Source organism: Agarivorans sp. Alg241-V36, from assembly GCF_900537085.1.
Lineage (GTDB): Bacteria > Pseudomonadota > Gammaproteobacteria > Enterobacterales > Celerinatantimonadaceae > Agarivorans.
The window spans coordinates 692,057-749,727 of the sequence record NZ_UNRE01000001.1; the positions used below are offsets into that span (position 1 = coordinate 692,057).

Here is a 57,671-nt window from a genome sequence, read left to right on the forward strand (position 1 = left end):
AAATTCCACTCCTGTGGTGGTGGTTGACTCTGAGGGAGAAGAAATAACCGGCTACATTTTTGCCGACAACTACTTTGAGCTCTACATCAATGGCACACTAATCGCGGTTGATAGCGTGCCTTTCACACCATTTAACTCCAGTATCGTGAAATTTAAGGTCAGCAGACCTTATACCATTGCGGTTAAAGTGATTGATTGGGAAGAGAACCTAGGGCTAGGTTCTGAGAATAACCGAGGCAAAGACTTTCACCCTGGTGATGGAGGCTTTATTGCTAGCTTTAGTGACGGAACCGTTACCAATGCAGACTGGCTAGCTCAAAACTATTACACATCGCCGATTTATGATCTTAACTGTTTACATGAAGTAGCAGGAAAGCGCTTGTCTGATAGCTGCACAACCCAAGGTACTGATGAAGGGCAAGATGCTTACGCGGTGCATTGGGAAACGCCAAGCAACTGGATGGCGCAAGCCTTTGACGCTAGTGCTTGGCCACTGGCGAGCTTATACACAGAAGCTGAAATTGGTGTAAATAACAAAAAAGCCTATATGAACTTTATAGATAAGTTCAGTGGGGCAGGGGCAAGCTTTATTTGGTCAACAAATGTGGTGCTCGATAATCAAGTGCTTCTGCGGTACCAAGTTAAGTAGATCCTGATATGAAAGTAGCTAGAGTTGGCCGGCGCATATAGCGCTGGCGGTATTCTTTGCGATGTTTAGTCATTTAGTTTGGCTTGATTCAGAAGAATTTATCTAGGTAATACTAGCTTTTCTCATCATATTCTTTTCTCGCCCGGTTAATCTCTTCTTGATGCTGGTCAGCCCAAGATACCAGCTGGTACAAGGGCTTCACGAGATCTTTTCCCATTTCTTTCAGCGCATACTCTACGCGTACTGGTACTTCGGGATACACCGTTCTGATTACGTAACCTTCTCGCTCTAAATCTCGAAGAGTTTGGGTCAACATGCGTTGAGAAATACCTTCCACTCTTGATTTGAGAGCATTGAAGCGCTCTGGTCCATCTACTAATGCGAAGAGAATGAGCAGCGACCATTTGTCACCTATTTGAGCCACAACGTTGCGTACTGGACAGCTCGCATCGTTGTAAAAAATACGTCTTGTTGATGTTGTTTTTTCTGCCACTTTAATCATTCCTGCCTATTTGGGGAATCTAGATACCGGTTACCAAAAACTGCCTAACTAAGCATTTTGTGCCTTCTTGTTTTGTAGGTTACTAATAATTACCATGGTTATCAATGTATACTTAATTGGCACAACAGCTACTGGAGTCACCTATGTTTAAAGTACTTACCTCGTTTATTCTGCTATTCATGAGCACAATGGTATTTGCCCAGCCAAAAGACACCTTGGTCATTGATTTATCTTCTCTCAAGAAAGCTAGTTGGACGGAACAAGAACTCGCCAATGCAGAGTTAATAACTGACTTCGTTCAAAACCTCATGAACAATCACGATTTCGACTACGTTAAGCAACACTACAACGACAGTGCTTACGTGCAGCACAATAGAAACTTACCTGACAAAGTAACCGGTTTGGTTAGCTTCCTTGAGGAGTTTGTCGAAGATTATCCCGAATACACCTACGACGTTAAACACATCTACGTTGACGGTGATTACGTGATTTTCCACTCTCACGCCACCTTAGAAAGAGAAGACAGAGGAAACGACCAAAAAGGGATGAACATAATCGATACTTGGCGCATTGAAGAGGGACGAATTGTTGAGCACTGGGATTCGATTCAAGCGCTCGACTTCTCTATGCGGGTATATTCCCTGATTAGCGGCGGCGATATTGAAAACTCAAATGGTGTTTTTTAACTAAAAACTGGAGGCGTTGAGGGGCTTGTTCTTTATCGGTAGCGCTTAACTCAAATTGGCCGCTTATCGGTTTTAGACTCAAGCTCTTTAGCCATCCAAGGCATAAAAACACTTCCCCAAAAAAATAAGTATCCTTTTGCCGCTTCATGCGTGTTGTTAATAGAGGTGTATTTTTTAGGGCTGGTTATGTTCGACATTTTCACACAATTAGCAGATAGCTTGGTATTTTCGCTTATGGGCTTAGAACCAGGCTCTCCGCTAGCTATTGGCATCCATTTTTTTATTGAAGACACTACAAAGATTCTGAGTCTTTTAGTGGTGCTAATTTATTTCATTTCGTTTATCCGCGCCGCGCTTAGTACCGAAAAAGTTCGAGATTACCTAAAAGGTAAAAATAGGGGAGTCGGCTACGTTCTAGGGGCGATGTTTGGCGCTATTACGCCTTTTTGTTCTTGTAGTTCTATTCCACTTTTTATGGGCTTTGTGTCTGCCCGCATTCCTATCGGTATCACCATCGCGTTCTTGATCACTTCTCCTTTAATCAATGAGGTTGTAGTTATTATGCTAGGAAGCATTCTTGGGCTTAGATTTACGGTGATGTATATCGTTATAGGTTTAGCATTGGGAATTTTGGCCGGCCTATTGCTGGATATGCTTAGAGCCCACCGTTGGTTACAGCCGTTTCTTGCCAAAGCCTATTTGCAAGATGAGAGCAGTTGCCCAAACAACACCAACAACAGTTATGTTGAATTGAATTTCCAGCAACGCCATCAATTTGCGGTGAATGAAACAAGCACAATCGTAAAACGTATTTGGAAGTGGGTGATTATAGGTGTTGGCATTGGCGCTTTTATTCACGGATTTGTACCCGCCCAATGGTTTGAGCAAAACCTAGCAGAGGGGCAGTGGTGGACAGTACCGTTGGCAACTCTTAGTGCCATTCCTATTTACACCAACGCTTCTGGTGTGGTGCCGATAATGGCCTCATTGATTGATAAAGGCATGCCTTTAGGTACTACTTTGGCTTTTTGTATGGGCGCGGTCGCGGTGAGTTTGCCCGAATTTATGATGCTCAAGCAAGTGATGGAATACCGCTTACTTGCTTGGATAACCGGATATTTATTTGTTGCTATCTCAATAGTGGGGTGGCTATTTAATGCTTATTATTAACAACATATTGGGTGGAAAATGAAAACAGTGCAAGTATATGGGACCGGGTGCAAAAACTGTGTAGTGACTGCAGAACGCATTACACAAGTCGCTGAAGAACTTGGCTTACAGGTTGAAGTTGAAAAGGTGACAGGGCTTGAAGATATTATGAAGGCAGGGGTAATGAGTACTCCGGGGCTAGCTGTGAATGGTAGGATAGTACACTCAGGTTCGGTTCCTACAATTGAGCAGGTTCAACAGTTACTGGCCTAATATTGAATTCGAGATTACACCGTTTTAAACGGGTGGCTAGCCTAGTGTTTTACTCCTAAGGTTTAAAAATGAAATGCTTAATGAAAGCGTGGGATGAATCTGAATCCCTGCTCTATAACTGGTTGTTGAAGCAGACACAAAATCAGCATGAAACTGAAGATGTAATGCAAGAGGTTTTCCTTAAAGCAATGCGTAATAGCGAGCGCTTTTGCTCGCTAAAGGATGGCAAGTCTTGGCTGTTTAAAGTGACTAAAAATCAATTTATTGACCACTGGCGTCGCAAGATTGACATTGAAGATATTGATGACTTAGAAGCCATAGACAACAGCTTGCCGGTAATGGAACAGCTGCAAAGCTGTTTGCCTCGAATTTTGCCAAAACTCTCCAGCCATCACCGGCATGTTATCGAGTTCTGCGACTTAAATGGCATGGCGCAAGCACAATACGCCAAGCAAAATGGCTTGAGCTTAACGGCAACTAAAGCACGACTTAGGCGAGCTAGGATAGAGCTAAAACAGATCTTAGTGACAGAGTGTCAGGTCTCGCAAAACACGACAGGCGTATGTCATTTTAAACGCGCTCAATAAACCGAAGCTTGCACGCGTTAGCTTTTAATTGTTGATCAGTGTTGGTGCGGGGAAATGTTGGCTGTTGAGCAGGAGTGCTTTGCTGCTAGTTGCTCCATCTTTCATAATTAATTGACTTATAAGTAATTAATTTTCATTTGCCTTCGTTTTAATCAGTATTATGGGTATTTTGTCGTTAGAGCTTTAGTCTGCTGTATTTGTCTTGCTAAGAATTATTGATTAGTTAATGCGCAATTTTTGTTAGTAGGCTGTGATCTTCATCGTTTATAAGCGTACAAAATTCGATCTAATTCACACCGAGATTCTGTGTTAGTTACCATACTGTTGGTCTGGATTAACTGTAATGGTTTTACTCATTGAACTCTTTTACTAATGCTGCAGGTTTAACCCTGAGAAAAGCAGAGCAGAACGATTACGAAGATATAGGCGAGATTTGGCTGTCTGCCAGTTTACGTGCCCACGATTTTTTACCCAGCAAATATTGGTGGGAGCGCCAAGATGCCTTGCAACGTTTGTATCAATTTAAATCAGAGGTGTGGGTGGCTGAAGTCGCAGGTGAGGTGTGTGGCTTTTTAGCTTTAATGGAAGAAAAACTCGTTGCCTTGTTTGTTGCGCCACAATGGCAGCGTAAAGGAATTGGCACTCAATTATTGGAGTTGGCGAAAAGCTTGCGTTCTCACTTGGTGTTGCATTTGTTTGCTGACAACTCCCAAGCTTTTAGTTTTTATTTACGCCACCGATTTCAAGTGGTGTGGCAGAGACCAGAGCGTTATACCGGCTACTCGCTTGTTCACATGGGGTTCAATCTTCAACCGGCTATGGTGGAGGAGCCTGTGCCAGCGTCTTAACGCTGGCACAGTTATTGGTGTTACTTACCGTATAAGTTTTCAAAACAGTAGTTGGTAGCTTCAACAAAACCTTCAACACTACCGCAGTCAAATCGCTTACCTTTAAATTTGTAGGCCATTACACAGCCGTTTTGGGCTTGAGTAAGGAGTGCGTCGGTAAGTTGAATTTCGCCATTTTTACCTGGTTTAGTATCACGAATTAGGCTGAAAATATCCGGCGTTAGAATGTAGCGACCAATAACCGCTAAGTTTGATGGCTCTTCACCTTTGGCGGGTTTTTCTACCATTGAGGTTACTCGGAATAAGTCATCACGCAGCGCTTCGCCTTCGATAACCCCGTATTTGTGGGCTTCTTCTCGAGGTACTTCCATCACAGCAATAATCGAGCAGCGGAACTGTTCGTAAAGCTTGGTCATTTGCGCTAGTACGCCGCCGTCATCACCAAAACACAAGTCATCGGCTAACACTACACCAAAGGGTTCTTGGCCAATTAAGGTTTCGCCACACAATACTGCGTGACCAAGTCCCATCATTTTCTTCTGGCGAGTAAAGGTACAGTCTACATTGTCGACTAAATGACGAATTTCTTTTAAGTAGGCTTCTTTGCTGGTGCCAGCAATTTCGTTTTCGAGCTCATAACTAATATCAAAGTGGTCGGCAATTGCGCGTTTACCCCGGCCGGTAATAAAGGCCATGTCACTCATGTCTGCAGCTACTGCCTCTTCTACACCGTATTGAACCAGAGGTTTGTTTACGATGGGCAACATTTCTTTAGGCATAGACTTGGTAGCGGGTAGAAAGCGGGTGCCATAGCCTGCAACTGGAAATAAACATTTCTTAATCATGGTCATTGGAACTCCTTGTAACCGTACAATCTTGTTGAGTGTTGGTTGGTTAGTATCTGTATTTACTAGAGCAAGAGCGATGCCGTGAATGAATATAAAGTTTCTAAATTGTTGTTTTGTTTATAAATAATCGTTTTATTTTTGATTTGGCTAAGTCTGAACATGATTGCTGGCGCACCTTGATGGTGCAAATCTAGAGGACCTAGCTTAATGCTGCGTTAAAATGGCACATAGCTGCTTAGCTATTTTTGCAGCACTTAGTGGCTGGCTAAACATAGCTGGGATTTATTTTACTATTTTTTCATATAAAACAAATGCTTAATTTAATGGTGTTTAGGGCGCTGTTGTTAACGAGCCTTGGCACAGTTATTGGAAACACTTAATTAATAGAAAGCTAAGCAAGCCATGGTGGGAGCCTTTATGGAAGAACTCGAGTTATTACTTAAGCTAGTATATGGAACATCCTTAGACCCCAATTTAAGCCAAGACATCATCCAAAAAATTGAACAAAGCAAAGCTGGCTTTCCTCGTTATCAAGCTTGGTCTGAACAAGACGTAATATTAATTACTTACGGCGATAGCGTATTAAGTGATGAGTTGATGCCGCTACAAAGCTTGCATCAGTTTTTACGCGAGTACTTATCGGGTTTGGTGAGTTCGGTGCATATTCTGCCCTTTTTCCCCTTTAGCTCCGATGATGGCTTCTCGGTGATTGACTACTATCAAGTGAATTACAGCCTTGGTGACTGGACCGATGTAGCCAAGCTAAATCAAGATTTTGAGTTGATGTTTGATTTGGTGATGAATCACTGCTCGCGCCAAAGCCTTTGGTTTAACGATTTTGTAAATGGCTCTGGAGAGGGGCAAGATTACTTTGTTGAATCTGATCCTTCGCTTGATTACAGCGCAGTAACCCGCCCACGAACTAGCCCGCTTATTGTTGATGTATATACCCGCCAAGGCTTGAAGCATGTTTGGGCCACCTTTAGCGATGATCAAATAGATTTAAATTTTGCTAACCCTAAAGTGCTGTTAGCTTTTGTGGATATTTTCTTGTTCTACTTAAAGCATGGTGCGCGTTTTATTCGCCTAGATGCCGTGGCTTTTGTATGGAAGATACTGGGCACTAACTGTATTCACCTGCCACAAACTCACGCCATTGTTAAACTGCTACGTTGGGTGATGGAACAGCTAGACCCGAATATGGTGTTAATCACCGAAACCAACGTGCCTCACCAGGAAAACATTAGTTATTTTGGCGAAGGCGACGAAGCTCACATGGTCTATCAATTTGCGCTACCACCTTTGCTGCTACATGCCTTAAACCGTGGTAATGGCCATTACTTAACGGCTTGGGCGAGGGATTTAGTGGCTTTACCAAAGGGCTGTAACTACTTCAACTTTGTTGCTTCGCATGATGGCATTGGAGTGAGGGCGGTAGAACAGATTATTCCCAAACACGAAATTGCAGACTTGGCAGAGTCGGTACACAACTTTGGTGGCTTTGTGAGTATGAAGTCTAATGGAGACGGCACACAAAACCCTTACGAACTAAACATCTCCTTATTTGATGCGCTGCAGGGTACACGTACCGGATCTGACCAATGGCAAGTTGAGCGCTTTTTATGTAGCCAAAAACTGTTGTTGAGCTTGCAAGGTATTCCGGGCATTTATATTCATAGTTTAACCGCTACCGAAAACGACCAGTTGCTGGTTGAGCAAACTGGCCGTACTCGCTCGATTAACCGCCACCGCTGGGATCGCCAAGATTTTGAGAAACTCTTGGCCCAAGAGCATAGCTCGCAAGCCCTTGTTTTTCAGCGCTATCGCGATTTACTGGCCTTACGTAAAACCATCACTGCTTTTCATCCGGAGTCTGCCCAGCGAGTTTACGACTGCGGTGATGCTCTGTTTGTATTGCAGCGAGGCGATGCACCAAGAGGTACGAGTAATTCCAGTCGAGACGGACTACTAGCGGTATTTAACCTGACTAAGTACCCACAACAAGTTGAGCATTTTGCTCAGCTGCCGCAGGCATATCAATCTGAATGTGAAGACTTACTCAGTGATGAGCAAGTGACTTTGGCGGACTACAAGCTTAAGCCTTATCAGGTGTTGTGGTTGGTGCCTTAAACACAGTTCGCATTAGCAGTTTGCTTGGTTAGTTTTGTGAATGGCCCAGCTAAGATAAAAAAACCAGCGCTTAGCGCTGGTTTTTGTTTATGGGGTGAGGCTTGCTTATGCTGCTTTGGTTACTTCAAAGCGCTCAACCAATTGATGCAGGCGAATAATAGAGTTTTTCACTAACGTAGTTCGGCGAGTTAATTGCTGCGATGATAACTCCAAGGAAGAAGTCGTTACTTGAGCCTGCTCAGCCGTTTCGCTGTGGCGTTCACTGTTGCCGGCAATCATGTTAATGGTGGTAAACATGCTTTCTACTGCTTGTTGTAGTTCGTCGCTGCGGCTGCCAGAGTCCAGCAGGGCAGAGCTTTGGTCTACGTTTTTAACACCTTGCTCCATGTAATCTACCGCTGTTTCGGTTTTTACACGTAGTTTACCCATGGTGTTGCCAATGTGCTTGGCCGCCTCTGAGGTTCGCGTGGCTAGGTTTCTTACTTCGTCGGCGACTACCGAGAAGCCACGGCCATGTTCACCGGCTCGGGCAGCTTCAATGGCTGCATTTAACGCCAATAAGTTGGTTTGCTCGGTAATCTCAGTAATTAACTTCACAATGTCTTCAATTTGCTTCATTTCATCATTAACTTGGTTAACGCTTTTGGCTGAAGCTTCAACAATGCGTTTGATTTCTTGAGTATTTTCTACGGCATGCTGGTATTCGGTTTCGGCATTTTCCACCATGTCGGTCATTACTTGCTGTAGGTTTTCGGCAGATTGCGTCGCTTTAACAATGTCGGTTTGTTGGTGTTGCGCTAAGTTGAGCAGCGAGTCGATGGAGTTAGAGGTTTGTTGGGTACAATTATCAACCACTCCGCAGCGGCGTAACATAGAACTACTCACCTGCTTAACCTCGTTAGACGCGTAAATAATACCGCCAACTACGCCTTCTAGGTTATCAATAAAGCTGTTAATCCAGCGTCCTAAATCGCCGGTTTCATCTGGTTTAAACTTATTGGCATCTAAGCGGCGTTTTAAGTCGCCATCGCCCTCTGCAATGGTTTGAATCACGCCGCTCATGTTTTCTAAACGCCTAGCCAATGGCTTGGCCACGATTTGTTTAAAGCCAAAAAAGCTGAGGGCTGCAAATAACACCAGCAAACCAGCAAGCTGATTAATGCTAAGCTCAAATTGTTGAGCAATAACTAAGGGAGGCACTAGGCTAAATAGCGAGCTGGCTAAGTATTTGTTGCTCAGCTTATGACTTAGTGAGCGATGGCGATATACCTCTTCAAGATCGGCTTCACACATCATGCCCCAGCGATCAAGCGAGCCTCGTAGCTGAAAGGTGATGCCTTTGCCAATTACCGGAATGTGTCGGTAATCAGAATAACCGGGGTAATCGATAAACAGGTTACTGCCATTTTTAATGGTTTCTCTCACACCTGGGTGTAGCTCATTAGTGGCTGGGTCAGTAAACCTAATTTCAAACTCTGTATGCTTGGCAACTTTTACGGTGCCCCAATCTGTGCTTACTCCAGACTTTAAGTTTTCTCCATGAGAAAAGGTATTGTCTTCAAAGCGTGAGCGAGACAATGCGGTGCCTGGTTTAATAGTTTGGTCGAAATTGGCATCCACCATAAAGATGTAATTGTCGCCCGACTCACTATAAATGTGGCCAGCTTCGCGCTGAATTAAGTCACCCAAAACATCGTTAGGCACTCGGCCACATAAGCAACCCACCACTTCGCTGTTTACCTCTAAAGGTTGGTAGAACATGAGCGTGACTTGGTCATGAAATTTTGAGCTAGATGGGCCAGGCGCAAGGGTGCGCGGATCTTGGTAAGGACCGTGCAAAAATTGCTGACTAAGACCTTGTTGCAAGGCTTGCTTACTGGCAGCTACTTGCCCGGTATGTGGCTTATAGCTGCTGGCGCTCACTTTGCCTTGTAAATCTACAATAAATAATTCTGAGAAGTCATTATTGCGGCTTAGTAATTGGGACAGCATTTCTGGTTGCTGTTCTAAGGGTTTGGTCGCGAGATAAAACATCGCATCTTGAAGAAAGTCCCATTGGGTATTTGCCCAGCCTTGTAAAAGCTTTACCCGTGTATTGGAAATGCTTTCGAAGGTTTGTTCAAGTTGTGGTTTTCGTTTGCGGTTTAACCAGCAGGCTTTACGCATAGCCAGTTTTCCGCTGTTACCAAAAATAGGTAGCCAGTGTTTTTCTTGTTGTGTGAGTTGCATAGAGCCTAAGTCCATTTATATTATTTTTGCATGTTTAAGCAAGAATAATGCCTTTGCATGGATATGGGGCTCTATGCTGGTGCTATGTATATTAACCAGGCTTTTCAACATGCTTATGATTTTTTTCATGGAGTAAAATGGTGCAAATGTATTATGTTGGTGCGACTTGTCTGGTTTTAGGGCTGGTACAAGGAAAACAACATAAGCTGACTTATTGCATATAAATACCAGATTCAAAACCCGTGTTTTGGCAATTGGGGCTGCTGAGCAAAATAATAGCCTGCTGATCGATTAAATACTCTTGAACGCATTGAGTGTTGGGAGCAGGAAGGCTTAAGAACCCACTAGATAATAACTCGGCTTTATCACCATATATGTTGCGAAGACTTGTTTGAGTTAGTTCTAAACTTTCACCAGCAGCATGATAAATTGTTACGGGGTAGTCGGTTGTTAGCTGATTCACTACGGTGCTTTCTGAAAGCTGCTTTAGGTAGAACCTTGCGTCGCCGCAAGATGTATTGAAACGAAGTGTATTACTGGTTTTAGTAAAACTATAGGCGTGGCTTAAGTGAGTTCCGTTGTAAGCTATCATACAGTTGTTTTCTTCATAATATTCAGTGTTGAGGCTTGCTCGTCTTTGTACCAAAGCTCGTTGTTCCAGCTCTCGGTCTGTTGCATAGTTATCCCAGAAAAGCACTCTACCATTTTGGTCTATTGTTGCTACATGGTCATTTGCTTGGTCACGATAGATCCCCGCAGTAGATAAGCTAGAACTGTCAGGAATGTTAGGTTTTTTTCCGCCGTGGTTGGCGCAATTACCAGTACACTTAGTATTTAGATTAACGCCACTTTCTGGGTCGCAGCCGGATAAAACGGTAAGACTGATAAGAGCGATAAGTAGTTTTAAGTATGAATTCATGATTTTCTCCCAAGGTGGATAAAGCGCACTAAGTCGTGCGCTAGTAGCTGAAGTTAGAAACAGGTTTTGCTGTAGTCAGTGAAGCGTGGGTTATCGCCCGATACATAGGCGCAACCATTTTTCACATCGAAGACCATCGCTTCTACCGTGACGAAGTCTTTACCTTGATACTTAGAAAGGTTGATAGGCTTTTTGTTGAACAGCCATTGCATAGACTCAACCGTGAGCTCGGGTGAGTAATCTAAGAATGAGTACACCGCTTGTTCGCGAGCGAAGGTATTAAAGAAGGCTTGGTTTGCTTGAAAAGCTTCCATTTTCTCCAGCATATTTTGCTTAAAGCCTTCGGTATGGTTGGCGTGGCCGACCCCTCGCGTGTGGCCACTTATTAGTTCGGTACCGTCGGCATGGATGCGAAATGCAGCATGATTGCCTTGGTCGTCAGCTAGTGTGAAATTGAGCGGCGTTATGGTGCTATAGCCTTCAATCTTATTAATGAAATCTTGGATTGATTTGGCGCTGGTGGCCGCTGCAAATACCGCATCAGTTGAGACCAAGTTGCTGCTACCTAGGCCATCATCACCTGCAGTTATGCCTAAGAAATTAATTACAATGCCTACATGTTTTCCCATGCCTTGAAAGTGGGCACCATCAGTAGGTAAAAACATGGCGCTGTCGGTTTTTACTATGGTGGTATTGTCGCTTAACGCGTTAATCGACAAGTCGTTGGTTTGACCAACAATGCCGTTATTAAATGCCACCGTGGTACAGCCATTCAACTCTTCAACTGCTTGATTTTGCTGCATTGATTTGATGATTTTTTGGTTTACTGACCAATCGGTAACACTGGCTTCGGCAAATAGTTGTTCAACAGGAACCTGGCGAATAGCCGCTTGATGCTCCATCATTTCAGTATATTCAGGAGCTATCTTGCGATTGTTCTCAGTTGCCACTTTAAATGCTTCAACAATCTCTTTAGGTGCTTGTTGGCGTGGTATGGTGGCCAAATAGGCAGCCAGTTCTTGGCTTGAGCTAGTGCTAAAATCTAGTACTTCAACATTTTTTTGAACCGTTTGTCGTTGAGCGTCAAAATAAGGCAGGTTATCGCCCACTTGATTAGCCGCGAAAGAAAAACCGCTAGTTGAAATTAGTAAACAAAGAGTGGTCGTTTTTAACGTAAATAGTGAAGTTTTACTCATAGTATTCCCCTTAATTTTCTGCCCAAAAGGTGTGTATTTGTTAACTTGGATTTAGCTTAACAAAGTAAATTTCTATATATTGGAAGCTTAAGAAGGGGAAATTACGGATTATGGAATGCCAGAATTAGACTCTGAGGGCTATGAATTTTTTGGATTAAAGGATGCTGAGATTCGAGGAATGCTTATCGAGCGAATCGAATTTTTGATGGCTAACTTGTCGTGGTCGAAAAAAACCTTGGCTGATAAAGCCGGATTACCCTCTAGCTCCATGTATAGTAAATTAGATAGAGAGGGCAGTGGGCAACTAACCCTAATAGATATCTGTGCGATAGCAAAAGCTATGGATATCAGCGTGGTGCAATTACTACCTTTAACTGCCGCAGAGCGCATTTTAGGCGGAAAGCCTCCTGCTAAAGCGTCAATGTTAAAAATGTGGGACGTGTTGCTTTCACGAAGTGCCGAAGAGTTAGAGGTAATCTACAACATCGACAAAATACTGCACGACAAGAAATAGCGCTTAAACGAATACTTGTCGTGAAAGATTACTAGGCGGCAAGGCTGGGATGATTAAACATATTTAGCTTGCTAAATACCGCTTTGAGCTGTTTGTTTGCTTCAAGTTGCACTCCAACCCGTAATTTGTCGCTGGTTTGCTGCTGGCTTTTGATTGTTCCGTTTAGCACTATCGGTTGTTCTGGGTTTAGGGGAAAACGTAAGACAATTTGTACAAACACCATGCTTAAGGTTTGAGATGGCGCTGCTAACTCAATGCGGCAGCCTCCTTCCGACAAATCTAGCACTACGCCTTCCAACATGTTGCTTGATGCTTCTTCAGCAGAAACACTGGCAGCTTGCTGTTCAGTTATCACTACCGGTAGGTGAGTATTGATTCGGCTTTTATGGCGAAGCTGAATAAACTCGATCTGCTCCGGATACTCTACAAAAAGCATGATTTGTGGCTTTTTGTTTATGGTGATGAGCTTGGTTTTAAAAGCCACACACAGGCCAGCATCGCCTTCAACGATCATTCTTATTACACAGCTTTTACCTTCGAACATATGGTCTTTTTGCTGCGTGAAAATGTGTTGAGGCAATGAAAAAGCAAAGTAAGCACCTTCTTGATAGCCCACCAGTTTGGCTTTAATACGGTGCAGTTTATTTGAAGAAAACTGAATATCGACCATTGCGCCAGGGCTTAACTTAGTAAGAGTATTTACAATGGTTGTTCTATCACTGGTGATTTGATGTTTACTCAAGTTGTGAACCCTCTTGTTATCGCCCTGTGGCGTTTTACATTACTGATTAGTTGTCATGTTTTGGCTACTGCGCGAGTCTAAAAGCTCTTCAGCCATAATCTCAAAATCTAGTGCTAATATTGTGGCCATAAAAACGATCATTGCTGCCATACGTTTACGATTCATATCCATTGCTTCTGTTTGGTTTATCTGCAGTGATTGTAAGGAGGGCGACTTTAGTAAATTGACTTTTTACGAATGAAGGGCAATAAAAAAGCTTGTTCTAAGAACAAGCTTTTTAGTGAGAGTTGTGGTGTAACGCTAGCAGTTATCGGCTTCCACTGCTTCGTATAAGCGTTCTAAAAAGTCTGGAGCTGCACTTTGTACGCGGTTCCAGCTTGGAATGAATGGCGTGGCAGAAGGATTTTCTAAGAAGGTTTCTCCCGCTTGCATTACCGCTTTAGAAAACAGCTCTACAGCATCTTCTTCGGAGTGACGGTCTAGGGTTAAACCATTAATTAAGGCGTCTGCATGGTAGTTTTCAATGAAATCTAAGGCCATGCGGTAGTAGGTGGCTTTTAAGCTGCGTAATTTACCAGGGCTAAAAGTATGCCCTTGAGTAGCCAGTTTGCGAATTACAGCCTTACTAATGTCGGTGGCCATTTTGGCTAAGCCTGCATCAAGGTTATCTAGGCTTAAGTCTTGGTGTTTATGGTCGTATACATCAGCGATGTCTACCTGACAAATTCGGTTGGTAGAATGGTTGCGGTAAATTTCTGACAATACCCCAATCTCTAATCCCCAGTCTGATGGAATGCGCAAGTCATTCAATACGTCTGACTGCATCGAAAACTCACCCGCTAACGAGTAGCGGAAGCTATCAAGATATTCTAGGTAATCATCATAACCTTCAATTTTCTTCAAAGCTTTTAATAGTGGTGTTACCAATAAGCGCGCTACACGGCCATTTAATTTGCCATCGGCATGGCGGGCGTAAAAGCCTTTACAGAATTCGTAGTTAAATAGTGGGTTGGCTACTGGGTACATTAGGCGAGCCAGCATGCTTCGATCGTAGGTAATAATGTCACAGTCGTGCAAACCTACCGCTTTGCTTTTACCAGATGCCAAGGCATAACCAAAACAATACCATACGTTTCTGCCTTTACCGGGCTCTTTAGGCGCAAGGTTATGCTCTGCTAGTTGAGCGTCTAAGGCGCGCAGGCGAGGGCCGTCGTTCCATAAAATACGTACGTGCTGTGGCAAACCCGAGAAGTATTCTTTAGCGTAAGCAAATTGCTCCTCGGTGGCGCAATCTAAACCAATGATGATTTCGCTTAGGTAAGGTACCTTGGCTAACTCTTCAACAATGGTGGCTAATGCTGGGCGCTCTAGCTCCGAAAATAACGAAGGTAGAACTAAACTCATAGGTCTAACTTTTGAAAACGCTATGAGCTCCTGTTCTAACTCTTCGAGTGGGCGATCAGTTAAGTTATGTAAGGTCGTCACAATACCGTTTTGATAAAAATCAGCCATGGTTATGCTCCATTAAGTAAGGAATGTAAAATTTGTTGCATCGATTGATGCCAGCCATGCGGACCGGGGTGGGGCGCTTGGCAAGAATTGGGGTGGTTTATTACCAGTGCTGGTGAGTGTTTGCGTGGAATTACCACCGGGATGTCGGCTTGTTCCAGCATGCTTAAATCGTTATCGCTATCACCCAGGGCAATGTTGGTAAAACTGCGCTGAAAATGGTCTTTATATACCTTGTTAAGCCAGTGCATGGCGTCGGCTTTATCGAACTTAGCTTTTACATGATAAAAGCGACCACCTTTTACTACCGCTAGGTTGTGTTCGGCCAGCTTCTCGGTAAATACTTTTAATTGCGCATCGCTGTCGTTCCAAAGTAGCGGCTCTGAGGCCATTCTTTGTTTGGCCAATTGTGCATCGTATTTTGCTAAACCGGTATTAAGCTCTACTTCGCTTAGATTCATGTCATTAAACCCTTGGAAGCGAAAGTGATGCTGTTGGCGTAACACACTTAGGTATTGGCAAATGTCGGGATAGCTCGGGCCAAAGGTCTTTATTTTCCAATGTTGTTTGCCCACATTAATAGGGCTTAGTTGCTCATGTTGTATTGGGCTGTCGGCTGGAATGCAAACGGCTGAGCCGTTTTCAATGGCAAAAGGTTGTTGCAAGGCCATTTTTTTCTGTAGCTCTAATACTTCCATAAAGGTTTTACTGGTATTAAAGATAACCGGCACTTTTAACAGCTTTAGCTGGTTTAAACTGGGTAAGGCAGCCTCGAAACTATAACTATCATGATCTAACAAGGTGCCATCTAAATCCGTAAATACCAGTAAGCTACTGGCAGTGGTGTATAGCTCTGTTGGCGATAGTTGCTTAGCGAAATACTGCATGCTGCCCCTAAATTTAACGTAATGAGTTTCTACAAGACGAAGCACGAGCAATGCCACAAAGGCAAAAAACTTTTATCTACACTTGGTAATTCTCATATTTATCAATAGCTTGTTAAGGATTTAATATTCATTGGTTTAACTGTGTAAGGCGGAATGCTTGAACCTAAGTGGTGCAGGCTGAACAATATACTCTAGCTTTGCACCAAAATGGCTAGTGCTATATTTACTTAAGCCTTTGATTTACACTGAGTGCTGTAATAAATCTGTCATTAATACGTCGCATAATTGCCACAGTTTCTTAGATTGAGATGAATGTGATGCCCAGGAAGATACTCGTTGTAGAAGATGAAGCTCCAATCCGCGAAATGCTATGTTTTGTATTAGAACAGCATGGCTATGAGCCGATTGAAGCCGCCGACTATGACCAAGCTTTAGCTAAGCTAACAGAACCTTACCCAGAGTTAGCACTGTTAGATTGGATGTTGCCAGGTGGCAGTGGGATTTCAATTATTAAGCACATGCGTCGCCACGATCTTACTCGTCAAATCCCAGTTATTATGCTAACCGCTAAAGGCGAAGAAGAAGACAAGGTTCAAGGTTTAGAAGCCGGTGCAGATGATTATTTAACTAAGCCATTTTCACCGAAAGAATTAATGGCGCGGGTTAAAGCAGTAATTCGCCGTATATCACCAACTTCTTTAGAAGAAACCATTGAAGTACAAGGCTTACGCCTTGATCCGGTTTCTCACCGCGTGAGCGTTGAAAATGAACCCTTGGATATGGGGCCAACAGAGTTTAAGCTACTGCACTTCTTTATGACTCATCCTGAGCGTGTTTATAGTCGTGAGCAGTTGCTCAACAACGTTTGGGGTACTAACGTGTATGTGGAAGACCGTACAGTAGATGTGCATATTCGTCGCTTACGTAAAGCGATTGGCCTTCAAGGATATGACCGTTTAATTCAAACTGTACGAGGTTCCGGTTACCGTTTTTCAACTAGGGTGAAGTAAATACGGATGTTTGTGCCTTTCTCTTGGCAACGAGTATTGTGGCGAGTGGCCTTGGTGTACTCGCCTTTATTTGTTCTGGGTATGTTTACCGGCTATACCCTAGAAATGTGTTTGTTGGCCGCTGTCATTCATATTGTTTGGATGTACACCCAACAGCACAAATTACTCGACTGGTTATATAACCAACGAAAACTCTCCCCGCCCCATGGCTCGGGCAGCTGGGAACCAGTATTTCACGGTATTTACAACATGCTAAAGCGCCGTTTAGGCCGCGAGCGTGAATTAGCCCAATTAATGAAATACTTTCGTTTGGGCGCTGAAGCTTTGCCTGATGCCATTGTAGTGATTAATCAAGATGGCGCCATTTTATGGTGTAACCAGTTAGCGCAAGGCATGCTCGGTTTAAAATGGCCTGCTGATGCTGGGCAACACCTAACTAACCTCGTTCGTACTCCCAAGTTTGTTAACTACCTTCGTAAAGCTCGCTTTGACCAACCCTTAGAAATTATTAGCCCAGTGCAAAGCAATGTGTGGTTAGAATTTCGTGCCATGCCCTATAGCCAACAACAGTTGCTATTGGTGATTCGTGATGTGAGCCAGTTACGTAAGCTAGAAAAAATGCGCAAACGCTTTGTATCCAATGTTAGCCATGAGTTACGCACACCATTAACAGTAATGCGCGGCTATTTAGAAATGCTCGATCAAGATGAAGTTGACCCAATGATTTGGGGCAAGGCGCGCAATACCATGCTGGACCAAAGTAGCCGCATGGAGAACTTGGTTAATCAGTTACTTACCTTGGCTAAAATCGAATCTGCCTCAGCGGAAGATAATCAAGAGACCATCAACTTCTCAAGCATGGTGGGTAATCTAGAGGCAGAAGTAGCCGGTTTAGCAAAAGGTAAACAATTAAGTTTTAGTTTTGATATTACCCCTGATATAGAGATAAAAGGTGACCGTGAACAGTTACGTAGTGCTTACGGCAACCTAGTGAGCAATGCCATTAAGTACTGTGGTCAACCCGGTGAGATCCATGTGAGTTTATCGCTGATTCCACAGGGCGCGTTGTTTTTGGTTAAAGACTCTGGCCCAGGTATTGAGCGTAAGCACCTACAACGCCTTACCGAACGATTCTATCGCGTTGATAAAGCTCGCTCGCGTGATACCGGTGGCGCTGGCCTTGGTTTATCTATTGTTAAGCATGCGCTACAACACCATGATAGCCAGCTTAAAATAAAGAGTAGTGTGAGCAAAGGCAGTACCTTTAGTTTTATCATTCCCAGAAAATTGTTTATCCAGCAATAATCCTTGTTGTGAAGCTGCTAAGTCGCCTAGCTTCACAGCTTTCAACTCTGATGATATTTTTTAGACAATCCAGTTTATACTGAAGTATAAGTTTGATTTTTAATGGTATTCCTTTGAAGCTACAAGGTCTTTGTTCTAACAGTATTTTATTGCTAGCCATGCTTTGGCTTTGCTTTTTGGCTTTGCCCAGCGCAGCTGTTGAAGACGAAGTAGAGCTTCCAGAGAGCAGTGATTTACTGCAATTCCCCTTTTATATTCGCGAACCTTTTGTTGGCGATCTAGCCGAAATTAAACAGCGAAAAATTATTCGTGCCTTGGTCACCTACGGAAAGTCAGATTTTCACTTAGCCGACGGTCGTCCTCTTGGTATACAAATCGAATTGCTGCATTTGTACGAGAAGTTTCTTAACCAAGGCATTAGGCGTGATGTAGAAAAAACCAAAGTCAAAATTGTGCCAGTCCATTTTGATCAGCTAATTCCCGCCTTAGAAGCTGGGCGAGGGGACGTGGTTGCCGCATTCTTAACTGCAACTCCAGAGCGTAAAAAGCAGCTGCGTTTTGCACTGGGCAATGCCGAAGGCGTGAATGAAGTGTTGGTTAGCCACAAAGATGCTCCAGCGGTGGAAAGCTGGAAGCAGCTAGCGGGCAAAAAAGTTTATGTGATGGATGGAAGTAGCTACGCAGAGCATTTAAAGGCGCTCAACTTCACCTTAAAGCTGCGCGGCGTAAAACCGATTGAGGTGGTGGAAGCTGATGGTAACTTGCTGTCTGAGGATATCTTGGAACTGGTGAATGCAGGCGTGATGCCTTATACCATTATCGATGATTACAAAGCGCATTTATGGGAAAAGGTGTTTAAAGATATTCGAATAAACAAGCAGCTCACTACCAGTCGCGATCAAAGCTTGGGTTGGGCGGTACGTAAAACTAACCCTAAGTTACAAGAGAACTTGCAAGAGTTTGTTAATAAGCAAGTTAAGCAAGGCAGCTTACTCGGCAATACTTTGCTTAATCGCTATTTCGACCACACCGCGTGGATCAATCGTTTAGCCAATTCTGAAGACCGAATGCGCTTTAATCGTTATGTGCCTTTCTTTAAAAAATATGCCAATGAATATGACTTTGATTACCTAGCAATTGTTGCTCAAGGTTATCAAGAATCAGGCTTAGACAATACCAAGGTGAGCCATCGCGGAGCGCGTGGCATTATGCAACTGCTGCCCTCTACCGCTAAACAAATGGGTTACAGCGATTTAAGCGATCCCGAACAAAACATCGCGGCAGGAATCAAATACTTGGCTTGGTTGCGTAAACATTACATCAACGAAGAAGGCATCGAGGATAGCGAACGCATGGCCCTCATTTGGGCGGCCTACAATGCTGGGCCCACTAAAATGAACCAAATGCGTCGGCTTACTAAAGAAATGAATCTAGATCCTAATCTTTGGTTTGGTAACGTAGAAATAGCAGCGGGGCGTATTATTGGCAGAGAAACCGTGCGTTATGTCTCCAATGTTTACAAGTATTACATTGCCTATACCCTAGCCTTAGATTTGCAGGGCGATAGGGAAGAAGACTAAGCCCGGCTTTGGTTTTTCTGGGTGAGTTGTGTACATAGAAAGCGAGCAGAAATGCTCGCTTTTTTTAGCTAGTTCACAAGCTGAATATTTGCTTTAGCGAGTCGATTGCCAAGTTAATCGCATAAATATAGTATTGTAATACATTTAAAGTTGTTATGGACAATACTTACTATGAAGTTGATTGGAAAGCCCCTTGGCTTGTTATTGCTGTTATCTTTAGCGGGTTGTGGCGGTTCATCTGAAACCGCTGGAGTGGCTGATCCTGGCAATGAACCTAGTACGCCCGAAGAACCTACTACTCCCGAAGAGCCTACAAATCCAGATCAGCCAACAGAGCCAAGTTGCCTTAGCCCAAAACTGTTGAGCATTAGCCAAGCCAGTGATGATGGAAATCATAAAGTGGGCTATGGGCCAGAGAACTCTATCGACGGCAGCTTTGACAGTGAATCGCGTTGGTCATCAGAAGGAATTGGTAAGCAAATAACCTATAACCTAAGCAGTCCCTCAATTGTGACGGGTATAAGCCTTTACTGGCTAAACAATACCAATCGCTTTGCCTATTATGATCTGGCTATATCTACTGACAATCAGCAATGGCAGGAAGTTGTCACAGGCGGAATGTCCGACATAGCCACTGGCAGTGCAGAAGTGATTACCCTAACAGATGAGTTAATTGAAAACGTTCAATACCTACGTTTAACCGCTAACGGCAACTCCGAAAGTGATTGGAACAGCGTTATCGAGCTAACCGCAGAGGGCTGTAACGATGAAGAGGTTACCGAGCCGGTTGAAGATCTAAACCCTTCTTTACCGCCATCAGACAACTTTGACTTACAAGACTGGTATTTGAGCATACCCACTGATACCGATGGTTCCGGCACTGCTGATTCGATTAAAGAATCAGAGTTAAACAATGGTTATGAGAATAGCGACTATTTTTATACCGGCGTAGATGGCGGCATGGTGTTTAAAAGCCCTATCTATGGCTACAAAACCTCTAGCAATACCACTTATGTTCGCACCGAGTTGCGTGAAATGCTGCGACGAGGCGATACCAGCATCAGCACTCAAGGAGTGAATAAAAACAACTGGGTATTTTCTAGTGCGCCTAGCAGCGCTCAAAATAATGCTGGTGGGGTGAACGGTGAATTGTTTGCTAAATTAGCGGTAAACCACGTGACTAGCACCGGAGAGGATTATCAGATTGGGCGGGTAATCATTGGTCAAATCCATGCTAACGACGACGAGCCGGTTCGTCTTTATTACCGTAAGTTGCCTAACAACGATAAGGGAGCCATATATTTTGCTCACGAATCGCGAAATCAATCTGATGATGATTGGGTGGAGATGATTGGCAGCCGAAGTAATACCGCGAGTAACCCTTCTGATGGTATCGCTTTAGATGAGAAGTTTAGTTACCGCATTAAAGTAGTGGCTAACACCCTAACCGTTACCATTATTCGTGAGGGTAAAGCCGATGTTACTGCTAGCTACGATATGAGTGACAGCGCCTACGACGACCCAGACCAATACATGTACTTTAAAGCTGGGGTGTATAATCAAAATAAATCTGGCGATGCAGATGACTACGTACAAGCTACTTTTTACGCACTAAGCAATACCCACCAAGGTTACAATCCTTAAAAATATAAAGCTCGGTAGACTATCTGCCGAGCTTTTCCAGTTATTGTCTCAAATAATCACGATTTATTCCCAGGTTTAATCATCAATTAATTCAATGCTTTAGGTTTTCGCTTTAGTGAAAAAGACAGTTTTTTTACGAAAATAAGAGACTGACACATAACTGTCACACAGTAGAAATATAATTGTCATCGAATTCACCAATACTACATGACGAAAATAACTCAACGCGTCATTTATGGAGATAAAGATGACATTTAAAAAATTGCTTAGTGCAGTAGCTATTTCTGCCTCATTGGTATCAACTACCGTACTTGCAGCTGGCTTGGATGCCACACTTCCTGAATACAAGAAAACAACTGGTGTTTCAGGTAATCTTTCATCTGTAGGTTCTGATACTTTAGCCAACATGATGACTTTGTGGGCTGAAGAGTTTAAGCGTGAATACCCTAACGTAAACGTACAAATTCAAGCTGCTGGTTCTTCTACTGCTCCACCAGCACTAACTGAAGGTACTTCTCAGTTCGGCCCAATGAGCCGTCAAATGAAGAGCAAAGAAATTGAAGCTTTTGAAAAGCGCTTCGGTTACAAGCCAACTCCTGTTCGCGTAGCTATTGACGCATTGGCTGTATTTGTTCATAAAGACAACCCAATTGAAGGTTTAAGCCTAGCGCAAGTAGACGCTATCTTCTCTTCTACCCTTAAGTGTGGTGAGAACGGCGTAGCTGACCGCTGGAGCCAAGTTGGCCTAGAAGGTTCTTGGGCTGATAAAGACATTCAATTGTTCGGCCGTAACTCAGTATCTGGTACTTACGGTTACTTCAAGAAGAAAGCACTTTGTAAAGGTGACTTCAAGAACACTGTAAACGAACAGCCTGGTTCTGCTTCAGTTGTTCAATCAGTATCTTCTTCTTTGAACGCAATCGGTTACTCAGGTATCGGTTACAAAACTTCTGGTGTTAAAGCAGTTGCTCTAGCTAAGAAAGGTAACGACTACATAGAAGCTACTTTAGATAACGCTGCTACTGGTAAGTACCCACTATCTCGCTTCTTATACGTTTACGTTAACAAGCACCCTAACAAGCCATTAGCACCAATGGAGCGCGAGTTCCTAAAAATGATTCTGTCTAAAACAGGTCAAACAATTGTTGCTAAAGACGGTTACGTTCCACTACCTTCAAAAGTAGTTATGGCTGACCTAGAAAAATTAGGTATCTCTCTATAATCTGAGAATAGCTAATGATAAAACCTCGCTGCGGCGGGGTTTTTTGCTTTTAAAGCCTCCAGAATACTAGCCCACCAGCATTACTTCCTCACCACTCTATGAACTTGTTAAGCCTTGTCGCCGTACTTTAGGTACATCTCTAATACCAATCACACTAAGTAAGTGATCAGAAATAGCGCAGGAAAAATACTCGAGAACAAGGCAGGACTTTTCGATAAGTAGTTATTTTACAATCAAAAAATCTAAGTCAGTTATCGAGTTTTTGAACCAGATAAACTGACCAGCTATTTAGTACGATGGGTACAAAATAAGGAAATAGCTATGAAACTTGTTACCTTGCTGCTTAGCCTGTTAATGGCCTTACATGTGCACGCTGCTGGAAGTGGCCGTTATGAAACTCAACAGACTAGTTCACCACTCAGCGCGGCTGAAGACATGCTTAGCGAGCAAAACTATCTTGAAGCCAGTGTATGGCTTAGTGATTATCTGCAAAGCAAAAAGGGTCGCCGCTCTGCCGATGCTTGGAATCTGCTGGGCTTTAGCTTGCGTAAGCAAGGTCACTACCCGCAGGCTTTATATGCCTACCAACAAGCCTTATCTATCAAACCTTCTCACCTTGGTGCCTTGGAGTATTCAGGGGAGTTGTATTTGAGTTTGCAAGAGCTAGCGCGCGCCGAGCAAAACCTAGTGCGATTGGAACAATATTGTGGAAATTGCCAAGAGCAACAACAGTTAAAAATGGCGATTTCTCGCTATCTTGCTGAATAATATGAATTTTGTCGTCAATCGGCGACGATCGCTGTTTAGTGTTAAATCTCGGTATCTAGGCTTATTTAGTGATTTGTAAGGCTATGGCTTGAGTGAAACTCTTTTCAACAACATATCTTGGTGAACTTCGGTTTTAACCTAATTGTCACTTGAAATGTGATTCGTGTCACACTAAATTATAGGTGTGACTTGGATCACGTTTGATTTGAGACACTAATGATTTTAAATACTTAGGAGAAAGATTATGTTTGATTATTTTGGTGCACTTTACTCGTCGTATTATTTTACTAAAGCTGATGATTACAACTTTTATTGCGAAACTCGCAAAGATATTCACCGTTAAAATTAGCTATAGGTGGATATATGGTTCTTCATCCGATCATTGGTTCAGCATTATCAACTTATGTTCGTTTCGGGTGCTTAGAGCAAGGTAAACGACAGCAGAGATAATAGTAATGAATCAACTTAACCCCAGTGCCTGAAACGAGCTCGCTCCTTCAGGCATTTTTTTATTCCTTTCCCGACGCTTTCCCTCTTGTTCGATTCTTGAACAAATTATTTTAGTAAAAACTTTAAAACAAACTTGCAATGTGACGCGTGTCACACTATTATCTGTTTCGTGAGCTGGTTCACGCTTTTATTGGTTTCTAGGAGAAACACTATGTTTGATTACTTTGGTTCTTTATACACAACTTACTACTTCACTAAAGCTGCGGATTACAAAGCAACAGATTCTAACAACCTACACCGTTAATCCTCACATTTGAACATGTGGGCTTAGCACTTAGCCTTTCGCAATGCCGAGAGAGTGACAGTCAACTGAGCGAGAATACACTATGAGTCAAATGTTCTAAAATGCCTGATAGCTTAAAAGCATCAGGCATTTTTCGTTTTAAAAAAATATTTACCCCGCATCAAATTACTTTCCGATAAAATTTCTTATACTGCTAGGCAGTGATTGTTAAATGAGAAACTTTTATGTCGTTAGTTCAACCTCTTATTCTTAAGTCCCAACAGCATCATGCTAGTTTTTTGCGCTTTAGTCTTGTTGACCGTGAGGCCTTAGCTGATTGTTTAAGCCAAATCCAAAGGCTTTACCGAGCAGACGATACGGTGATTGGCTTTGGCCAGCCATTGTTAGCCATGAATAACACGGTGGTAGAGGGTGTAAAGAGTGCTGAGAGCATTCAAGGCCCTAAGCGCACCAGCCCAGCCAATCAGGATGATTTATGGTTACGGGTGAGTGGCAGCGATCCGGGTGAAGTGATGTTACGTGTGCAAGAGTGGCTAGATGTATTAGTGCCAAGCTTTAGCATGAACGAGCAAGTGAATGGCTTTTGCCACCGAGAAGGGCGTGATCTTTCTGGTTATGTAGATGGTACAGAAAACCCAGAAGACAATGCCGAGGCCGTAGTCGCTAAAACTGGTGATAAGGGCATTGCTGGTTCAACTATGCTGGCAGTACAAAAATGGCAGCATCAGCTTAAGCATTTCAATAGCCTGCCTAGCAAACATCAAGATGACATTATTGGCCGTCGTAAAAGTGATAATGTTGAATTTCCTGAGTCGCCACCTTCGGCCCACGTTCGTCGCACAGCGCAGGAGAGCTTCACGCCAGAGGCCTTTATGCTTCGTCGCAGCCTGCCATGGGCTGAGCAGCAAGATTGCGGATTAAACTTTGTTTGTTTTGCCAATAGCTTTTATCCATTCGAAGCCCAGTTAAAGCGCATGCTGGGTTGTGAAGATGGCATTGAAGATGGTTTGTTTGAATTTAGCCGACCATTAAGCACTGCTTACTACTGGTGCCCACCAGTAGAGGCCGATGGACAAGGTTTGGATTTAAGTGTGCTGCAGGCTTAAGTTGAGAATATCGGATAAGGGCTAAGTGATATTAGCCCTTATCGCTTTGCCCATATCCCTTCGTCAATAGTGCTCAATAATGAGCGTGAAGATAAAAGCCTTTAATAGGCTTAATCTTCATGCTCAGTTTTATATAGCGCCATGCCTCGCGCTTTATAGTTAGCCAGCGCGGCAGGGTGGTCTAAATCACAAGTATGTACCCACACCCTGCTTGGATTCCACTGCCAAGCCCTTTGTATGCATTGGCTCAGCAAACCGCCACCAATCCCTTGACCATGAAAAGCTTTTGCCAAACCAAAGTAGGCTATTTCAACACTATTATCGGGATGTTTGTTTAGCTCAAAGTAACCGACAAATTCTTGGTTAAGGTAAGCGGCAAAAGTGCGCAGCGAAGCGGGGGAGGCATATTCAAGCCATTGTTGCTCGGTCCATACTAGCTTATCTGTCCATTGCCAATGCTTACCCACTTCAGTGTAAAACTGGCGACTAAGCTTGGCCTGGTTGGCTTCTATTTCTTCAATTCTTATTTGCTCAGGAAGCGGTTTAGCATTGAGTTGTTCAAGCTGGGTTTGTTGCAGATAGTATATGGTTGCCATTGTTTGTTCGCTTGCTTGAGTTTTTCGCAGTGTAGCAATTTCATTCGACTCGCTCTATCTGAAATTGGCTACTAAGCGTTTGATTATTAGATAAAATTATCAGTGTAAAATAGTCATTACAAGTGTCTAAGTCTTTTACATGCTGATAGATTTATTTTTTATCATTATTTTCAAGTTGCTGAAAATTTGATACTTCTAGCTACTGGCTTAGATTATGCTTTTATTAAAGTATCACTAATAATGGGACTTTATTGGTAGCGCTGTCAGTATGGGCTATACCAAAGAGAGCGTTAGTTTTATGAAGAATTTGCCTATCGCGGCCGGTGTTTTTGCCATTCTATCTTCCTTCAACCTTTGGGCTACCCCTGTCACAAGCTTTGTGGTGGGCGGAGTGTGTGACCCTTCTAGCGCTACGCTAAATTCTATTATGGAATCGGGTGAGGCTAGCGAGTTGTTGGGAGGGGCCAATCCATCTTATTCGGCCAGCGCCTGTTTGGTGTTTGATGGAAATGATGATGGCAATGCCAACGATCCGCAGGTGAATATTGGCCAAAAAGACGATGGTCTGCTTAATACCAAGTATGGACCCGATGACTCATTGTTTTTTATTGAGCCAGAGGAGTTACAAAATCTTGATAACTTCCCTGCAGGAATTGCCGATGATCCGGGTTGGATTCACTTAGCCAGTGTTGGCGGAGCTATTGGTCAAAATGATCAATTGTCGGTGAACTATGACCAAGCTGGGCCGGTTACCAGTGGTGGATTATTCCTGGATATAGACGCTCTACTCAACATGACGTTTACCTGTGTAGATGATGATAACGGCGAATGTAAAGCGGTAGATTGGGTAATAGAAACCGATCCTAGTATTATCGATCAAGTATCCCAGCTGTTAGGTGAGGCCACCTTTGACCACCTTGTGTTCTCTATAAAAGCGGGTAACGGTTTTATACTTTACGATTTCGACTTTATCGATATTTTTGCTCAGGAGTTGAGTGACTACCCTGCTTCAAGTTTAAACTTTAATACTCCTTATAAGCTGTCTGGTAGTTTAGATACCGGAGATTTTCTTAATCCTAATGGCAATAGTGCACAGGCTATATCACATTTAAATGTTTGGGCGCGAGACCCTTCCGATCCCTCTATCAAGCGTATCAATGAACCAAGTACCTTTGGCATATTCATACTGGCGGTACTTGGGGTGATTAGTGCGCGACTAGCACGTAAAAATACCCAACTTTCTTAAGTGCTTTAAGTTTTGCTCTTCTGTTAAATGAAATGTAACTACTGCCTAGTAGTTACATTTCATTTACTTTGTGTAAACGTTTTCCTGCTTTCGTGATTCTGCTCTCATTTTTGCCGAGATAGGCCAACTAAAATCAGCCAATAAACTTGTTATCACTGCTGTTTACTCATCAAACTAGGTTTAGATGAATCTCATGATAACAAGCACCTACACTTTGCCACTTGGTTTATGGAGATAAGAATGACGCGATTAAGCGCCACACTACTAGCCCAAAGAGACTGGGAAAATCCATCTGTTACTGAACGTAATCGCTTACCCTCACACGTGCCAATGGCTTCTTTTGCCAGCGTAAGCGCGGCTTTGAATCTACAACAAGCAGAGCATCAGCTTAGCTTAGATGGGCAATGGCATTTTTGTTTACTTAAGCAGCCCGAGCAACTGAGTGACGGGCTAATTACTGGCAGCAAAGGAAGTTGGCAAGGCATTTCCGTACCGGGTAATTGGCAATTACAGGGCTTTGATAAAGCCATATACACCAATGTTATTTATCCCTTTGAAGTAAACCCGCCAAAGGTGCCTAGCGATAACCCAACTGGTGTTTATCGCACTAGCTTTACTTACAACGCTGCATGGCAAAATAAACAAGTGCGGCTTCGTTTTGATGGGGTTAACTCTGCCTTTCATGTTGTAGTAAATGGCAACCTAGTGGGGTATGGGCAAGATAGTCGCTTAGCCAGTGAATTCGATATCGGGACTTTTTTACAAGAAGGCGAAAACCAACTGTGTGTGATTGTTTATCGCTGGAGTGATGGCAGTTATCTAGAAGACCAAGATATGTGGTGGCTAAGTGGAATTTTCCGCGATGTAAGCATTTACGCCAAACCACTGATCCACATTGCAGACTTTTCAATAAATACTGAGCTTGATGCCTGTTTCCGCGATGCGCATCTGCAAGTTGAAGTGCAGCTAGCCGGCGCCAGTTTGGCGCAATTACAAGGTTACCAAATAGAGTTACAGTTGTTCGATGGTGAAGAGGCGGTATTAGCAGCGCCAGTTCGCCAATCTACTAACAACTTGTCGGTAGATGAAAAAGGCGGCTTTGCCGATCGCGTCTTCTTAAATGCACATGTTGATGAACCGAAGTTATGGAGTGACGAGCAGCCTAATCTGTATCAGGCAGTGGTGAGCTTATTTAATGAAAAAGGCGAGCTATTAGAAGTTGAGCGAAGCGCGGTAGGTTTTCGCCGAGTAGACATTAGCGATGGTTTATTAAAGCTCAATGGTAAACCGGTGTTAATTCGTGGGGTAAATCGCCACGAACATGACCCAGAGCTTGGTCATGTAATGACCGAAGAAAGCATGCTGCAAGACATTAAACTGCTTAAGCAAAACAATTTTAATGCTGTTCGCACTGCGCATTATCCTAATCATCCACGTTGGTATGAACTCTGTGATGAATACGGTTTGCTGTTGGTTGATGAAACCAATCTAGAAACCCATGGCATGTTTCCCATGAAGCGTTTGTCCGACGACCCGCAGTGGATGCATGCCTATATGCAGCGGGTGACTCGCATGGTAGCACGCGACAAAAACCATCCCTCGATCATCATATGGTCTTTGGGCAACGAGTCTGGATACGGTAATAATCACGATGCGATGTACGGCTGGTTGAAACAAGCAGACCCAAGTCGACCCATTCAATACGAAGGCGGCGGAGCAGATACACCCGCCACCGATATCCTTTGTCCAATGTATGCTCGAGTGGATTGGGATACGGCCGGCGAGGGCATACCCAAACGTGCTATAACTGCGCATATTGCCGAGCCTAATGAGCAGCGTCCGCTTATTCTATGTGAATACGCTCATGCCATGGGTAATAGCTTGGGGAGCATTGACGAATATTGGCGAGCGTTTCGTTTACATCCGCGCCTGCAAGGTGGTTTTATTTGGGATTGGGTTGACCAAGGCATTACCCAGCAAGCCGACACGGGAGAGAACTTCTGGGCTTATGGTGGAGATTTTGGCGATAAACCCAATGACCGGCAATTTTGTATTAATGGTGTAGTTTTCCCCGACCGCAGTCCTCACCCGAGTTTGCATGAAATTAAGTATCTGCAGCAGTATTGGCAAATAAGCCCAGAAAACCTCGCAAAAGGTGAGGTACTTATTCGCAATGAGCACCTGGTCAACAATAGTGACAATATACTAGGTGAGTGGAGAGTAGAGCGTGATGGTGAGCTGTTTAGCCAAGGTGAATTTGCCTTAAGCTTAGAGGCTGGTGAGCAGCAAGTAGTGTGTTTGCCTAAGGCTGCGATGCAAGACTTAGCCACTCAAACCAGTGGTGAATTTTGGCTGACTATTGAGATTAAGTTACAACAGGACACTGCCTGGGCAGGCAAGGGCCATAGTTTGGCTAAGCAGCAGTTCAAGCTAGCGCTGGGTGGCTTGATAAGTCGTCAGCCCATAAACAAAGCTGAGCTTACATGTAGCCAACAAGATCGCAGAATACAATTTAAAAGTGCCAGTCAAGAGTTGGAATTTGACTGTGTTAGTGCGCAGTGGCTAGGTTGGCAAGTGAATGGAAAACAGCTGTTTACTGCAGCACTGGCTGATAACTTTTACCGTGCGCCATTAGATAATGACATTGGAGTAAGTGAAGCCAGCCAAATGGATCCCAACTCGTGGATTGCCCGTTGGCAAAGCGCTGGTCTTCATGAGCTTAAGCGCGAAGCTGTGGATTTCAATTTCTCACAGCTAAGCAATGGCTGTTGGCAAGTAGAGTGCAGCAGCGAATATCGCCATAGGCAACGAACGGCGTTTAAAGTGGTACATCGCTACATGATTAGCGCTGACAAAGTCTCTTTTGATTGCGAAGTATCAGCCGCAGCTTACTTACCGCCGCTACCGCGGGTTGGCCTTAGCTTAAGCTTGGATAAGCAGTTTAACCAAGTGTCGTGGTTTGGTCTTGGTCCGCATGAGAACTATCGAGACCGCTTAGCCTCGGCCACACTTGGTCGCTTTAGTGAAACTGTCGACGATTTACATACTCCTTATATCTTCCCCAGTGAAAATGGCGGAAGGGGAGAGGTTCGGCAGTTATCCGTTCAACATGAACAACTAAAAGTAGAACTGCAGTGCCAGCCTAGTTTACAAATGAGCGCCAGCCGCTTTAGTCAGCAGCAACTTAGTGAGGCAACGCATAACTATCAGCTTAAAGACAGCGGCAGTGTGTTTGTACACTTAGATGTTGCCCATCAGGGTGTGGGCGGTGATGATTCGTGGAGCCCATCGGTGCATCCCAAACATCAAGTTTTAGATAACTACTTTAGCTACCACATCGATTTTTCTGCACAGGGATAAAGGATAGTTGCCATGAGCTTGATTCATTTATTCGGGCGCTGCAGCAGCCTGTTGTTAAAGCAAACCAACAGTTTGCCAGAAATCATCTATTGGGGTGCTAAGCTCGAAGGCCCCATTGATGAGCAATTATTAACGGCGCTTAGCCGCCCAGTGCCTGAAGCAAGCCTAGATGAAGATGTGCCGCTTAGCTTATGCCCAGAAGCTAGCGAAGGTTGGTTTTCTAGCCCAGGACTAGAGGGGAATAGAGCAGGTAAAGATTGGTGTCCAAGCTTTAGCGCGAAACTTAGCCTGCAAGGACACAAATGCTTAACTGTAGAAGCGCTGGATAGCCGAGCTGAGCTCGGGCTGACTGTGAGTTTGAGCCTAGATGAGGCCAGCGATGTACTTACTATGCAAAGCACGGTGACCAACCATGGTGAGCATGAATACAACTTACAACGCTTGGCGCTTACTTTGCCGATGCCAGCGTATTGTGACGAACTCTTGTCATTACATGGTCGCTGGACTAAAGAGTTTCAGCAGCATCGCCAGCCGCTAGAGAGGGGCATTATCAGCCAAGAGAATCGGCGCGGGCGCACCTCTCATCAATACTTTCCCGGAGCAGTTATTGGCAGCAAAGGTTTCTCACATCAAACGGGAGAGGTCTTTGGCTTTCACTTAGCCTGGAGCGGCAATCATCGTATTCAAAGCGGCGTAAAAACCGATGGGCGACGTTGGCTACAAGCCGAGGAACTGCTGCTTAGCGGCGAAGTGCGTTTGGCAAAAGGTCAGAGTTACCAAACGCCGCAGTTGATGGCGACCTATAGCCATTCTGGCTTAAATGCGATGAGTGCTAACTTTCATCACTATGTGCGTAGTCACATCATCAATTTTCCAAACCCCAATAAAGCAAGGCCAGTGCACCTTAATACTTGGGAAGGGATCTACTTTGAACACGACCCAGCCTACATTAAGAAAATGGCCAGCTTGGCCGCAGATATCGGCGTAGAGCGTTTCATTATTGATGATGGCTGGTTTATTGGCCGAGAGCACGACAAAGCAGGTTTAGGGGATTGGTTTTTAGATAACAAAAAATACCCTAAAGGCTTGGAAGAGGTGATAGATCTCGTACAAGACTTAGGCATGGAATTTGGTTTATGGTTTGAGCCTGAAATGGTAAACCCTGACTCTAATTTATACCGAGAACACCCAGAATGGGTATTAGGGCAAGAAGGCTATCAGCAAAAAACTGGCCGCTACCAATATGTGCTGGATTTGCAAAACCCGCAGGTGTTTGCTTATTTGCTAGAGCGCGTTGATAGCTTGTTAAGCCAGTACAACATTGCTTATATAAAATGGGATATGAACCGCGAGCTGGTACAAGCCAGCCATTTAGGTGAAGCCGCGGTGCATGGTCAAACTTTGGCATTTTATGCGCTGGTGGATGAACTGGCTAAACGCCACCCTCAGCTGGAAATAGAAAGCTGCTCCTCTGGTGGCGGGCGAATCGATTACGAAGTGCTTAAGCGCAGTCATCGCTTCTGGCTTTCAGACAGTAACGACGCTTTAGAGCGGCAAATTATGCAGCCTGCGATGTTGTATTTCTTCCCACCAGAAGTCATGGGTTCGCATATTGGCCCTGCACACAGCCATACTACCTATCGCCAACACAGCATCGGTTTTAGAGGCTTAACCGCTTTACTCGGCCATATGGGGGTAGAGTTAGACCCAGTGGCAGTAGACGCTAATGAGCGGGAACAATTCGCCCATTATATTGCTTTGCATAAATCACTGCGTCCGCTGTTGCATAAAGGTGTTTTTCAGCAGTTGTTGGCCAGTGACAGTAGTTGGCAAGCCTACGGTGTATTAGATAAACAGCAGGGGGAGGGCGTTTACTGGGCGGTGCAATTGCGCATGCCAGCTTACACCTTACCTGGCCGTTTAAAGCTCATTGATCTAGAGCCTCAGGCAAGATATCTAGTAGAAGTATTAGACCAACCAGACTTTAAACATATTATGAAAAAGTGTCCTGATTGGCTTGAGCAAAGCGCTGTATTTACCGGCGAACAGCTTATGAAGCTGGGTTTACAGCTGCCGATTATGGATCCCGAAACCGCCATGCTGATTAAAGTAAGCCGCCAAGCTTAAGCTAAGTTAGTTGCTGTTTAGTTGTGAGTATTCTTGCTGGCTTAAATCAAAAGAGCTGAGCAGGGTTTGTTGTGCTTCAAACCACAAGGCACCTTGTTGATCGCTGGCCATCGCTAATAGCTTGGTTTTCAACTCATCAGCTGCAGGAATGCTACCACTATTAATGTTGTTTAGTATTGCCAGTTTGGTTGGCTCAGAGCTGTTGTACAACATGTCACTGGCAATGTCTGAGCGCTGCTGATTGTGGCTAAAGCGCATTAGCTGAGACAGTAATACTTCTGCTTCATCAGCACTGGCTGCTAGCACTTGCTGTTCTAATTCTCCAGTAATCTGCTCTCGCTCTGCCTCTGATATTTGATAGGGCTTTAATAAAGCTAAGGCTTCTACCCGCGTATAGGCATCGCTTTGTTGTTGGGTTGCTAGGTCTACTAATCCTTGAACTAGCAGCTGAGACTCAACTTCTGAAGTGCTGCTCAGCAGTGACAGAAACTTCTGCTGAGATTGGACATCACTGAGCATGGCATACTGTTCTGCTAAGCCAAGCAAAGCTTGATTGCTGTTTGGGTTCGCGGTGCTTTGAATTGCCGATAGCAGTAAATCAAAATCTGGGTCGTCTACCTTAAGCTGAGCAAGCTGATCGATTGAGGTCGCTAAGCTCGTAGGATCGGTTTGGATGGCCTGTTTTAGCGCATCAAACTGGGCTGCTTTGCTGTATTCAGCTTCATTTTGCACCTTGTTGCTTAAGGCTACGTTGACTGGAGTGTTTATCGCTTGAGTCAGCTCTTGTTGGCTAGCTGGATTGATGGTGAAAGTGGCATTTACATGACTCTGTTCAGCCAAGGCATTTGTATTGTTAGTAATGCTGTTTGCAGTATTGGACTGCATGACTAAATCGGTTTGTGGGTTTTCATGGTAAAAAGCATCACGGCTTGGCTTAGGATGATAAATAACTGCCACTAGGTAGCCGGCGATAAAGGTGCCAGTTAAAGAAAGTACCAATCCATAAGTCTTCATAATTGCTTCCTATCGAGAGCGTCAAAGCTAAGCGTTACTTAACGCTTAGCTTCGATTCAAGTGTTACTAATAGTGTTATCTAGGCCACAGTGAAAGGTCTACAGCACCCTTATGATTGATATTAGCATCGCCAAATACCTCGATAGCTAAGATCTGGTAACCATTGCCTATACCATTTGCTTTAAAACCTAAATCTGAGTTATCCCAGCGATTTACGTGGGGGCCAAAATCTATGTTGTGATTTTGGCCTTTAGCTGTTGGCGAACGGCGAACGCTCCAAAACTGCTTGAAGCTTCGGTTATCACCGCTACCACAATATTGCGCACCATTACGGTCTACTAGGTATACATCGTAAGTGGCGTTATTAGCGTAAACGGTGCCCTTGCTTTGTGCTGGTGCGCCGGCGTTTTCGTCCCAAGGAACAAATTTACCTGGGCCTTTCCAGGTATCGACTACGTAGTACTCTTGCGATGTGCTGCCGCTACAAGACCAACCGTATAGCGCCACTAAGGCTTTTTGAATATTAGAGTTGCTGGTGAGCTCGCCAACGTTGTAACCAATCTTGCGATATCTAGCACCGGTATTCCAACCTAGACCGCCAATGGCATCTTCACCCCAAGATTTTGCCATATTCCATTCTGCGCGATAGTGGCGACCTGCATCGTTATAAAAACCAATTTTCACATCACAGGTTTTAATGTTGTTTTGGCTTAACTCAAACCAGGAGTAAAAGTGACCACCGTAGTAACCAGAGCCATAACCGTTGCCCGAATCTGCCGCTGGATCACAGATGGTTTTGCCAATGCTCGCTGCACTTACTGTGCTTGGAGCGGTTAATAGTAAAGAGCTAAGAGTTAATGTTAGCGCTAACATTGGAGTTTTCATTTAGGTGTCCCTATTCCGTTAAAGTTACCAACGAACTAATCACACCTAATTTTGCGCAGCGTGATTATACAACTCGTTAAAGAGCACGTTTAATAACGTGATTTTAATGTGTATTTTTTGTTACACCTTAGTATTGAATTGATATATTTTTCAGGTCAAATCGAATAGTGAAAACTCAAGAGCTGGTCAAGCTAAACGAAGAAATTCAATAACTTGCGATATATCGAAATTGACATGTGAGAAAGTGTAAAGAAATTGTGTAATGTGGGCTTTAGCTGTGACTTGTAGCTTTATAAGCGATGGCTAGTGTTTGCTAGCAATCGCTATGTTTCATGCTAGCTAGAGACGAATAGAAGGTGCTGAATCAAGCATTCCTTCTATTGCAATATTGTAGTTATATTAGTCAACAGTAGCTAAAATTGCGTCCAGCTTTGCGTATTTTTTGTACAACTCTTGCTCTTCGGTTTCACTATAATTGTGACTTAACAGATCTATCTCTTTAAGTTGGATATCTCGCCATAGCTCCAAAGCTTGCAATTGTTCTTCGTTGCTTAAGTTTGCTAGGACATTTACCTTTATCAAATCAGTTTGGTTGTCAGCGAATAGCTGATCTAACTGCTGATAAAGAGTATTAAAGGTGATATTTACTTTGAGTTTATCTTTGTTTTCAGCGCCTTCTAATTGGTGTTCTAGAGCGAGCATCTGCTTTCGCCAGTCTTTTGCCAGATCTTGTTTATCGGCAGGTAAGTAAGGGATAGACGCATCATAATCTACCACGACAAAGGGGTCGCTTAAGGTTTCTAGTTTATCAATTTGTTCCGCCTGCAAGCCCGAAAAATAGAATGCAAAAGCAAGAACTGGAGCGAACAGTCGTAGGTTTTGTTTGAGTCGGTAGTTCATGTTTAATTCCTTGTGACTTTACTGAATACTGAGATTTTTCTTATCGAATTAGCCGGCATCTTGCTCCGGCTGATACTCAAGTAAATCGCCAGGTTGGCATTCTAAAACCTGACAAATTGCACTTAGCGTTGAAAACCTAATGGCCTTGGCACGGCCTGTTTTCAAAATCGATAAGTTTTGAATTGATATGCCAACAGCGTCTGACAGATCGTTCAAACGCATTTTTCTTTTGGCTAGCATTACGTCTAGATTAATTACTATCGTCATTGCTCGCTCCTACTAAATGGTTGCGTCAACATCGGCTTGAATTTGCATACCCAACTTCATCACGTGGGCGACCATAATCATAAATAAGCCAGCTAAGAGTAGGGGAAAGTCTAACTGTATGTATTCCAAGCTTACCCATTCATGAGGTGGTGGTATGAAGCCAAATAGATCTTCTGGAGGTGGCGGTGGCATAAAACCAAATAAATCTTCAGGAGGCGGCGGTGGGAAGGGCAAGCCATTTGGCATTTTCATAGGAAACATAAGCTGCTCAATAAGGTAGCTCGCTACGCTGTTTACGGTGAATAGGGCGACTAATGCCCAGCCTATATATTGAAAACTGCGAGTGGTTTCTTGAGTGAACACTTTGCCTTTACTGTAGGCTAAGAATAAACGGTCAATTTGCCAAATCAAAGAAGCCATAATAAGGCTAGTGGCGAAGAATATAGCCACTGCAACAAGGCGCATAGTCAGTGATAGTGGCTCAGGGTGTGCAAAGTGCATGTCCTTGTCGATGAGTTGGCCATCCTCAAAGATAAGCTCGGGATAACCAAACAGCATTTCCATTACCGTGTGAAAACTAAATACCCAAGGGCTATGTTTCATCGGTTCAATATCTAAGCCCAGTTCACTAGGGAAGCCCACCAAGCAAATTAAAATTAAGGCAACTAAGCCCCACAGAATTAGCCGCATTCTTTTGCCAACGATGCTAATTGCTTCCAGTGACTGCATACCCTTGCTTCTCCATATAAAGCTTTTTTCCTGATAAAAGATATTTATTTATCGTTTATCATTAAATAATGAATGATAAAATTGTTAGTGTAAACACTTTTTGTGGGTTTAAATACGAAAACTTGAACGGGTTTTTACTTGCTTTAGTTATGATTAAGCCCCCAAAAAGTTTTGGCATCTTTTGACTCGAATTAGGCTTTGGGGTAGCTTACGCTGATTAGCTAACCTGTTATTTTGAGCTTTATGATTAAGCAATTAGAGATCCATTGCAGAGAGTTTTTACTGGGCCTGCAAACCAGTGATGCTGCCCACAACATCGACCATATTGAGCGGGTAGTAAAATTGGCCAAATATCTGGGTAAACAGGAAGGCGGCCAGATTGAGGTAGTGGTTCCAGCTGCATGGTTGCACGATTGTGTTTCACTGCCAAAGAATCACCCGCAGCGCAGTTTGGTCTCTAGCTTAGCGGCAGATAAAGCCATTGATTTTCTTGGTTCAATTGCTTATCCAGCTGAGTATTTAGATGAAATTCATCACGCGATTGAAGCCCATAGTTACAGCGCAGATATTAAGCCAAGCAGTCTTGAAGCGAAGATCGTTCAAGATGCGGATAGAATTGATGCCTTAGGCGCGATAGGTATTAGTCGCTGTATTCAAGTGGGTACTAGCTTGCAGCGCCCACTTTATCATCGTGATGACCCAATGTGTGAATCAAGAGAACCTGATGATAAGCAATTCACCATCGATCACTTTTATTCAAAGTTATTGCTAATCGAAGATACAGTGCACACTAAAGCTGCAAAACGAGAAGCACAAAAACGTAGCAATTTCATGCTGAGTTTTTTGGGGCAGTTAAGCAATGAAATTGGCGGGAAATAGCTGGTTGCTGTATGACTGAACAAAGCATAAGCGGCTTAGCGCTTATGCTTTGTTCAGTAGGGCTTAGAAGCGGAAGTCGAAGCCGATGGTTCCTACAGTCTCTTCTGATTTCACACTACCTTGGCCTGATATCGGGTTGTATAAGGCACTATCTACCTGAAGCACGTCATATTTTACTTCTAGGTAGATGTTTAAAATATTGTCTCCTAAGTGAGTACGAATGCCTTGTAGCCACATCAAGTTAACAACGTTCATCTCTACTCCGTCAAAAGACTTACCCATATTGGCATTTAACACTGTGTAGTGCGTTTCATTCCAGGGTTGTAATACGTAAAGATTGAGTGAGCTCATATGTGATTCATCGGATCCTAAAATCTTGGCTACGTTAGCACCATTAGCGCCACCAAAATCAGCAATACCTTTGCATAAGCCATTTTCTAAATCACCATAATTCCGGCAGTTGGTGTTGATGTTGTCACTAATCCCTTCGACATCCCAGTCAACGTAGGTGTAGTTTACTGAGGGGAAGAACATAGTACCTTCAGCGGTTTTTAGCGGAAGCATGTAACCGGCAGTGTACATGTTAGTGAGATCCGTCAAGCGGTATAAGTCAGCGTAAACACCGCCAAAGCGCGCATCAAAGTGGGCTAAACGAAAACGGAAATTTTCGCTTTCAGTGTAGTATTCACCCAATAAGTTTGTTTGAGTTGTTGCTGAACCTTGGCCACCGCCAGCAGCCAATTTAATCTGACCATTATGATCGGCCGCTATACCTCCGCGCCAGTTGCTGTTACGAGGGTCAGCATCATGAAACTCGCCTTCAGTGGCTTCATTGTCTATCACGGCACTTTGGGCTTCTTCAGCAATACTTAATGGAGAAAGAAATGCGGTTAAGATGGCTGACGCAATTAAGGAATTTTTTAGCTTGAGCATTTACACTACTTGGTCATTTGTTTGAATATCCACATAATACAAATAAGCCTGTTTTTGCAAAATACGCAGTAGTGACTTTAACTAATTCGATATCTGACTTGGGTTTGTTATAGAGCTTATGATCTTCATTATCCATACGTTTAGTGGATTGTTTTTATTCTGTTGGGCTGAGCATACTACGATGTCTTGTACGCCTTTGGCCACATCGTCCCAGTTTTTCGGTAACTCAATACTTACCAATGTGGTTTTCTCTGGCTGCATTAATCGACTTGCAGTTAGTACTCCATTGCTTTGTTCACAAGCATTCATTGCCAATAAAAAGTTATCTGTTTTTAGGCTAATTTGTGGCTCAACTTTTAAGTTGTTTACCACCATGTCAAAGTGTGCGCTTAGGTCAAGCCAGTTGCTGGCATTCCAAATAATAAGTGGCCAATGGAAGATGTTGTCTAAAGTTTTTGGTGGTGATAGAACCAAAGGGTGATTAGGATTAACTAATAAAATAAATTCATCTTGAGCGATAGTTTTTTGGCTTATGGATTTAGTCAGAAATCGATTAAAGAAATTTAGGCCTAGGCACGCTCTTCCTTGAAGCAGCTTTTCCGTGCTTGACTCCCCCCATTCTTCTAAACACCAAGTAACATTGGGCGCAGCTTGAGAGAGGGCTTTGTATAAGCGAGTGCCATAAACTGATATTAATGGGCGATTTAGAATAACCACTCGTTCACCTTCGAGAAGCAATGGGTCGAGCTGTTTATCACTTTGCAAGGCTTGCCGCGCTGAATGTAGTAATCCTGGAATATGTTCAACAATTTGCTTTAAGTAGCTAGTGGGTTCTAAACGATTTCCAGAGCGGATTAGTAAGCGATCATCCAAAATATCGCGTGCCTTTGCCAAGTGACGAACGACTTTGGATTGCGAGAGTTGCAAGCGATCTGCTGTTTTATAGGTGTTTTGAGTTTGATGTAAATCGAGCAATACTCGAAGTGTGCCTAACTCCAACTCATCTAGTCTCATGCTTTATAATCCAAAAAATCACTACTTAAGTCTTAATTATAAGTGACTTTAAGTATTTTATTTTGACTAAGGCACTGGAGTTGCTGAAAAATAATAAGCGTTACAGTGTGATATCTAAGCTCTAAATAATCCGACGTTATAAACGTCGGATTATTTGTCTATTTTAGGTTTTAGAAGGTTCACCACTGGTCACAATGCGGCGCGGCTTAGACTCAATCGCTTTTAGGTAATCATGAGTCCACACTTGCGAGCGGATCTTGCGGCGATTACCGCGTCGGACATACAAGTTTTGCTGCTTAGCATCGATAATTCGCGCCTTGGTGGTATCAGCAAATTGGAGGTCCATTAAATCAATCACCCGCTGTTTAAGCTCGTCATTGTAAATAGGAACACCAACTTCAACACGCTCTTCGATGTTGCGGGTCATCCAATCGAAAGAGGCAATATAAACCTGATCTTCGCCGCTATGATGGAAGTGGAATACCCTCGGGTGCTCTAAGAAGCGATCGACAATACTGATAATTTTTATGTTGTCATTATTGCCTTCAAGCCCAGGTACTAAAGAACACATACCACGAATAATCATGCGGATTTTAACTCCCGCTTTGCTGGCCGCATACAAGCGAGTGACTACGCCTTTATCCACCAAATTATTCACTTTAATGGTGATTGCCGCGGGGTTGCCAGCGTTGGCTTGATTGATTTCATAATCGATTAAGCTAAACAAACGTCTGCGCGTATCGTTGGGCGAAACAATTAGGTGTTGGAATTTAAAGCGTCGATAAGGCTTTTGAATGAAGCTAAATACGTTTTCTACTTCTTGACCAATTTCTTGGTTTTTGGTGAACAACGCAAAGTCGGTGTAAATTTTGGCCGTTTTCTCGTGGAAGTTGCCAGTGCCAATGTGGCTGTAATACACCCTTTGGTCGTCTTCTTTGCGGGTGATTAAAAGGAGCTTTGAGTGTACTTTTAGCGAAGGTACACCAAATACTACTTTTACCCCGGCATCGGTAAGCATTTGCGCCCAACCAATATTAGCGCCTTCGTCAAAACGAGCACGCAGTTCAATCACTACCGTTACTCGCTTGCCATTGTTGGCGGCATCAATCAGCGAGTTCATCAGGTGAGATTTTTTCGCTACCCGGTAGATATTGATTTTTATGCTGGTGACTTTAGGGTCAAAAGACGCTTGGCGCACAAACTCCGAGATGTAGCGGAATTTGTGATAAGGGTAGTAGAGAAGAATATCTCGCGCGCTAATTGCGCTAAACACCGTATCAAAGCTGTCGAAGTCTCGGCAGTTTAGGGCAGGGAGTTTAGGGTTTTCTAAGTATTTCCTGCCGACATTGGGAAAACCAATGAAGTCTTTAAAATTGTGGTAGCGGCTGCCACTGACACTGTGGTCAAGTTTAGAGATATGCAGCATCTTACTTAAACGCTTTATCATGCTGTTAGGCATTTCTCTGTCGTACACAAAGCGCACTGGCTCAGCGGTTAAACGTTGCTTAATGCCCTCAGACATTTTCTCTAGCAGGCCTTGGTCTACTTCATCGGTGAGGTCGTATTCGGCATCTCGGGTCATTTTAACTGAATAAGCAGACACGGAGTCGTATTCGTAAAATCCTGTTAACAAATCATCTAAACAGAAGCGAATGATGTTATCTAGTATGATTAAGGTTTTACGGGTTTTTGAGCCATCGGGCGGCAGTACCACAAAGCGCGGTAAGCTGTCGGTGGGGATCTCAATTAGTAGGTGACTTTCATCATCGCCCTTTTTCACTTCTACCGCGAGGTAGGTGTATTCGTCTTTTAAAAAGCGAACCAAGTCGGTACGTTTGGTTAATACGATTGGCGTAATATGACGCAATACCTTGTCTTTAAAGTATTTTCTTACCCAGTTTTGATGGTTGTCGCTCAGTTGATCTTCGTTAATCAAAAAGATATTACGGCGCGCTAGGGTAAGAATAATCTCGCGATAGGTATCGTCGAAGTCTTGCTGCAGCTCTGCTAGCTTGGCTTGTACGTCGTTGAGTAGTTGTATTGAGCCATCGTCTTTAGATTTAAGCTCATTAAGGATAATTCGGCGTTTAAGCGCGGCAACCCGTACTTTATAAAATTCATCTTGGTTGTTGGAAAAAATACCTAAAAATCGAACTCGCTCGATAATCGGTACTGAATGGTCTTGCGCTTCTTGCAAAACCCGTTGATTAAACGAAAGCCAGCTTAACTCTTTCTCTATATATAGACTGTCGCTCATTGTTCACCTTTGATACTTACTTATTAAAGTGGGGAATTAGTCTTGTTCAATATCTACCATTAGATCGTCGGCTAATGATTCCAAAGACTCTTGAATTGCGCCCAATTGTTCATCGTTGGCACATGGCACACTGAGCTTAGCGGTGAATATAAGGCCTCCCCAGTTGGGGGCGCTGGCTACATGGGTATTAATTTCGCTTAAACTTACACCCAGCGCATTAAGTGCTTGGGTCACCTCTTGTACAATCCCTACGCGGTCATTGGCGGTCACGGTAATGGCTACTTGCTGGTGGTCATCATTATTACTGCTATCGCCTTCGGCAATATTCACCAGTAGATTTTGTTGATTAAGTAGATCATGGCTTAGGGCTTCAAGGTGTTGCTCGTCTACTTCTAAGTGCAGAATACCAGCAAATTGGCCAGCGAGCTCTGTTAGGCTGCTAGCTAACCAGTTGCCTTTGTGCTGAACGACTAATGAGGATAATTGGTCAACGATGCCTGGTCGATCTTTACCAATGACACTTACCACGAGCTGTTTCATCTTGTTACTCCATAGCCTTGCGCCATTAGTTTTATTACAGCAAACTAATAGCGATGTTTCTGAGGGTTTAAAGTATGCATAGCTTTTAAGTAATTAGGAAGATACTTAAAGCCCTGCTTGGACAAAAAGCCAGCCAAGCATGCAATATAATTTCTTTGTAATATTAGGTACATACAAATGTAACACATACCTGATAATCATAGTTGGTGAACGTTTTTTATCCCACCAAATCGTGACATTTTTTTTAGTATTTCACCCTGTAACAATACTGTCATAAAACTGCCATATACTTTCGCCAGACCTATTAAATTGTGAGGGATATATGACGCAGTCAGTGTCATTTAATAGTAGTGCTCAGCGGCTAATTAAGGACCGACTAACCCGCTACAGCGTAAGTGCTGGCGGGATTGTTGTTCTATTAGCACTGATCTTAATTTTCTTCTATTTATTGTATGTAGTTGCACCTATTTTCTACGGCGCGAGTTTAGAAAAATCTAAAACCATTCCGTTACAAGATAGCAGTGCCACAGTGGCTATTGGTGTTGAAGAGCAAAACGAAATTGCTTATCGCTTCAATCAAGACGGGCAGTTAAGCTTTTTCAACTTAATTGATAGCCAACGCGAGTTTCAAGACTATCAAGTTGAAGCAGAGATTACTGCGTCTGACCGCACAGTGCCAAACCAAGGCATGGTGGCTTACGGTACCAGTGATGGCTTGGCTTACATCGTTTCACCTAAATTTGGTATTAGCTACCCTAACGACAAGCGTTTAATTACGCCAGGCATTGCTTACCCAATGGGTGAACAGGCCTTGATTATTGACCCACAAGGACAAGCAATTGAACAGCTTGCCTTTGAGCGTCAAGAAGAGTCAGCAGTGGTAGCAGCAGTAACCGCCGATGGCCGAGGCTTGTTGGTTCGTTACGAAGCTGAAGAAGACATGTTTAGCGAGTCTTTGGAATGGCTGCCTGAAACGGCCTACATCCCAAGCTTGCCAAGCAAAATTGACCAAATTTTGGTAACGCCAGACTTACGCCGTTTATATATTCGTAACGGTAACCAGTTAGCTAACTACAATATCTCTGATATTGATAACGTGCGCTTAAACTCAGTGGACTTTATTAATAGCACCGACACCAATGTTACAGACATTGCCTTACTAACCGGTGCTAGCTCTCTTATTGTGGCAAACGACAATGGCAAAATTAGCCAGTGGTTTGACGTAGCAAAGGATGGAGTGCGTAAGCTTACGCAAATTCGTGAGTTTGATGCAGGCGCTAAAGTAAACGAAATTGGTGTTGAGTACTTCCGCAAAGGCTTTGCAGTAAGTGGGGAAGATGGTTCTATTACCTTATTTCACACCACTGGTGGTGGCCGTTTAGTCCGTGAGATGACCGACACTAAAGCCTTTAGTTTAGCCTTCTCTCCACGAGCTAGTGGCCTACTAACTGAAACCGAAAACGGCCTTGAGTTCTACCATGTAGATAACGAGCACCCAGAAGTCACTTGGCGCGCCTTGTGGAGCAAAATCTGGTACGAAGGTTACCCTGAGCCGCAATATGTGTGGCAATCAACCTCGGCCAGTGATGACTTTGAGCCCAAGCTAAGCTTAGTGCCAATTTCTTTTGGTACCATTAAAGCCGCTTTTTACGCCATGTTATTTGCCGCGCCTATTGCTTTAGCAGGTGCTATTTACACCGCTTACTTTATGTCTGCGCCGCTGCGTAAAGTAGTTAAGCCTACCGTAGAAATTATGGAAGCTTTACCAACGGTAATTTTGGGCTTCTTGGCGGGTTTATGGTTAGCGCCATTAATTGAAGATAACTTGCCTGGCGTAATTGCCATTATGTTGTTGCTCCCCGTAGGCTTTTTGCTAACTGCTTTTGCTTGGTCAAAAATGCCCAAGAAAGTGCGCCAAATGCTGCCTGAAGGTTGGGACGCAATTGTACTTATTCCGGTTGTATTGTTTATTGGCTGGGGCTGTATTCAAATTAGCCCAGCGCTTGAGCAATGGATGTTTGACGGTGATGCGCGTTTATACCTAACCAATGAGCTAGGCATTAACTTCGACCAACGTAACTCTATGGTGGTTGGTTTAGCCATGGGCTTTGCAGTTATTCCTACGATTTTCTCTATTGCAGAAGACGCTATTTTCTCGGTGCCTAAGCACTTGAGTAATGGCTCTTTAGCATTGGGTGCTACGCCTTGGCAAACGCTAACTAAAGTAGTGATTTTAACTGCTAGCCCCGGTATTTTCTCGGCGGTAATGATGGGCCTAGGCCGAGCAGTAGGTGAAACCATGATTGTACTTATGGCTACCGGTAATACACCAGTGATGGATTGGAGTATCTTCCAAGGTATGCGTACCTTATCGGCAAACATTGCGGTAGAAATGCCAGAGTCTGAAGTGGGAAGCTCTCACTACCGAGTGCTGTTCTTAGCAGCCTTTGTATTGTTTGTATTTACCTTTGCATTTAACACCATTGCTGAATTTGTGCGCCAACGTCTGCGCGACAAATATAGCTCGCTGTAAATAGGGATATGGGAACTAACCGATGAATAAGTGGTTTAAATCAGGTAACCCGTGGATTTGGATGACGGCCGGTGCGGTAAGCATAAGCTTGGTAGCAGTAATTGGTTTGCTGTTACTGATCGCCGCACGTGGTTTGGTCTATTTCTGGCCAAGTCCTGTACTTGAAATGGAAGTCAAACAGTTTGGTGAAACCAAAACTGTGATTGGCGAACTGTATGATACTGAGCTTGTACCAATTGAGCGCCTAAAGGCCTCTGGTGCAAATTTAGAAGGCTTAGACGGCGACTTTGTAGAGCGCTTTTTGATTAAGACCGGTAACCGTGAATACGTAAATCTAGATTTTCGTTGGTTAACCGAGAATGAAATCTTATCCAAGAAGCAGCCTCAAGGCATTGCGGTAGTTGAGCGTCGCACTAATGGTAACTTTTATGGTTACGTTGAAGGCATTGTTAAAGGTGATACCACCATTAATGCTGCTGATGACGCTGACCACGAAAAGCTGTTTGAGTTGTTAGAACGCTCTAATGGCATTATTGATCAAGCCGACTCGTTGCAGCGTCACGACATTGGTGGCATTAACTACAGCCTAGAGCGTTTACGTTTAAAGCAGCGTAAGTATGAGCTTGCAGATGAACTAACCCCTGAACGCTTAGCAAGTATTGAAGCCGATGCCAAGCAATTGCATCAAGACTACTTGGTACTTGAGAAGCAGTTATTTGCTTATCGTGATGAAGCGCGCCGTGACCAACTAATTATTCGCGATATGCGCGGTGAGTTGGTGACTATTCCAATGGATAATGTATTGGATGTGTTCTTCCCAAATGAAATGAACTGGTTCCAAAAACTAGGGCATTGGGGACATCAAGCGGTTAAGTTTATTGTTTCTGAACCACGTGAAGCCAATACCGAGGGCGGGGTATTCCCAGCTATCTTTGGTACGGTATTCATGGTGATGTTAATGGCCGTTATTGTTACGCCACTAGGTGTTGTAGCCGCCATTTACTTGCACGAATATGCAGGCAATAACAGCTTTACCCGTTTAATTCGAATTGCGGTCATTAACTTGGCGGGTGTTCCCTCTATTGTTTACGGTGTATTTGGCTTAGGGTTCTTTGTTTACATGTTAGGTGGCAGTATTGACTCCTTGTTCTATCAAGAGTCACTACCTACGCCAACCTTTGGCTCACCAGGTGTGATTTGGGCAGCCCTTACCTTGGCAATTCTTACTTTGCCAGTGGTGATTGTATCTACCGAAGAAGGTTTGTCGCGTATACCTAGCGCAGTGCGCCAAGGCTCACTAGCCTTAGGTGCGACTAAAGCAGAAACATTGTGGCGTATTGTTATTCCAATGGCGAGCCCAGCCATTATGACCGGCCTTATTTTGGCGGTAGCACGTGCTGCTGGTGAGGTTGCACCATTAATGCTGGTAGGTGTTGTGAAACTAGCACCAACCTTACCGCTTGATGGTAACTTCCCGTTCATTCACCTAGAGCGCAAGTTCATGCACTTAGGCTTCCACATTTATGATGTAGGTTTCCAAAGCCCGAACGTAGAAGCGGCTCGACCTTTGGTGTACGCCACGGCATTTTTATTGGTAACGGTTATTATTGGCTTAAACTTAGCAGCCATCCAAATCCGTAACCGTTTACGCGAAAAGTTTAAAACGTTAGACCAATAAGCTAACGGCAATTTGTAGGAAAAAAAATGATTTCTTTGAATACAGAAAATAGTCGAGATACTAAATTAGATTTGGCTAACTTAACGGCAGAGCAAACTGCATTAGAAGTAAAGAACTTAGATCTTTACTACGGCAGCAAACAAGCCTTGTTTGATGTGTCGATGAAGATCCCTAAAGGGCAAGTAACCGCATTTATTGGCCCATCGGGTTGTGGTAAATCAACCTTATTGCGTTGTATTAACCGCATGAACGACTTGGTTGATATTTGTAAAATTAGCGGTGAGATTTTGCTGCACGGACAAAACATCTACGATAAAAGCGTAGATGTAGCTGCGCTGCGTCGCAACGTAGGCATGGTGTTTCAGCGTCCAAACCCATTCCCTAAGTCTATTTACGAGAATGTAGTATATGGTTTACGCCTGCAAGGAATTAAAGATCGCCGCGTATTAGATGAAGCGGTAGAGCGCTCTTTACGTGGTGCAGCCCTGTGGGAAGAGGTAAAAGACCGTTTGCAAGAGAATGCCTTTGGCTTATCTGGCGGTCAGCAACAGCGTTTGGTAATTGCCCGCGCCATTGCGATTGAGCCTGAAGTGCTATTATTGGATGAACCTACATCAGCACTTGACCCAATTTCTACATTGACGATTGAAGAGTTGATTAACGACCTTAAGAGTCGTTACACCGTGGTGATTGTAACTCACAACATGCAACAAGCGGCGCGAGTATCAGACCAAACAGCCTTTATGTATATGGGCGACATGGTGGAATATGCTGATACCAATACCTTGTTTACAACACCAGCGAAGAAGCAAACCGAAGATTACATTACAGGCCGTTACGGTTAACCCAACCGTCGCTGAGGAAAAGATATGGATAAGTTAAACATGAACAAACACATATCTGGTCAGTTTAATGCTGAACTGGATCATGTGCGCAATCAAATTATGGCAATGGGTGGTTTAGTTGAGCAGCAACTGATAGATGCCCTTAGCCTGTTAAGCCGACCAGACGCAGAGTTGGTGAGCAAGGTGATTAGCACCGACAGCAAAGTAAATTCTTTTGAAGTTGCTATTGATGAAGAGTGCACGCGCATTATTGCTAAGCGCCAACCTGCTGCGAGTGACTTACGCATAGTAATGGCGATCATTAAAACAATTGCCGATTTAGAGCGTATTGGTGATGCAGCAGAAAGCATTGCTCGCATGGTTGAGCGTAACATGGATAAGCCGTTCAAAGCGTCTTTAAGTAGCTTAGAGCACTTAGGCCAGCATACAGCTAAAATGTTGCACGACGTGTTAGATGGTTTTGCTCGTATGGACGTAGATATGGCGTGGAGCGTTCACCAAGAAGACAAAAAGGTGGATAAAGAGTACGAGCGTCTTATTCGTGAGTTGATGACTTACATGATGGAAGACCCGCGTTCTATTCCTCAAGTGCTAGATGCTTTAAATGCTGCACGTGCTATTGAGCGAGTGGGTGACCGTTGTCAAAACATCGCCGAGTACATTATCTACTTCGTAAGAGGTAAAGATATTCGCCATTTAGCCGGTGATGAAGTGGAAAAGCTGCTTTAAGCTTAAAATTTTCGAGCGATAAAAGCTGGCGATTGGCCAGCTTTTTTGTTTTTAGAGAAAAATATCTAAAATTTTTTTCACTTTTCTGGTCTGATCTCTTCAAAAAAGCATTTCTGTTTAATAACAACTTTTCCGGGTTTTGTATCTTTGGTCTCTTAGCTGGCGAATATTTCACTGTTAACTCAATTTTAAACTGTTGTTTAAAACAGGCTGTAAGTGCTTATTTAATATGATGTAACTTTCGTCTAATTGTCCTTTTTGGAGCCTTAGTTAACGAAATTCCCTTTACGTAAACGTCAATCTATTGTGGGCGTTTGACTAACTCTAGCGTCAATCGGTTCTTTAATTACGTAATTAAATTTCTTTTTGCGACAAAGGTAGTAAACGAAAGGTTGCCTATTTGTTAATTAATTAGAGTTAATACTTTAAATAAAGCTTTGCTTTTGTTTTTGTCGGTGTTATAAAAAACAGGGTCTTGGGAGGGTTTTTAAACGGTTGTTTAATTTATTTTCCAGGTAAAGACAAGGTTTGGTGTTTACCGTTGAGGCTGTTTTATTCTTGTAACTGTAGTTACAACTACGTAAAAGCTACATGTTTGGGTCGCAATTTACGTTAAATACAGTGGCAATCAATAAACAGGTGAACACTTAACTAAATAAAGCCGACCAGGTTAATAAGCAGTGGCCAACAAGCTTAATAACAAGGCTAGACACGGAGCAAAAGCCACAGTCAAAAGCAACAATAATGCTGATACGGCGCTCCAAACTTAGCTCGGTACTTTTAGACAACAAAAACAAAAGTTAAAAGTATCGAGTTGTATTTTCCAAGCCAGTGTTGCTTGGCATTAATTAAAGAGTAACCGCATAAATAGCGGTACCAAAAAACTACGTGAATGAGTGATACAAGCTACTTGTATCGAGGAATAGAGTCTAAGAGGGATTGAACATGACATTAACAAGAGAACAGCAAATTCAAGCATTAGAAAAAGACTGGGCAGAGAACCCTCGCTGGAAAGGCGTTAAGCGTCCTTATACTGCTGAAGAGGTAGTAAAACTGCGTGGTTCGATTATTCCTGAAAATACCATTGCTCGACGTGGCGCTGAGAAGTTATGGACCTTGGTAAACGGCCAAGCCAAAAAAGGCTATGTTAACTGTTTAGGCGCCTTAACTGGTGGCCAAGCGGTTCAACAAGCTAAAGCGGGCATCGAAGCCATTTACTTATCTGGTTGGCAGGTTGCCGCCGATAATAATTCTGCCTCTAGCATGTACCCTGATCAATCGCTATATCCTGTAGATTCTGTGCCTAAAGTGGTAGAGCGTATTAACAACTCATTTCAACGCGCCGACCAAATTCAATGGGCCAACGGTCTTTCTCCTGCCAACGGTGGCTTAGACTACTTCCTACCAATTGTTGCTGACGCCGAAGCGGGTTTTGGTGGAGTGTTAAATGCCTTTGAGTTAATGAAGAACATGATCAAAGCAGGCGCTGCCGGTGTTCACTTTGAAGATCAGCTTGCTTCAGTTAAAAAATGTGGTCACATGGGCGGTAAGGTACTGGTTCCAACCCAAGAAGCGGTACAAAAACTGGTTGCAGCACGCTTTGCGGCTGACGTTGCCGATGTTCCTACCTTGGTGATTGCTCGTACCGATGCGAACGCCGCGGACTTGCTAACCTCTGATGTAGACCCATACGACGCTGAGTTTGTAGAAGGTGAACGTACCGCAGAAGGTTTCTACAAGGTGCGTGCTGGTATCGATCAAGCAATTAGCCGAGGCCTAGCTTATGCTGAGTACGCCGATTTAATTTGGTGTGAAACTGCAACACCTTGTTTGGAAGAGGCTCGCAAATTTGCTGAAGCTATTCATGCTAAACACCCAGGGCAGTTGTTAGCTTATAACTGTTCACCATCGTTTAACTGGCGTAAGAACCTAGATGACGAAACCATTGCCAAGTTCCAACAAGAGCTTAGCGACATGGGTTATAAGTACCAGTTCATCACTTTAGCCGGTATTCATAACATGTGGTACAACATGTTTGACCTTGCCCACAACTATGCGCAAGGCGAGGGCATGAAGCACTACGTGAACATGGTGCAAGAGAAAGAATTCCAAGCGGCTGACCGAGGCTACACCTTCGTGGCTCATCAACAAGAGGTGGGTACAGGCTACTTTGACCAAGTAACCAACGTGATTCAAGGTGGTAAATCTTCAGTAACTGCACTAACCGGTTCTACTGAAGAAGAGCAATTTAGTTAAGGTTTAATACTTAGACAACAATAATAAAAACGCTATGTAACACTTATTCGAGCAGCCCAAGGGCTGCTCTTTTTCTATTTGCTTGGCGGATAGTTGCTAAGAAATTCTTGAGCGTGCAGAAGCACCTTGGGGTATAGCGCTAAAAATGCTGCTTCAAGTTCATTAGAGTGGCAAAGTATATCCTCGTACAGTAGCTCTAGCTTCACTGGGCGGCGCAGGCGCCGGCTGATAGCGCGTAAGGTGCCGGCAACACTGTCTTGGTGCTGGTATTGTTCTAACCAATCATATTCCCGCATATGGTTGGCGGTGTGCATTGCTTTGTCGGGTAATGGGAAGTGCTGGAGTTGTTGATAACAGTGGCTGATAAAGTTAGAGCGGGAGCTTTGCGAGAATTGCTGCCAATGCAAACTCAGCAAATAGTCAAAGTACACATCAAGGGCAATGCCTGAGTAGCGTCTTAAATCAGCTTGGAAGTAGTGAGTTAACCCCAGTTGATTGACTTGCTGATCGGTAAAACTATCTATTTTACGGTGCAGCTTTATACCGAGTTGTACCTCGTCATGGTAGCTTTGCCAATGGTTTCCTTTTACAAAGTCACCCAGAAAAGCCCCTACAACAGAGGTGTTAGTATGCTGGGCAATGTGAAAGTGAGCTAAATAGTTCATTCAATAAGCATATCTTAGACTGCAGCACTTAGGCAGCTTTCGCTACATCAAATCCAGTTGTTGCATGTATTGCTTGAAGCCTTCAAGCCAGAAATCACTATATTCATAAAAAAGCGCGTGCCCGTTTGCCGAGGAGCCTAAGGAGTAAAAGTGAAAATCTAGTTGTCCGCCAGCGTCTTCAAAAGTTTGAGCGTAGCTCTCTATTTCAGTATTCGAGTAATAAGGATCGTTACGACCATACATAAATAGGTGGGGTAGTGGGTTGTTTTTGGCGGCCTTGCTGAACAAACCTTGGTTGCTGGCAAGAGGAGTATTTATTTGGCATTCGTCACCCATCCAACCGCCAGAGAAGTTAACTACGCCCTTAAACCACTGTGGATGTTTAGCAGCGTAAACTACCGATAACAAACCTCCTCGAGAGTGACCACTAATCACGATGTTGTTTTGGTCTAACCACGTTTGCTGTTGTAAGTATTGCATGGTGGCATCTAAGCTTTGTGAAGCGTAGTTAATACCAGACTCAACGCTATTTACGCTGCAATTGTAAGATTCATTATAACTACCTTGCGATGCGCCTCTGCCGCGTCGCATCGGTATCAGCAAGGCAATATTGTGCTTGTTTAAGTAAGTCCCAAATCCCCAAGGGTTAATGGTAAGCGTATTGGCTATAATGCCTGGGCCAGTTGAACCATGGTTAAAAATGACCAGCGGAAAAGGGCCATCGCCAGCGGGTTTATATAAGGTTGCTTCTAGTTGTATTTGCTTGTCCCATAGCAGGCCTTGTTCGGTCATTGGGATTGAGATGGTTTCGCCACGATCAAGGGCTTGGGCGGAAACGCTAATCAATGTGAGTAAGCTTAGCGCGAAGCGAAACATCATGGCTGTTTATCCTTAAGCAGTTTTGTAGTGGAGTTATTGCTCTGTGTTTTCTTGCCAAAAAGCCTTACAGCTGTCGCATTTAAAACCATGTTGGTAAAAGAATAAGGGAAAGCCAGCTAAAAGGAATACCAAAAAAGCTGACCGTTTACCTTTAGTGAAAGCGCGTATATTTTCACTGCCACAATTAGGGCAAGTCATAATCGTCTGCTCTGGGAACAATTCTTCTACATCAGTTGAGTAGTCTTGTTGAAGTATTTGCCAGGCTTGCTCTGCGTCACTCTCTTTTACCATCAGCCTGATTCCGCCAACCGCATCGGAATATAACCACTGCATGTTTATAGTATGTTCATCATTAAGCGCACAAGGGATATTAGCACTGAGTAAACTCGCTTTCGCTATTTGTGCTTCATGTGGATAAGAGTATCGCGCAACCACTACCCATTGGCTCATATACAATTCCTACAAATAAAGTGTTCTTTTTCATTATTTTAACATTGCTAGACTAGATTTTCTTTAAGCTCATCTAAGCGAGGATGTTTAGTCAATAGCAGTTTGAGGGATGAATTTTAGGCAAAAAAAATCCAGCTCTAGGCTGGACAAAAAAACATAAGGAATGACTAATACGCGCTATCGCTAAGAGCACAATAGCAGGGGCGATTAGTGGCCCCATAAATCGACAAATTCAGTATCGGCTGAATGCGGTGCCATAGGATGAGAGCACCAAGCAATTTATGGATTAATCTTAGCGTGACGGAGTTCACAAAACAACCTGTTTTTGTAATTTATTTACTAAAATATACAAGTTTTTTCTAATTTACTTAGTTGTGTGTCACGCTAATAGTGAAATGTTGTTGTAATATTACTCTATATGTCAGGGGTCAATGGTTCCTGTTCTGCGAGCATTTCTAGCAAAGATATTGCTACACCTACAAAATCTGTATCAGTGATAATGCCGATCAGCTTCTTGCCTTCTACTACCGGCAAGCAGCCAATACGATGCCGTTCGATGTGTTTAGCGGCTTGTCCAACTCCTGCTGCAGAATCTACCGTATGCAACTTCGTCAACATAATGTGTTTGAGCATTATTTGTTGTTCATGAGCACGACGTTGCGCCTCACTGGTTTTACTAAGGTTTGATTCTTGCGCGGCGAGTAGGGTTCGCTCGCTCACTAAACCAATAAGGTGTTGCTGGCTATCGACGATGGGGAGGTGGCGAATTTTGTGTTCGTTACACAGGCTAATGGCTTCTTCAAGCGTGGTCTGCTCAAACGCAGTATGTGGGTTAGTGGTCATGATGTCTGCTACTTTAATCATAACGATACCTCTTGTTGTTTTCTCTCCTTTAAATTTAGTGTGTTAGCCAGAAAAGAGCTTGATGGAAATCAAGCTAATTAACGCTTTATTAACTGTGTGTGAAAGTTGTTGTCTAGCTAGAAAAACTAACAAAAAATCGCTATATTTTTTGCAATGTAAGCGATCTTCTGCTGCAAGTGATGCTAGTGACATATTAGATATACTGAGAATCATTGGGCTGTTTCAAACTACGCTGGCTGTGACTAAAAAAGTGTTTGAAATAAACGGTTTGCGTAGTCGTCTGTCATTCCCGCGATGTAGTCTGCAATCACTCTGGCTTGACTCTCATTTTCTTCGCCAGCTTGTAGCCAACGGCTACGAGTATTGAGTGGCAATAAACGCTCAGGATCGCTGGCAAAAGCTTGAAATAACTCCATAACCACTTGCTGGCCCTTAAAACGAACCATTTCTATCTCAGGTGTTTGAATCACATAGTGCAATACAAAGCGCTTTAATACATCTAGCGCTTGCGCCATGGGAGGATCCATTTTGGCTTGATAGTCTAATTGAGGTTCGTCAAACCTTGCTTGCGCTTGTAAGCTAATGGCAGTGATAAACCCATTCACAAGGCTGCCAATAGCATCTTTTTGATCATAATGGTGGCGACTAAATAACTTAACCGACAGCCCACCTATTTCATCGGCCAGCCAGCAATCTTTTATGTCGGCAATGGCAGAGGCAACTTGCTCTTGCCAGTCATGGCGGCTCACTATACCCATCACTATGGCGTCTTCTAAATCATGCACCCCATAAGCAATGTCATCAGCCAGCTCCATTATTGAGCAATCTAAGGATTTATAGTTACTTTTACGGTGATGGGCCTCGCCAAGGCTACGACTTTCAACAAAGGTGGTTCTGTCCCTTTCGCTTAAACTCTCAAGCACCCAATTGTAGAGTTGCTTGTCATCATCATAAATGCCTTTGGCTGGCGCCCAATCTGCCACTTTTAACTGACGAAAGCTTTTAGCCACAGGCGGGAGAGGGTGTCTTTGTAATTGGCTGAGCAAGCAAGGGTATTTCATTATGCCTAGCAGAGTTCGCCGGGTAAGGTTCATACCATTGGCGCGAGTATAAGGCTCAAGCTTGGTGAGAATGCGAAAGGTTTGCGCGTTGCCTTCAAAGCCACCATCGTCACGCATCATGTAATTGAGCGCTACTTCGCCGCCGTGGCCAAAGGGCGGATGACCAATGTCGTGAGCTAAACATAGGCTCTCGATAAGATTAAGCTCCGGCAATAGCCTGTTTTGCGGCTGATTGTTAGCACTAATGTGGCCAACAATGCCGGTACCAATTTGCGCCACTTCTAAGGAGTGGGTGAGGCGAGTGCGGTAGAAATCATTGTTGCCAATACTAAGCACTTGAGTCTTGTTTTGCAGGCGGCGAAAAGCCGCAGAATGCAAAATTCGCGCTCTGTCTCGCTGCCAAACGCTGCGATGATCGTTACGTCTCTGGTTTTGTTCTTCGGCGTATCTTGCTGTTCCAGCTTGTTGGCTTAGTTCACTCATTGCATGCTCCCACATTGCTCAATACCAATCGTACTAAGTAACTGTTCGTTCTATCTGGTTAAAACACTCGATAATTGCGTTAGAATTTTTGATAGTAGAATAACTGCTTATCGAAAAATCCAGCCTTATTCTCGAGCATTTTTCCTGCGTTATTTCTGATCACTTACTTAGTGTGATTGGTATAAGCTCTACACTACAACAGATTTTCTAAAAATAACATGACCTTAAGCTGATGCTCTTGGCTGAATTGAGCGCAATAAAAAAGGGTGCATAAAGCACCCTTGTTGAATAGTTTTAAAGCAAGCTGTTATTAGTCGGCTTGACGATAACCGTCTAAGAACGTCGCTATGCGGCCAATGGCTTCACGCAATTCTTCTTCACGAGGCAAGAACACAATGCGGAAGTGATCTGGCTTGGTCCAATTAAACCCAGTACCTTGTACAACCAAGGTTTTTTCTTGTTGCAGCAAATCTAAGGCAAACTGTTGGTCGTCTTTGATGTTGAATTTTTTCACATCAAGTTTAGGGAACAAGTACATCGCGCCCTGCGGTTTCACACAGCTTACACCCGGAATGTCATTGAGTAGTTGCCAAGCTAGGTTGCGCTGCTCATATAAACGACCGCCAGGTACGATTAGCTCGTTAATGCTTTGGTAACCACCTAGTGCAGTTTGAATGGCATGCTGAACTGGCACATTGGCGCACAAGCGCATTGAGGCGAGCATATCTAAGCCATCGATGTAGTCTTTAGCGCGATGTTTAGGGCCACTGACTAACATCCAACCCGAGCGGAAACCACATACCCGATAAGCCTTAGATAAACCGTTAAAGGTAAGGGTTAGTACGTCGTCTGACAAAGTAGACATCGGCACATGTAAGGCTTCATCGTAAATGACTTTTGAGTAGATCTCGTCGGCAAATAAAATCAGATTGTGCTGACGTGCTAACTCTACCAACTCTAGAAGTAATTCTTTGCTATAAACAGCGCCAGTAGGGTTGTTAGGGTTAATTACCACCAAGCCCTTGGTGCGAGGAGTAATTTTGCTGCGAATATCTTCGATGTCTGGGAACCAGCCTGCTTGCTCATCACATTCGTAATGCACCGGGTTTCCGCCAGAGAGGGTTACTGCGGCTGTCCATAGGGGGTAATCGGGAGCTGGCACTAACATTTCGTCGCCATTATTAAGCAGCGCTTGCATGGCCATTACGATTAGCTCGCTCACTCCATTGCCTAAATAGATATCTTCTAGGGTAGTAGTGCGTAAACCTTGTAATTGATAGTGATGCATCACCGCTTTACGGGCAGAGAATAAACCTTTTGAGTCACAGTAGCCTTGGGCGGTAGGTAGGTTATGAATAACATCTACCAGAATTTCTTCGGGGGCTTCAAAGTTAAATTCGGCGGTATTGCCAATATTTAATTTGATTACACGGTGGCCGTCTTCCTCGAGGCGTTTTGCTTGTTTCAGCACTGGACCACGAATGTCGTAACATACGTTGTCTAGCTTATGTGACTTCTCTATTTGATACATGATGATAATGGGTCCCTTTACAATAAACGTATTAACTTATTTTTTGCGGTAGCTTGCAAGTGTTTAGATAAGCTAATTGCGCTTTTTCAGGATTTTTTATTAGCAAAGCGCAGAACCGCGCTAGATGGTGATAAACTGACAGCGCAACATAATTGACTACTGCGAGACTATGTTAGAACTCAAACACTTAAAAACCCTGCAAGCCTTAAGAGAAACCGGCTCTTTGGTGGTGGCTGCGCAGCGTTTATGCTTAACCCAATCGGCTCTTTCTCATCAGCTTAAAGAATTAGAATCGCGTATTGGGGCGAAGCTGTTTGTGCGTAAAACTAAGCCACTGCGTTTTACTATGGCTGGCTTGCGAGTGTTGGAGTTAGCCGACAATGTACTAGAGCAAGTTCAACATACCGAACGTGAGTTAGCCCGTTTAGTCGGTGGGCAAGCAGGGCGTTTACACCTAGCCATTGAGTGTCATAGTTGCTTTAACTGGTTGATGCCAGCAATAGACAATTACCGAGGCCTATGGCCCGACGTTGAATTAGATTTTAGCAGTGGTTTTAGTTTCGAGCCCTTACCTGAGCTTGCCCAAGGGCAGCTGGATTTGGTGATTACTTCCGATCCGCAACCCAGCGAAGGCATTGTATTTTCGCCGCTGTTTTCCTATCAGCCAACCTTGGCGTTAAGTCCTAATCATCCATTAGCAGAAAAGCCGGTAATTGAAGCGGAAGACTTTGCCAATCAGGTGCTTATTTCTTACCCGGTAGATACTCATCGTTTAGATCTGTTTAATCTGTTTTTAGACCCAGCTGGCGTTGAACCTTTGGCGGTTCGTAAAGTGGATATGACCATTATGATGATGCAGCTGGTGGCCAGTGGCCGCGGAGTAGCGGTATTGCCAAACTGGGCATTAACGGAATATGTAAACAAAGGTTACATTATGACGCGAGAATTAGGTGATGGGAAACTGTGGCAAAACTTGTATGCGGCGCGTCATGAAAGCCATCAAGACAGCGCCTATATTGAAGCGTTTTTAGATATTGCTCGGGAGCATTGTTTTAGTCACCTCGATGGCATTAAAGCCATCGGCGATAATCAGGCAGTGACTAAATAGGGTCAACAGCGATGAGTTGGTTATCAAACATGTTTTTGATTAAGCCAACAAATTCATCAATGAATTGCTGTTGCTGCTGAGTAGGGCTAGACATCCACACGCCGGAGAGTACTTGTTCAAGGTCGTTAACAATTGCGTCTATTTCGCGAATCACCGTAAAGCGGTGTTCACTCTCTAAATGCTCGTGTTGACGACATACTAACATCACGCTTTCTGATAGTTGCTCAGAGACATAGTCGCAAATAGTTAAGGGATTTTGCTGCGCTTGTGTATGCTCAAACAGCGCTAAGTTATCTGTTAAAAATCCAATTAACTGAATGTAACCTTCACTATCAGTTACCATCGTGCGTATATCCTCTCTCAAAAGTATTAGCCCTAGTGTATAACGAATAAGCGCGAATACAACATGCGCTAAGACACATTTGTTAACACTTATAGGGTTTGGGTTAATTCAGCCGAGTGAATGTAGGCCTGTATGCAGTTGCTCGGTAGGTATAAACGCGGATTGGCTCGGCGCAAGTCGCGCAAATGGTATTCCAATAAGCGTTTATCTAGTGGCGTATTACTTTCGGTTTGTTGCAGCCACTGCACCAAGCTTTGGGTGTTTTTTTGGAAGCCCTGTTCTAAGCCCGTAATTTGTTGTTTGGTTTTAAGCATTTCTTCCACATTAAGCGGCGAACGTTGCACCATATTTATTAAGTAGGGCGTGAGTATGCTGGCCTGCTTCATATAACTGTCGTTCACCGGTACTGGCGACAACCGTAAGTTTTGTTGGCGCTCCAGTT

52 protein-coding genes (2 of these 52 running past the window's edge) are annotated in these 57,671 nt (G+C 43.6%); 25 read left to right on the top strand and 27 right to left on the bottom strand.

What is annotated here, in order from left to right; all coding sequences use genetic code 11:
- Positions 1-649: the 3' portion of a hypothetical protein gene (locus G6R11_RS03320; protein ID WP_163131432.1), read on the top strand. 332 nt of this gene lie to the left of the window's left edge; the window shows 649 of its 981 coding nt (coding positions 333-981); its start codon lies beyond the left edge, outside the window; its stop codon occupies positions 647-649.
- A 112-nt stretch (positions 650-761) separates the two neighbouring features.
- Here G6R11_RS03320 and G6R11_RS03325 read toward each other — a convergent pair whose 3' ends face one another.
- Positions 762-1,151, bottom strand: a complete 390-nt coding sequence (locus tag G6R11_RS03325; protein WP_163131434.1) for a helix-turn-helix domain-containing protein — start codon at positions 1,149-1,151, stop codon at positions 762-764.
- Between the two features lie 143 nt (positions 1,152-1,294).
- Between G6R11_RS03325 and G6R11_RS03330 the strand changes: the two genes are divergently transcribed.
- From G6R11_RS03330 to G6R11_RS03350, 5 genes are all read left to right on the top strand, one after another.
- Positions 1,295-1,837, top strand: coding sequence for a nuclear transport factor 2 family protein (locus G6R11_RS03330; RefSeq protein ID WP_163131436.1), 543 nt, complete (start codon positions 1,295-1,297; stop codon positions 1,835-1,837).
- Positions 1,838-2,023: 186 nt separating this feature from the next.
- A complete protein-coding gene (locus tag G6R11_RS03335; RefSeq protein WP_163131438.1) occupies positions 2,024-3,007 on the top strand; it encodes a permease in 984 nt (327 codons plus the stop codon).
- 18 nt (positions 3,008-3,025) lie between these two features.
- Positions 3,026-3,259: a thioredoxin family protein gene (locus G6R11_RS03340; RefSeq protein WP_163131440.1), complete on the top strand. Its 234-nt coding sequence runs from the start codon at positions 3,026-3,028 to the stop codon at positions 3,257-3,259.
- A 68-nt stretch (positions 3,260-3,327) separates the two neighbouring features.
- Positions 3,328-3,846: a sigma-70 family RNA polymerase sigma factor gene (locus G6R11_RS03345; protein ID WP_205472565.1), complete on the top strand. Its 519-nt coding sequence runs from the start codon at positions 3,328-3,330 to the stop codon at positions 3,844-3,846.
- Positions 3,847-4,202: 356 nt separating this feature from the next.
- Positions 4,203-4,694 (top strand): GNAT family N-acetyltransferase, encoded by a 492-nt coding sequence (locus tag G6R11_RS03350; protein ID WP_163131442.1) that lies wholly within the window; start codon positions 4,203-4,205, stop codon positions 4,692-4,694.
- A 20-nt stretch (positions 4,695-4,714) separates the two neighbouring features.
- Here G6R11_RS03350 and galU read toward each other — a convergent pair whose 3' ends face one another.
- A complete protein-coding gene (galU, locus tag G6R11_RS03355; protein WP_163131902.1) occupies positions 4,715-5,539 on the bottom strand; it encodes a UTP--glucose-1-phosphate uridylyltransferase GalU in 825 nt (274 codons plus the stop codon).
- A gap of 420 nt (positions 5,540-5,959) precedes the next feature.
- Here galU and G6R11_RS03360 point away from each other — a divergent pair, with 420 nt between their 5' ends.
- Entirely contained in the window at positions 5,960-7,672 is a 1,713-nt protein-coding gene (locus tag G6R11_RS03360; protein WP_240352392.1) for a sugar phosphorylase, read from the top strand.
- A 105-nt stretch (positions 7,673-7,777) separates the two neighbouring features.
- On the opposite strand, the gene G6R11_RS03365 is transcribed toward G6R11_RS03360, so the two are convergent.
- From G6R11_RS03365 to G6R11_RS03375, 3 genes are all read right to left on the bottom strand, one after another.
- On the bottom strand, positions 7,778-9,901 hold the full coding sequence (locus G6R11_RS03365) for a methyl-accepting chemotaxis protein (protein WP_163131446.1): 2,124 nt from the start codon (positions 9,899-9,901) through the stop codon (positions 7,778-7,780).
- 211 nt (positions 9,902-10,112) lie between these two features.
- Positions 10,113-10,820, bottom strand: coding sequence for a hypothetical protein (locus G6R11_RS03370; protein ID WP_163131448.1), 708 nt, complete (start codon positions 10,818-10,820; stop codon positions 10,113-10,115).
- Between the two features lie 53 nt (positions 10,821-10,873).
- Positions 10,874-12,016 carry a hypothetical protein gene (locus G6R11_RS03375; RefSeq protein ID WP_163131450.1) on the bottom strand — a complete coding sequence of 381 codons (1,143 nt, stop codon included), beginning with the start codon at positions 12,014-12,016 and terminating at the stop codon, positions 10,874-10,876.
- Positions 12,017-12,131: 115 nt separating this feature from the next.
- Between G6R11_RS03375 and G6R11_RS03380 the strand changes: the two genes are divergently transcribed.
- Entirely contained in the window at positions 12,132-12,530 is a 399-nt protein-coding gene (locus G6R11_RS03380; protein ID WP_163131452.1) for an XRE family transcriptional regulator, read from the top strand.
- Between the two features lie 31 nt (positions 12,531-12,561).
- On the opposite strand, the gene G6R11_RS03385 is transcribed toward G6R11_RS03380, so the two are convergent.
- The 4 genes from G6R11_RS03385 to G6R11_RS03395 form a co-directional block, all read right to left on the bottom strand.
- The gene (locus G6R11_RS03385; protein WP_163131454.1) at positions 12,562-13,272 is read right to left on the bottom strand and encodes a PilZ domain-containing protein; all 711 of its coding nucleotides are present in this window, start codon (positions 13,270-13,272) and stop codon (positions 12,562-12,564) included.
- Positions 13,273-13,311: 39 nt separating this feature from the next.
- Positions 13,312-13,437 (bottom strand): hypothetical protein, encoded by a 126-nt coding sequence (locus tag G6R11_RS21855; protein ID WP_255494531.1) that lies wholly within the window; start codon positions 13,435-13,437, stop codon positions 13,312-13,314.
- Between the two features lie 135 nt (positions 13,438-13,572).
- The gene (locus G6R11_RS03390; protein ID WP_163131456.1) at positions 13,573-14,784 is read right to left on the bottom strand and encodes a glycosyl transferase; all 1,212 of its coding nucleotides are present in this window, start codon (positions 14,782-14,784) and stop codon (positions 13,573-13,575) included.
- Positions 14,785-14,786: 2 nt separating this feature from the next.
- Positions 14,787-15,668 carry a mannosyl-3-phosphoglycerate phosphatase gene (locus G6R11_RS03395; protein WP_163131458.1) on the bottom strand — a complete coding sequence of 294 codons (882 nt, stop codon included), beginning with the start codon at positions 15,666-15,668 and terminating at the stop codon, positions 14,787-14,789.
- Positions 15,669-15,985: 317 nt separating this feature from the next.
- Here G6R11_RS03395 and phoB point away from each other — a divergent pair, with 317 nt between their 5' ends.
- The 7 genes from phoB to G6R11_RS03430 all read left to right on the top strand — a co-directional run bounded on the left by phoB (position 15,986) and on the right by G6R11_RS03430 (position 25,057).
- Positions 15,986-16,678, top strand: coding sequence for a phosphate regulon transcriptional regulator PhoB (gene phoB, locus G6R11_RS03400; protein ID WP_040307168.1), 693 nt, complete (start codon positions 15,986-15,988; stop codon positions 16,676-16,678).
- Between the two features lie 6 nt (positions 16,679-16,684).
- The gene (phoR, locus tag G6R11_RS03405; protein WP_163131459.1) at positions 16,685-17,983 is read left to right on the top strand and encodes a phosphate regulon sensor histidine kinase PhoR; all 1,299 of its coding nucleotides are present in this window, start codon (positions 16,685-16,687) and stop codon (positions 17,981-17,983) included.
- A gap of 113 nt (positions 17,984-18,096) precedes the next feature.
- Positions 18,097-19,563: a transporter substrate-binding domain-containing protein gene (locus tag G6R11_RS03410; protein ID WP_163131461.1), complete on the top strand. Its 1,467-nt coding sequence runs from the start codon at positions 18,097-18,099 to the stop codon at positions 19,561-19,563.
- Positions 19,564-19,734: 171 nt separating this feature from the next.
- Positions 19,735-21,207 (top strand): polysaccharide lyase family 7 protein, encoded by a 1,473-nt coding sequence (locus G6R11_RS03415; protein WP_163131463.1) that lies wholly within the window; start codon positions 19,735-19,737, stop codon positions 21,205-21,207.
- Between the two features lie 247 nt (positions 21,208-21,454).
- A complete protein-coding gene (locus G6R11_RS03420; protein ID WP_163131465.1) occupies positions 21,455-22,429 on the top strand; it encodes a PstS family phosphate ABC transporter substrate-binding protein in 975 nt (324 codons plus the stop codon).
- A 321-nt stretch (positions 22,430-22,750) separates the two neighbouring features.
- Positions 22,751-23,197 (top strand): tetratricopeptide repeat protein, encoded by a 447-nt coding sequence (locus G6R11_RS03425; protein ID WP_163131467.1) that lies wholly within the window; start codon positions 22,751-22,753, stop codon positions 23,195-23,197.
- A 978-nt stretch (positions 23,198-24,175) separates the two neighbouring features.
- Positions 24,176-25,057, top strand: a complete 882-nt coding sequence (locus G6R11_RS03430) for a Dyp-type peroxidase (protein ID WP_163131469.1) — start codon at positions 24,176-24,178, stop codon at positions 25,055-25,057.
- Positions 25,058-25,167: 110 nt separating this feature from the next.
- On the opposite strand, the gene G6R11_RS03435 is transcribed toward G6R11_RS03430, so the two are convergent.
- Positions 25,168-25,653 carry a GNAT family N-acetyltransferase gene (locus G6R11_RS03435; RefSeq protein ID WP_163131471.1) on the bottom strand — a complete coding sequence of 162 codons (486 nt, stop codon included), beginning with the start codon at positions 25,651-25,653 and terminating at the stop codon, positions 25,168-25,170.
- Positions 25,654-25,951: 298 nt separating this feature from the next.
- Between G6R11_RS03435 and G6R11_RS03440 the strand changes: the two genes are divergently transcribed.
- From G6R11_RS03440 to G6R11_RS03450, 3 genes are all read left to right on the top strand, one after another.
- Positions 25,952-26,899, top strand: a complete 948-nt coding sequence (locus tag G6R11_RS03440) for a hypothetical protein (RefSeq protein ID WP_163131473.1) — start codon at positions 25,952-25,954, stop codon at positions 26,897-26,899.
- A gap of 240 nt (positions 26,900-27,139) precedes the next feature.
- A complete protein-coding gene (locus G6R11_RS03445) occupies positions 27,140-30,259 on the top strand; it encodes a beta-galactosidase (RefSeq protein WP_163131475.1) in 3,120 nt (1,039 codons plus the stop codon).
- A 12-nt stretch (positions 30,260-30,271) separates the two neighbouring features.
- Positions 30,272-32,386 carry an alpha-galactosidase gene (locus G6R11_RS03450; RefSeq protein ID WP_163131477.1) on the top strand — a complete coding sequence of 705 codons (2,115 nt, stop codon included), beginning with the start codon at positions 30,272-30,274 and terminating at the stop codon, positions 32,384-32,386.
- Between the two features lie 6 nt (positions 32,387-32,392).
- Here G6R11_RS03450 and G6R11_RS03455 read toward each other — a convergent pair whose 3' ends face one another.
- The 5 genes from G6R11_RS03455 to G6R11_RS03475 form a co-directional block, all read right to left on the bottom strand.
- Entirely contained in the window at positions 32,393-33,400 is a 1,008-nt protein-coding gene (locus G6R11_RS03455) for a hypothetical protein (protein ID WP_163131479.1), read from the bottom strand.
- Between the two features lie 75 nt (positions 33,401-33,475).
- Positions 33,476-34,285, bottom strand: coding sequence for a glycoside hydrolase family 11 protein (locus tag G6R11_RS03460; protein ID WP_163131481.1), 810 nt, complete (start codon positions 34,283-34,285; stop codon positions 33,476-33,478).
- Between the two features lie 399 nt (positions 34,286-34,684).
- Positions 34,685-35,185 (bottom strand): hypothetical protein, encoded by a 501-nt coding sequence (locus G6R11_RS03465; RefSeq protein ID WP_163131483.1) that lies wholly within the window; start codon positions 35,183-35,185, stop codon positions 34,685-34,687.
- Between the two features lie 48 nt (positions 35,186-35,233).
- On the bottom strand, positions 35,234-35,452 hold the full coding sequence (locus tag G6R11_RS03470; protein WP_163131485.1) for a helix-turn-helix transcriptional regulator: 219 nt from the start codon (positions 35,450-35,452) through the stop codon (positions 35,234-35,236).
- 12 nt (positions 35,453-35,464) lie between these two features.
- Positions 35,465-36,181, bottom strand: coding sequence for a DUF2975 domain-containing protein (locus G6R11_RS03475; protein ID WP_163131487.1), 717 nt, complete (start codon positions 36,179-36,181; stop codon positions 35,465-35,467).
- Between the two features lie 243 nt (positions 36,182-36,424).
- On the opposite strand from G6R11_RS03475, the gene G6R11_RS03480 reads away from it, so the two are divergent.
- Positions 36,425-37,060, top strand: coding sequence for an HD domain-containing protein (locus G6R11_RS03480; protein WP_163131489.1), 636 nt, complete (start codon positions 36,425-36,427; stop codon positions 37,058-37,060).
- Positions 37,061-37,123: 63 nt separating this feature from the next.
- On the opposite strand, the gene G6R11_RS03485 is transcribed toward G6R11_RS03480, so the two are convergent.
- The 4 genes from G6R11_RS03485 to G6R11_RS03500 form a co-directional block, all read right to left on the bottom strand.
- Positions 37,124-37,993 carry a hypothetical protein gene (locus G6R11_RS03485; RefSeq protein ID WP_163131491.1) on the bottom strand — a complete coding sequence of 290 codons (870 nt, stop codon included), beginning with the start codon at positions 37,991-37,993 and terminating at the stop codon, positions 37,124-37,126.
- 81 nt (positions 37,994-38,074) lie between these two features.
- A complete protein-coding gene (locus G6R11_RS03490; RefSeq protein ID WP_163131493.1) occupies positions 38,075-39,007 on the bottom strand; it encodes a LysR family transcriptional regulator in 933 nt (310 codons plus the stop codon).
- 163 nt (positions 39,008-39,170) lie between these two features.
- Positions 39,171-41,264: a polyphosphate kinase 1 gene (ppk1, locus tag G6R11_RS03495; RefSeq protein WP_163131495.1), complete on the bottom strand. Its 2,094-nt coding sequence runs from the start codon at positions 41,262-41,264 to the stop codon at positions 39,171-39,173.
- A 36-nt stretch (positions 41,265-41,300) separates the two neighbouring features.
- Complete coding sequence (locus tag G6R11_RS03500; protein ID WP_163131497.1) at positions 41,301-41,804, bottom strand: glycine cleavage system protein R; 504 nt, start codon at positions 41,802-41,804, stop codon at positions 41,301-41,303.
- A gap of 322 nt (positions 41,805-42,126) precedes the next feature.
- On the opposite strand from G6R11_RS03500, the gene G6R11_RS03505 reads away from it, so the two are divergent.
- The 5 genes from G6R11_RS03505 (at position 42,127) to aceA (ending at position 49,845) form a co-directional block, all read left to right on the top strand.
- Positions 42,127-44,337, top strand: coding sequence for an ABC transporter permease subunit (locus G6R11_RS03505; protein WP_163131499.1), 2,211 nt, complete (start codon positions 42,127-42,129; stop codon positions 44,335-44,337).
- 22 nt (positions 44,338-44,359) lie between these two features.
- Positions 44,360-46,015 (top strand): phosphate ABC transporter permease PstA, encoded by a 1,656-nt coding sequence (pstA, locus tag G6R11_RS03510; RefSeq protein ID WP_163131501.1) that lies wholly within the window; start codon positions 44,360-44,362, stop codon positions 46,013-46,015.
- Positions 46,016-46,041: 26 nt separating this feature from the next.
- Entirely contained in the window at positions 46,042-46,860 is an 819-nt protein-coding gene (gene pstB / locus G6R11_RS03515) for a phosphate ABC transporter ATP-binding protein PstB (protein WP_163131503.1), read from the top strand.
- Positions 46,861-46,884: 24 nt separating this feature from the next.
- On the top strand, positions 46,885-47,589 hold the full coding sequence (gene phoU / locus G6R11_RS03520; RefSeq protein ID WP_163131505.1) for a phosphate signaling complex protein PhoU: 705 nt from the start codon (positions 46,885-46,887) through the stop codon (positions 47,587-47,589).
- A 945-nt stretch (positions 47,590-48,534) separates the two neighbouring features.
- Positions 48,535-49,845 carry an isocitrate lyase gene (gene aceA, locus G6R11_RS03525; protein WP_163131507.1) on the top strand — a complete coding sequence of 437 codons (1,311 nt, stop codon included), beginning with the start codon at positions 48,535-48,537 and terminating at the stop codon, positions 49,843-49,845.
- A gap of 74 nt (positions 49,846-49,919) precedes the next feature.
- On the opposite strand, the gene G6R11_RS03530 is transcribed toward aceA, so the two are convergent.
- The 6 genes from G6R11_RS03530 to G6R11_RS03555 all read right to left on the bottom strand — a co-directional run bounded on the left by G6R11_RS03530 (position 49,920) and on the right by G6R11_RS03555 (position 55,778).
- Positions 49,920-50,510 carry an ACP phosphodiesterase gene (locus G6R11_RS03530; RefSeq protein ID WP_163131510.1) on the bottom strand — a complete coding sequence of 197 codons (591 nt, stop codon included), beginning with the start codon at positions 50,508-50,510 and terminating at the stop codon, positions 49,920-49,922.
- A gap of 42 nt (positions 50,511-50,552) precedes the next feature.
- Complete coding sequence (locus tag G6R11_RS03535; protein WP_163131512.1) at positions 50,553-51,389, bottom strand: dienelactone hydrolase family protein; 837 nt, start codon at positions 51,387-51,389, stop codon at positions 50,553-50,555.
- Positions 51,390-51,422: 33 nt separating this feature from the next.
- The gene (locus G6R11_RS03540) at positions 51,423-51,839 is read right to left on the bottom strand and encodes a DUF2007 domain-containing protein (protein ID WP_163131514.1); all 417 of its coding nucleotides are present in this window, start codon (positions 51,837-51,839) and stop codon (positions 51,423-51,425) included.
- 414 nt (positions 51,840-52,253) lie between these two features.
- Positions 52,254-52,703, bottom strand: a complete 450-nt coding sequence (locus G6R11_RS03545; RefSeq protein WP_163131516.1) for a CBS domain-containing protein — start codon at positions 52,701-52,703, stop codon at positions 52,254-52,256.
- 242 nt (positions 52,704-52,945) lie between these two features.
- Positions 52,946-54,247: an anti-phage deoxyguanosine triphosphatase gene (locus G6R11_RS03550; RefSeq protein ID WP_163131518.1), complete on the bottom strand. Its 1,302-nt coding sequence runs from the start codon at positions 54,245-54,247 to the stop codon at positions 52,946-52,948.
- 310 nt (positions 54,248-54,557) lie between these two features.
- Positions 54,558-55,778: a pyridoxal phosphate-dependent aminotransferase gene (locus G6R11_RS03555; protein WP_163131520.1), complete on the bottom strand. Its 1,221-nt coding sequence runs from the start codon at positions 55,776-55,778 to the stop codon at positions 54,558-54,560.
- A gap of 169 nt (positions 55,779-55,947) precedes the next feature.
- Here G6R11_RS03555 and G6R11_RS03560 point away from each other — a divergent pair, with 169 nt between their 5' ends.
- Positions 55,948-56,886, top strand: coding sequence for a LysR substrate-binding domain-containing protein (locus G6R11_RS03560; RefSeq protein WP_163131522.1), 939 nt, complete (start codon positions 55,948-55,950; stop codon positions 56,884-56,886).
- Here the strand turns inward: G6R11_RS03560 and G6R11_RS03565 are convergent.
- Positions 56,879-57,229, bottom strand: coding sequence for a DUF3802 family protein (locus tag G6R11_RS03565; RefSeq protein WP_163131524.1), 351 nt, complete (start codon positions 57,227-57,229; stop codon positions 56,879-56,881). The two genes, G6R11_RS03560 and G6R11_RS03565, sit on opposite strands and share 8 nt — an antisense overlap.
- 89 nt (positions 57,230-57,318) lie before the next feature.
- Positions 57,319-57,671, bottom strand: the final stretch of a protein-coding gene (locus G6R11_RS03570; RefSeq protein ID WP_163131526.1) for a hypothetical protein. The gene runs 520 nt beyond the window's last position; the window shows 353 of its 873 coding nt (coding positions 521-873); its start codon lies off the right edge, out of view; its stop codon occupies positions 57,319-57,321.

Excerpts from the sequence above, each read along its gene's own strand:
- G6R11_RS03360 (WP_240352392.1), top strand. The coding sequence starts at position 5,960 with ATGGAAGAACTCGAGTTATTACTTAAGCTAGTATATGGAACATCCTTA.
- G6R11_RS03345 (WP_205472565.1), top strand. The coding sequence starts at position 3,328 with ATGAAATGCTTAATGAAAGCGTGGGATGAATCTGAATCCCTGCTCTAT.
- G6R11_RS03430 (WP_163131469.1), top strand. The coding sequence starts at position 24,176 with ATGTCGTTAGTTCAACCTCTTATTCTTAAGTCCCAACAGCATCATGCT.
- G6R11_RS03415 (WP_163131463.1), top strand. The coding sequence starts at position 19,735 with ATGAAGTTGATTGGAAAGCCCCTTGGCTTGTTATTGCTGTTATCTTTA.
- aceA (WP_163131507.1), top strand. The coding sequence starts at position 48,535 with ATGACATTAACAAGAGAACAGCAAATTCAAGCATTAGAAAAAGACTGG.
- G6R11_RS03340 (WP_163131440.1), top strand. The coding sequence starts at position 3,026 with ATGAAAACAGTGCAAGTATATGGGACCGGGTGCAAAAACTGTGTAGTG.
- G6R11_RS03395 (WP_163131458.1), bottom strand. The coding sequence starts at position 15,668 with ATGCAGTATTTCGCTAAGCAACTATCGCCAACAGAGCTATACACCACT.
- G6R11_RS03475 (WP_163131487.1), bottom strand. The coding sequence starts at position 36,181 with ATGCAGTCACTGGAAGCAATTAGCATCGTTGGCAAAAGAATGCGGCTA.
- G6R11_RS03435 (WP_163131471.1), bottom strand. The coding sequence starts at position 25,653 with ATGGCAACCATATACTATCTGCAACAAACCCAGCTTGAACAACTCAAT.
- galU (WP_163131902.1), bottom strand. The coding sequence starts at position 5,539 with ATGATTAAGAAATGTTTATTTCCAGTTGCAGGCTATGGCACCCGCTTT.
- phoR (WP_163131459.1), top strand. The coding sequence starts at position 16,685 with ATGTTTGTGCCTTTCTCTTGGCAACGAGTATTGTGGCGAGTGGCCTTG.
- pstA (WP_163131501.1), top strand. The coding sequence starts at position 44,360 with ATGAATAAGTGGTTTAAATCAGGTAACCCGTGGATTTGGATGACGGCC.
- G6R11_RS21855 (WP_255494531.1), bottom strand. The coding sequence starts at position 13,437 with ATGAATCGTAAACGTATGGCAGCAATGATCGTTTTTATGGCCACAATA.
- G6R11_RS03420 (WP_163131465.1), top strand. The coding sequence starts at position 21,455 with ATGACATTTAAAAAATTGCTTAGTGCAGTAGCTATTTCTGCCTCATTG.
- G6R11_RS03460 (WP_163131481.1), bottom strand. The coding sequence starts at position 34,285 with ATGAAAACTCCAATGTTAGCGCTAACATTAACTCTTAGCTCTTTACTA.
- G6R11_RS03380 (WP_163131452.1), top strand. The coding sequence starts at position 12,132 with ATGCCAGAATTAGACTCTGAGGGCTATGAATTTTTTGGATTAAAGGAT.
- G6R11_RS03545 (WP_163131516.1), bottom strand. The coding sequence starts at position 52,703 with ATGATTAAAGTAGCAGACATCATGACCACTAACCCACATACTGCGTTT.
- G6R11_RS03490 (WP_163131493.1), bottom strand. The coding sequence starts at position 39,007 with ATGAGACTAGATGAGTTGGAGTTAGGCACACTTCGAGTATTGCTCGAT.
- G6R11_RS03465 (WP_163131483.1), bottom strand. The coding sequence starts at position 35,185 with ATGAACTACCGACTCAAACAAAACCTACGACTGTTCGCTCCAGTTCTT.
- G6R11_RS03325 (WP_163131434.1), bottom strand. The coding sequence starts at position 1,151 with ATGATTAAAGTGGCAGAAAAAACAACATCAACAAGACGTATTTTTTAC.
- G6R11_RS03485 (WP_163131491.1), bottom strand. The coding sequence starts at position 37,993 with ATGCTCAAGCTAAAAAATTCCTTAATTGCGTCAGCCATCTTAACCGCA.
- G6R11_RS03330 (WP_163131436.1), top strand. The coding sequence starts at position 1,295 with ATGTTTAAAGTACTTACCTCGTTTATTCTGCTATTCATGAGCACAATG.
- G6R11_RS03555 (WP_163131520.1), bottom strand. The coding sequence starts at position 55,778 with ATGTATCAAATAGAGAAGTCACATAAGCTAGACAACGTATGTTACGAC.
- G6R11_RS03365 (WP_163131446.1), bottom strand. The coding sequence starts at position 9,901 with ATGCAACTCACACAACAAGAAAAACACTGGCTACCTATTTTTGGTAAC.
- G6R11_RS03535 (WP_163131512.1), bottom strand. The coding sequence starts at position 51,389 with ATGATGTTTCGCTTCGCGCTAAGCTTACTCACATTGATTAGCGTTTCC.
- G6R11_RS03445 (WP_163131475.1), top strand. The coding sequence starts at position 27,140 with ATGACGCGATTAAGCGCCACACTACTAGCCCAAAGAGACTGGGAAAAT.
- G6R11_RS03450 (WP_163131477.1), top strand. The coding sequence starts at position 30,272 with ATGAGCTTGATTCATTTATTCGGGCGCTGCAGCAGCCTGTTGTTAAAG.
- G6R11_RS03425 (WP_163131467.1), top strand. The coding sequence starts at position 22,751 with ATGAAACTTGTTACCTTGCTGCTTAGCCTGTTAATGGCCTTACATGTG.
- G6R11_RS03565 (WP_163131524.1), bottom strand. The coding sequence starts at position 57,229 with ATGGTAACTGATAGTGAAGGTTACATTCAGTTAATTGGATTTTTAACA.
- G6R11_RS03455 (WP_163131479.1), bottom strand. The coding sequence starts at position 33,400 with ATGAAGACTTATGGATTGGTACTTTCTTTAACTGGCACCTTTATCGCC.
- phoU (WP_163131505.1), top strand. The coding sequence starts at position 46,885 with ATGGATAAGTTAAACATGAACAAACACATATCTGGTCAGTTTAATGCT.
- ppk1 (WP_163131495.1), bottom strand. The coding sequence starts at position 41,264 with ATGAGCGACAGTCTATATATAGAGAAAGAGTTAAGCTGGCTTTCGTTT.
- G6R11_RS03390 (WP_163131456.1), bottom strand. The coding sequence starts at position 14,784 with ATGGCTGATTTTTATCAAAACGGTATTGTGACGACCTTACATAACTTA.
- phoB (WP_040307168.1), top strand. The coding sequence starts at position 15,986 with ATGCCCAGGAAGATACTCGTTGTAGAAGATGAAGCTCCAATCCGCGAA.
- G6R11_RS03335 (WP_163131438.1), top strand. The coding sequence starts at position 2,024 with ATGTTCGACATTTTCACACAATTAGCAGATAGCTTGGTATTTTCGCTT.
- G6R11_RS03540 (WP_163131514.1), bottom strand. The coding sequence starts at position 51,839 with ATGAGCCAATGGGTAGTGGTTGCGCGATACTCTTATCCACATGAAGCA.
- G6R11_RS03370 (WP_163131448.1), bottom strand. The coding sequence starts at position 10,820 with ATGAATTCATACTTAAAACTACTTATCGCTCTTATCAGTCTTACCGTT.
- G6R11_RS03375 (WP_163131450.1), bottom strand. The coding sequence starts at position 12,016 with ATGAGTAAAACTTCACTATTTACGTTAAAAACGACCACTCTTTGTTTA.
- G6R11_RS03560 (WP_163131522.1), top strand. The coding sequence starts at position 55,948 with ATGTTAGAACTCAAACACTTAAAAACCCTGCAAGCCTTAAGAGAAACC.
- G6R11_RS03470 (WP_163131485.1), bottom strand. The coding sequence starts at position 35,452 with ATGACGATAGTAATTAATCTAGACGTAATGCTAGCCAAAAGAAAAATG.
- G6R11_RS03500 (WP_163131497.1), bottom strand. The coding sequence starts at position 41,804 with ATGAAACAGCTCGTGGTAAGTGTCATTGGTAAAGATCGACCAGGCATC.
- G6R11_RS03480 (WP_163131489.1), top strand. The coding sequence starts at position 36,425 with ATGATTAAGCAATTAGAGATCCATTGCAGAGAGTTTTTACTGGGCCTG.
- G6R11_RS03550 (WP_163131518.1), bottom strand. The coding sequence starts at position 54,247 with ATGAGTGAACTAAGCCAACAAGCTGGAACAGCAAGATACGCCGAAGAA.
- G6R11_RS03530 (WP_163131510.1), bottom strand. The coding sequence starts at position 50,510 with ATGAACTATTTAGCTCACTTTCACATTGCCCAGCATACTAACACCTCT.
- G6R11_RS03505 (WP_163131499.1), top strand. The coding sequence starts at position 42,127 with ATGACGCAGTCAGTGTCATTTAATAGTAGTGCTCAGCGGCTAATTAAG.
- G6R11_RS03440 (WP_163131473.1), top strand. The coding sequence starts at position 25,952 with ATGAAGAATTTGCCTATCGCGGCCGGTGTTTTTGCCATTCTATCTTCC.
- pstB (WP_163131503.1), top strand. The coding sequence starts at position 46,042 with ATGATTTCTTTGAATACAGAAAATAGTCGAGATACTAAATTAGATTTG.